Origin of the sequence: Marinovum sp. (genome assembly GCF_034669705.1) — a bacterium.
Lineage (GTDB): Bacteria > Pseudomonadota > Alphaproteobacteria > Rhodobacterales > Rhodobacteraceae > Marinovum.
Genome location: NZ_JAXMOR010000032.1, coordinates 1 through 53628, shown reverse-complemented (window position 1 = coordinate 53628; position 53628 = coordinate 1). Strand labels below are relative to the sequence as shown.

The following is a 53628-nucleotide window of genomic DNA, read 5'->3' as shown; positions in this document are numbered from 1 at the left end:
ACCGCGAAACAGGCCATCATCGCGGTCGCCCGCAAGCTGCTGACGATCCTCAACGCGATGCTGCGAACGGGCAAACCCTTCGACCCGAAAACCGTCTGACACGCGGTGACCGATTACGGTTGCCGGGTCAAGCCCGGGACGGCGGTAATCTGACCTTGAGACCAGCCTTCGCCACACCCGCGCCCCGGCCCCCGAGCCAGGGCTTCCCGCGAAGGTCTACTTCCGCGGCGGTTTTGTCGGGTCGTCGCCGTTGGGATAGACCAACCCGGCCGAGATCACCAGTTTCGCGGCCTGCTCGACCGTCATCTCGAGCTCGATCACGTCTTCCTCGGGAAAGAACAGCAGGAACCCCGAGGTCGGGTTCGGCGTCGTCGGCACAAAGATCGACATCAGCCGCCCACCGGTCTCGGCGCGGCGCGAGATCTCGCCCTTGGCGGTGGTCGAGATGAAGCCGATCGCCCAGATCCCCTTGCGCGGATATTGGATCAGGCAGGCCTTCTCGAACGAGCGGTCCTCCTGGTTGAACACCGTCTCGGCGATCTGCTTCACGCCGGAATAGATCGAGCGCACCACCGGCACCCGCTCCACCAGGCTCTCGGCAAAGCGCACCAGCGAGCGGCCGATCAGCCCCTTGGCGATCCAGCCGACCAGCAGGGTGAACAGCAGGAAAACGATGACGCCGACGCCGCGCACGTTGACGTAGATCCAGTCCGGATCCGACGGGTCGCGGGTGCCGAGAAACCGGTTGAGCAGCGCCTCGGGCTGATAGGCGTCCGGCACGAAGGGCCAGACAAAGCCGTCGACCCAGCCGATCACCGTCCAGATCAGCCAGACGGTCAGGCCGACGGGCGCAATCACCACGATCCCGGTCAGGAACGACGCGCGCAGGCTCGCCATCCGGCTTGCCATCCACCCCGATTTCGGCCGGACAGGCGGATCTTCATCAAATGGCGTGGTCATTCAGATCCGTGATCCCGTGGTCATCCCCATTGGGCAAACTAGGCAGTTTGCGGGCCAACCTCAATGGCTTGGGGCGGTATTAACCCGGTCACGTAACGATTTTGCCCAAGGCACAGGCGATCTTGGCACCGAGCCGGGCATTGTTGCGGACCAGCGCGATATTGGCGGTGAGCGAGCGGCCCTCGGTCAACTCGAAGATCCGTTGCAGCAGATAGGGGGTCACGTCCTTGCCGCCGATCTTGTGGGTCCGGGCATCGGCCAGCGCGCGGGCGATCACCGGGTCGATCTCGGCGCGCGGGATCTCGGCCGCGGCCGGGATCGGGTTGGCCACCAGCTGGCCGCCGGAAATCCCCAAGGCGCCGCGCGCCACATGAGCGCGGGCGATGGTCTCGGGATCGTCCATCCTGAGCGGCGCGGCATAGGCCGAGGTGGCCGACCAGAAGGCCGGAAAGGCCTGCTGGCCGTAGGCGATCACCGGCACGCCGAGGGTCTCGAGCACCTCGAGCGTCTTCGACAGGTCGAGGATCGCCTTGGCGCCTGCAGCAACCACCGTAACGGCGGTGCGCGACAGCTCTTGCAGGTCGGCCGAGATGTCAAAGCTCTGCTCGGCGCCACGGTGCACGCCGCCGATGCCGCCGGTGGCAAAGACGCCGATGCCGGCCTGCGCCGCGCCGATCATGGTGGCCGCCACGGTGGTGGCCCCGGTGCCGCCGGTGGCGAGGCAGGCCGCCATGTCGGCGCGCGACAGTTTGGCGGCGCCGCGGGTTTGGGCCAGCCCTTCGAGTTGCGCGTCATCGAGGCCGATGCAGAGCTGGCCTTCGATCACCGCGATGGTGGCCGGCGTGGCGCCGCCCTCACGGATCACCTGTTCGACGTCGCGCGCCATTTCGAGGTTCTGCGGGTAGGGCATGCCGTGGGTGATGATCGTGCTTTCCAGCGCGACCAGGGGGCGGTTCTCGGCGCGGGCCTTGTTCACTTCGGCGGAATAGCGGATCTCAATCATGGGGTGTTTCTCCGGAGACATATCTGGCGGCGGCAGTCAGGGCGCGGTGCAGTGCCGCGGCGCGATCCTGCCCCGCAGCTTCGGCGGCCATATGGGCCGCCATGAAGGTATCGCCGGCGCCGGTCACACGGGTGACCAGAACCGCCGGCGGACGTTCCGAGATCACGCCCTCGGCTGCGGCATCGGCACAGGCACCGCCGCCATCGGTCACCACCGCGCGTTTCGCGCCGCGGTCGATCAGCGCCTGCGCTGCAGACGGCGCATCGGCGAACTCGGTCTGGCAGAGGATGCCGGCCTCTTCGCGGTTGACATAGAGCACCGCGCCGGGGCGGGTGACGAAGGGTTGCAGCCGCTCGGCCTTGCCGGGCGAGGCCGGGGCGACGCGCAGGTCGGCCGAGGCAAAGGCCGGATCGCGGGAAATCCGCGACAGCAGCGTTTCGGTCAGATTGCCGTCAAGCGCGATGAGGCCGCTGTAGGGCTCTGCCGCGCTGCCCAACCGGCCATCCTTCAGCGGGCGAAGGATCTTGTCATCGGCGGCTTCCAGCGAATGCGCATCGGCAATCGCCGCGATCAGCCCGTTGGCACCCTCGACGGCCATGTAACGGTCGGTCGGCAGATCGTCGGAGCGGTAGAGCCAGCTGCAGTCGAGCCCCATGTCCTCGCATTCGGCGATCAGAACATCGCCCAGCACATCGCGGCCCACCGCGCTCAGCAATGCCGGCCGCATGCCGAAGCGCACCAGCGTCATCGCGATATTGAGCGCCACGCCGCCGGGTATCTGGGTGATCCGGCCGGGCACGTCGGAGCCCTGTCGCATCACCGAGGCCGAGCGGCCGATCACGTCCCAGAGCACGGATCCTATGCAGAGTACGTTGGTCATCGAAGCCCTTCATGGCGCGAAACTTTTTTCGCCGCAAGCCGTAGCTTTGGGTTGCAGCCTGCGAGGATCGCGGCATTGTGACGACCATTAACAAGGGCGAGGGTAAGCATGACACGGATTTTCGCGGGTGTATTGGCACTTTGGGCCGGGATGGCCGGGGCGCATGAGGTGATGCCGACGATCGGTGATCTCACGGTGACCGAGGGCGCGGTTCAGATCGAACTGCAGCTCAACGCCGAGGCCTTCATCGCCGGCATCGATCTCGACGGGCTCGAGGACACCGACACCACCGACCGCTCTGACGCCTATGACACCCTGCGCGCGCTGCCGCCAGAGGCGCTGGCCGAGCGCATGGCGCCGGTGGCCGCGGAGATGGCTGCGGCAATCCGGCTCGACAGCGGTGGCACGCAGGTGCCGCTGACGGTGGAGGGCTTTCTACCGGGCGAGATCGGCAACACCACCTTTGCCCGCGAAAGCGGCCTGACGCTGCGCGGTGCGCTGGCGACAACCACCGCACCGCTGACCCTGCACTGGCCCGACGGCTACGGCACGCTGGTCCTGCGGCAGATGGGGGTCGAGGAGGGCTATACCGGCATCATCGAGGGCGGCGGCGCCAGCGACGTGATCCAGCCCGGCGGCATGACGCCGAAATCCGGCCTTTCGGTCTTTGCCGAGTATATCCCGGTGGGCTTTGACCACATCCTGCCCAAGGGGCTCGACCATATCCTCTTTGTGCTCGGGCTGTTCTTTCTCAGCACGCGGCTGGGGCCGCTGCTGTGGCAGGTGACCGCCTTTACCGCGGCGCATACCGTGACGCTGGCGCTTGGCGCTCTGGGGGTGGTCACCATCCCCGGCAGCATCGTCGAGCCGATCATTGCCGCCTCGATCGTCTATGTGGCGGTGGAGAACATCTTCTCGCCCAAGATGCACGCCTGGCGACCGGTGGTGGTGTTCTGCTTCGGGCTGCTGCATGGCCTGGGCTTTGCCAGCGTGCTGGGCGAGTTCGGCTTGCCGGCGGGGCAGTTCGTCCCGGCGCTTCTGGGCTTCAACGTCGGGGTCGAGCTGGGCCAGCTGACGGTGATCGCCATCGCCTTCCTCGCGGTGGGGCTGTGGTTTGGCCGCAAAGCGTGGTACCGGCCGTACATCGCCGTGCCGGCCTCGGCGGTGATTGCGCTGGTCGGGGCCTATTGGTTCGTCGAACGGGTGATCTGAGACGGGGGGGTGGGTTGCAAACCCAACCTACGCAGAGCCCTTGGCCGGCGGCTTCGTGGCTTTGCCTGCCCCGGCTTCGATGTTGTCGGAGTTTGACCAGGGCGGTGGGTTGCAAACCCACCCTACGTGGCCGGGGCGTCTGGCGTCGGGTGGGGTTACAACCCACCGCGCCGCGCCCGTGCGATCACGCCGCCAGGTCGACCCAGACCGGCACGTGGTCCGACGGTTTCTCGCCACCGCGCACGGCGGCGTCGATCTGGCAATCGCGCATCAGGTCGGCACATTCCGGGGTCAGCAGGAAATGGTCGATCCGGATGCCGTCGTTGCGCTCCCAGGCGCGGCGCTGATAGTCCCAGAAACTGTAGTGGCCGCCGCCTTGGGTGCGGGCCCGGAAGGCCTCGGTATAGCCCAGCGTCTCGATCCGGCGAAAGGCCGCGCGGCTGGCCGAAAGGAAAAGCGCGTCGTCTTTCCATTGCTCCGGCTTTGCTGCATCCTCTGATTGAGGAATTATATTGAAATCACCCGTTATAAGGGCAGGAACCTCCTCGGCGATCAAATCCGCGGCGCGGGTTTTCAGACGCGCCATCCAGGCCAGCTTGTAATCGTATTTCGGCCCGGGCACCGGATTGCCATTCGGCAGGTAGAGCCCGCAGATCCGGATTGCCTGGGTTTCGCCAATGACTGTCGCCTCGATCCAGCGCGCCTGTTCGTCACTGTCATCGCCCGGCAATCCACGGCTCACATCCTCGAGCGGCAGGCGCGACAGGATGGCGACGCCGTTGAATCCCTTTTGACCATGGGTTTCAACGTTATAGCCCATATCCTCGAAATGCTCTCGCGGAAAGCCCTCGTCGACCGACTTGATCTCCTGCAGCACCGCCATATCCGGTCGGGCCTCTGCCAGCCAATCGCTGAGCGCGCTGATCCGCGCCTTGATCCCATTGATGTTGAATGTGGCGATCTTCATGGCGGCCTCCCTGATCGCTGGCAATATCCTGTCGAATGGCAGGGGGAACAAGCGGAAAATTGGCACCCGAAATGCAGCGCAATGGCGTTAACCTGACCACGATTCGACCGCAAGCCCCTTGGCAACCCGCAGTTTCAGGGGAATTTCGGACCCTGCAAAAAATTTGTGCGACTCGGGTTTTATGTAATTTCAGCAAATGTCTGCATACCATATCTAGTGTGGATAACTGACTTATCCACAAGGTATAGTTGAAATATGTTTTGAAATGCTCGGAAAGAGGGAGAATTCTGACGGTGTTAGAAACTTCCAAATTCGGAGAGCACCATGCTGGCACTTGTTCAAGAAACCCTTAACGAAACCCAAGCCGAAGAGCTGATCCTCGACGCCACCGATGTGTCGACCGGTGACCATGTCGACACCATGATGTGCGTCTCCATCGATGCCGGCACCGACATGTTCGACGGCGACCAGGTCCAGGCGATGATGTGCGTCTCCTGAGCGGGGCAGCCGACTGACCACGCTCGGACCGGGCGCATTTGATATTCATCGGAGGACCAAGACATGTCGAACGTTGTCTATTTGAATGTGCCCGGCCCCGAGGACCGGCGAGCCGCGCGATCCGGCGCGCTCATCCGGTCTTTTGCCGCCCATCGCCGCGGCCCCGAGGATGTGTTCTGGCTGAAGGAAAACGCCGAACTCATCAACATCCTCGAATGCACCGGGCAGGCGGTTCCGGCCAGATTGCTGGAACCCTATGCCGCCTTCTACGATGGCGCCCGCGAAAAGCTGGCGTTCTTTCCGCAATACTACCGCTTCATCCTCTCGCTGACCCTCGATCTCGAGGCGCTTGGCATGCCCGGCAATCACGCCGAATCGATGTGCGTCTGGGCGCTGCGCCAGGATCTCGCCGGCGGCGAGACCTCCGACATCCAGCGGCTCGAGGCGTTTCGGCTGATGCAACGGCGCGGATGCGAGCCACTTGCCGACCAGGGTGGCGCTGAAGCGCGTCTGCGTGACTTCATTGCGCGTCCGGATCGCTTCGCATTGCCCAACAAAAAGGCTGCCTTCGAACTCACCCACATCGTATTCTACCTCTCGGAATATGGGCGCAAAGACCCGCAACTGGGGCCGAATGAACTGCGGTCGCTGGAGAATGCAGGTCTTTTGGCCTTTCTTGACGGAAATCTGGATCTTCTTGCTGAGATCTGCGTGGCGATGCGCTATGCAGGTTTCAACCCATCGGAGATCTGGGAAGAGTGGATCAATCGCAGGATGAATGATTTCGAGGTCACAGAGGTGGATGCAGGCCAGCAGGGGCGTCAGCCCGTGGCCGATGCCTACCATGAATTCCTGACCGGGTCCTGGCTGTCGGGGGTCAAGCGTCAGAGCCTGTTCGGCGCGGTGCCGCTGCGCCGCAGGGGCGAGACAGGGACGCTCGCCTTTCACCGGCCGCGCACCGGATCGGCGGCCTTGCGCGAGATCTCGATGCAACTGTTCCGGATGCAGGATCGCAGCCACGCCTGGACCGCGATGCGCGACCAGATCGATGCCAACCTGACCGAGACCGCCCGCGCCCGTCTGGAACAGGCCGAGGCCTCCACCCAGCGGTTCGAGGCCTTCTTCGAGGAATTCGCCCGCGCCCAGAAGGTCAGCGCCTGATGCGCGCCGCACCGGCAGGGATCAGCCTGACCACGCTCGGCACCGGGCTGGTGCTGGTCTATACCTTGCTGATCACCTTTTCCGACGCCATCACCAAGCATCTGGCGCAGACCTACGGCGCGCCGCAGCTGCTGAGCATCGTGGCGCTGCTGATCGCACTGATGTCGCTCGGCAGCAGCCGGATGCGGGGTGAAAAGGTCAGCCTGCGCACCTCTTTGCCGGGGATCATGGCGATCCGTGCGGGGCTGACGGTGCTGGCGACGCTGATGTTCTTCTATGCGCTGGCGACGCTGGCCTTGGCGCAGGTCTTTCTGTTCGTCGCACTGGTGCCGCTGTTCTCGGCGCTGATGTCCGGACCGATCCTTGGCGAGCGGGTGCGGCTGGCGGCCTGGGTGGCGATCGGCTGCGGCTTTCTCGGCGTGCTCTGCATGGTCGAGGTGCGGCTCTCGTCGATCACGCTGGGCCATCTCTGCGCTTTCGTCGGCGCGGTCTCTGGCACCGCCTCGATCGTGCTGGCGCGCTATATCGGCCGGCAGGAGAGCAATTCGCTGGCGCAGGTGTTCTATCCGCAGCTTGCGGTTTTCCTGTCGATGTTGGCTCTGGCGCCGCTGGGCTGGCAGCCGATGCCGCTGTTTGATCTGGGGCTGGCGGTGGTCTGCGCCCTTGTGCTGTTCTCGGCGCGGCTTTTGCTGGTGATTGCGCTGCGCCATCTGACCGCCTATGCGGTGACACCGCTGATGAACCTGCAGTTCGTCTGGATGGTGCTGATCGGCCTCTTGGTGTTCAACGAGGTGCCGACCATGAGCACGCTGCTCGGCGCCTTTATCGTCATGATCTCCGGCGCTTACCTGGTGCTCGATCAGGTTCAGTCGCAACGCACGCCGGGCCGCCCGCGGCCGGTCGATTTCGGCAAGACGGCGCTGGCGCGAGGCTGAGCCCTCAGATCGAGAACGACGTGCCGCAGCCACAGGCGCTGGTGGCATTAGGGTTCTCGATGACGAAGCGCGCGCCGATCAGCTCTTCGCTGAAGTCGATCACCGCCTCGGCAAGAAACGGCAGCGAGACCGAATCCACCACCACCCGTTCGCCCTTGCCCTCGAGCACAAGGTCGTCCTCGGCCGGGGCGTCGAGCCGGATATCGTACTGAAACCCCGAGCATCCGCCGCCCTCGACGGCGACCCGCAGGGCCTTGCCCTCGGCGCCGGCGCCGATCTCGGACAGCCGTTCAAAGGCGCGCTCGGTCACTTTCGGCGGCAACTGCATGACAAATCTCCGGTTTTCCTGCACAAACGCCCAAAGGCGCGGTTTTCTCGTCTGACATGGTGCAATATAGAAGCGGCGCAGGCCGTCAACAAGGAGGCTGCGATGATCGCGCCTTATGCGTCCCGACCCGAGCTGTCGCGCGGACGTCTCAAACCGGAAGAAGAGAGCCATTTCCGCTCGTGTTTTCAGCGCGACCGGGATCGGATCATCCATTCCAGCGCCTTTCGCAGGCTGAAGCACAAGACCCAGGTCTTTGTCGAGCATGAGGGCGATTATTACCGCACGCGGCTGACCCATTCGATCGAGGTGGCCCAGGTGGCGCGGACGATCTCTGGCGCGCTCGGCCTGAACCCCGAACTGACCGAGGCGGTGGCGCTGGCGCATGACCTCGGCCACACGCCCTTTGGCCACACCGGCGAGGATGTGCTCGACGCGCTGATGAAACCCTACGGCGGGTTCGACCACAACGCCCAGGCGGTGCGCATCGTCACCCGGCTGGAGCAGCATTACGCCGAGTTCGACGGGTTGAACCTCACATGGGAAACCCTTGAAGGCATTGCCAAACACAATGGCCCGGTGACACCGGGGCAGGGCGCCGACGCAGATGACCTACCGTGGGCGCTGGCCGAGTATGATGCCGTCCATGACCTCGAGCTGCACACTCACGCCAGCGCCGAGGCGCAGGTGGCGGCGATTGCCGATGACGTGGCCTACAACAACCACGACCTGCACGATGGCCTGCGCGCCGGGCTGTTCACCGAGGACGATATCTGCGCCCTGCCGATCATCGGCGCCTGTTTCGCCGAGGTCGACGCCAAGTACCCCGGGCTTGAGCAAAAACGCAGGCGCCACGAGGGGTTGCGGCGCGTCTTTGGTGTGATGGTTGCAGATGTGATCGACACCTCGGCGGCGCTTCTCAAGACCGCAGGCGCCAGCTCGGCGCAGGAGGTCCGCGAACTGCCCGGCCCGGTGGTCCGCTTCTCGCCGCAGCTCTGGCGCGATCTGCAGGCTATCCGCGCCTTCCTGTTCGAACGCATGTACCGCGCCCCCGGCGTGATGGAAGTGCGGCGCGAGGTTGGTCAGGCGGTGGAGGCGCTGTTTGGCATCTATATGAAGGCGCCTGATCTGCTTCCCGACGCCTGGCACGACGCGCTGCGGCAGGCGCCGGAAGACAGCATCAGACGGGCGCGCAGCGTCTCTGATTACATCGCGGGGATGACCGATCGCTTTGCCCTGCAATCGCACCGCGAACTGACCGGAGAAAACGAACCCAGCCGTTAACTATTCACCTTCTGTTCCACACGTCAGTGTTGTCTCGCAAAGCGGCGGCGGCGTAAAGGTTAACGCATCGTTATTTTGCGGGGGCCGGTGGAAAAATCGAGACTCTTTGCCGACAGGAACTGTCTGGTGCTCGGCGCGGCCCATCCGGTGGGGCAGGCGCTCTGCCTGCGGCTGGCGGCACAGGGCGGCTTCGTGGTCGCGCTCGATGCCGATGAAACCCCGCTTCAGACGCTGGCCGCCCGGCATCCCCGGCGGATTGCGCCTCTGGCGATGGCGCTGAGCGATACCTCCGGTCTGCAACGTCTGACGGCCAGCTGGGCCCGCGACCCGCTGCATGGCGTGTTCCTGGCCCATCCGCTGCACGATGATCTGCGGCTCGAGGACGGGCTGAGCTCGGTCGCGCATGTGGCGCAGCGGCTGGCCTCGGTGCTGGCCACCGCTGGCGGAGCGGCGGTCATGCTCTTTGCCGACGGATCAGAGACGCCGCAGCCGCGCGCCGCCGCGCGGGCCTATGCGACGCTGACCGAAACGCTTGCCGAGGCGGGCGTGCCGATCAACGCCCTGGCCCTGCATCCGCCGGCCTTGCAGCCCGCGGCGCAACCGCGGGTCTGTCAGGTGGCGTTGATGATGGCGCTGCCGATGGCGCATCCGGTCAGGGGCGCGGTGATGCCGGTCGGGCGGCGCGGCAGCCGAGGCTTCGATTGACGCCCGCGTGCGGCGTGATAAACCCCGGGCAAGCTTGAAGGACCAGACGATGAACCTCTTTTCCGACCTGCGCGGGACGGTGATTGCCGCGCTCGACCAGATGACCGCCGAGGGCACCTTGCCCGATGGCCTCGATTACGCCAACGTCGCGGTAGAACCGCCGCGCGATCCGCTGCATGGCGACATGGCCACCAATGCCGCCATGGTGCTGGCCAAACCGGCGCAGAAAAAGCCGCGCGACATTGCCGAGGCGCTGGCAGGCAAGCTGCGCGACGACGCCCGCATCACCGCGGCCGATGTCGCCGGCCCCGGCTTTCTCAACATGCGCCTCGCGCCCGCCGTCTGGCAAGGCGTCGTCGGCCGGGTGCTGACCGAGGGCACAGGGTTCGGCCGCTCCGACATGGGGCAGGGGCAGAAGATCAACGTCGAGTATGTCTCGGCCAACCCCACCGGGCCGCTGCATGTCGGCCACACCCGCGGGGCCGTCTTTGGCGATGCGCTGGCCAGCCTTCTGGCCTATTCCGGCCACGACGTGACCCGCGAATATTACATCAACGACGGTGGCGCCCAGGTCGACGTGCTGGCCCGCTCGGTCTACCTGCGCTATCTCGAGGCGCATGGTCAGGAGGTGGCGTTCGAGGATGGCACCTATCCCGGCGACTACCTGATCCCGGTCGGCGAGGCGCTCAAGGACAAGGTCGGCGACGCCTATGTCGGCAAGGGCGAGGAGCACTGGCTGGCCGAGGTGCGCGAGTACGCCACCGAGGCGATGATGGAGTTGATCCGCGCCGACCTCGGCCTGCTCGGCGTGCAGATGGATCATTTCTTCTCGGAGAAGTCGCTCTACGGCACCGGTCTGATCGAGTCCGCGATCGAAGCGCTCGATGCCAAGGGGCTGATCTACGAAGGCGTGCTCGAACCGCCCAAAGGCAAGAAGCCCGAAGATTGGGAGCCGCGCGAACAGACCCTGTTCAAATCCACCGATCACGGCGATGACGTCGACCGCCCGGTCAAGAAATCCGACGGCAGCTGGACCTATTTCGCCCCGGACATCGCCTATCATTATGACAAGGTTTCCCGCGGGTTCGACGGCCTTATTGATGTGTTCGGTGCAGATCACGGCGGCTATGTCAAGCGCATGAAGGCCGCCGTTTCGGCACTGTCGGACGGCCAGACGCCGCTCGACATCAAGCTGACCCAGCTGGTCAAGCTCTTCAAGAACGGCGAGCCGTTCAAGATGTCGAAACGCGCCGGCACCTTCGTGACCCTGCGCGACGTGGTCGATCAGGTCGGCCCCGACGTGACCCGTTTCGTCATGCTGACGCGCAAGAACGATGCGCCGCTGGACTTCGATTTCGACAAGGTGCTCGAGCAGAGCCGCGAGAACCCGGTGTTCTACGTGCAATACGCCAACGCCCGGGTGCATTCGGTGCTGCGCAAGGCGCGCGAGGCCGGCATGGCGCCCGACGATGCCGCCTTGGGCCAAGCCGATCTGGCAAAGCTGGACCATGAGGCAGAGCTGGCGGTGGCCAAGAAACTGGCCGAATGGCCGCGGCTCGTCGAGATCGCGGCGCGCAGCCATGAGCCCCATCGCGTGGCCTTCTATCTCTATGAACTCGCTGGCGAATTCCACACCCTGTGGAACCGCGGCAACGAGCTGCCGGAGCTGCGCTTCCTGCAGGAGGGCGAGCAGGCCACATCGCTGGCGAAAATCGCCCTGGCGCGGGCGGTGTCGGTTGTTATTTCCGCCGGCCTTGGTATCTTGGGCGTGACCCCGGTGGAGGAGATGCGCTAAGACATCCGGTCGCCGGGCCGAGAGAGCAGTCAGTAGCATAACCCCGCGGCATGTATCGCGGGGAGCGGAGAGGCGATTATGGCAGATTTTCACGTGTCCGGCACCCCCGTGGGGTACGGTGGGCAACAGGCGTTCCACACCAACTCTTCCCACGCACAAGAGCCACAGGCTGCGCCGAAAGGCGCCGGCATGGTCACCTATGCCAATGTGGCCGGGGCGGCTGTGTCGCTGGCGCTGCTGCTGGGCGTGGGCATCTGGGGCTACCAGCTGCTGGTCCGCGATGTCTCTGGCGTGCCGGTGGTGCGCGCGTCTTCGGGGCCCTGGCGCGTGGCGCCGGAAAACCCCGGCGGCGAGGCGGCCGATCATCAGGGGCTGGCGGTGAATGAAGTTGCCGGTCGCGGCACGGCCGCCGGACCGGTCGACCAGGTGGCGCTGGCGCCGCAACCGGTCGGCCTCATGGAAGAAGACGTGCCGCGCAAGGCCCCTGAGATCACCAGGACCAAGCCCCGCAGCAATGACGCCTCGGCCAAACTGGCCACACTGTCCGAAGTGGCTGGCACCGTGCCGGCCACGGCAGAGCTCCTGACAGACGAAGGCGAGGATGCCGCGGCCGCGCCGATCGGCGATGCGAAGATCGCCGCGCTGGTGGCTCAGGTCTCCGCCGATGCCACGCCGCTGGGCGCCCTGCCGGAAGAGACCGAGCTTGCCGCCGCTGACGAGATAGCCGAGCCCGCGCCGCGCGTCGCCGGCCCCGGTGTCCGCCGCAGTCCGCGGCCACGCCACCGCCCGGCCGAGTTGATCCGCGCCAGCCAGATCGCTGCCGTCACCCCGGTGGCCGCATCGGCTCCGGTGGCGCCGGAGGTCAAGACCCTCGCGGTGGACGATCTCGCCGCCGGCACCCGACTGGTGCAGCTTGGCGCCTATGAAAGCGCCGCTGTGGCAGAACAGGAATGGAGCCGCATCTCCGGCCGGTTCGACAGCTTCTTCGACGGCAAGGCCCGGGTGATCCAGAAGGCCAAGAGTGGCGGCCGCACCTTCTACCGGCTGCGCGCACATGGCTTTGGCGATCTCGCCGAGGCCCGCCGGTTCTGCGCCGCGCTGGTGGCCGAACGCGCCGACTGCATCCCGGTCGTGGTGAAATGACCGCCACTGCCGCCATATTCGCCCCGCGGGGCGAGGTGCTGACCGGCGCCGAGCGGCAGTTCTTTCACGACGTCGATCCTTGGGGCTTCATCCTCTTTGCCCGCAATATCCGCGACGCCACCCAGATCCGCGCGCTCTGCGGCGATCTGCGCGAAACCGTCGGCCGCAACGCCCCGATCCTGATCGACCAGGAGGGCGGACGGGTGCAGCGCATCCTGCCGCCGCTGGCCCGGCGCTGGCGCCCGCCGCTCACCGATGTGGCGCGGCTGGGGCCGAGGGCCGTCGACGGCATGTACCTGCGCGCCCGGATCATGGCAGAAGAGCTGCGCGGCTTCGGCATCGACGTCAACTGCATCCCGACGCTCGACGTGGCCGGCGAAGAGACCCATGAGTTCCTGCGCAACCGCTGTTATGGCGAAACCCCCGACCAGGTGACCGAAGTCGGCCGCGCCGTGGTGCGCGGGCTGCTCGATGGCGGCGTGTTGCCGGTGATGAAACATATGCCCGGCCATGGCCGCGGCCGCGTCGACAGCCATCTCGAGCTGCCGCATACGCAGGTTTCGGTGCATGATCTGCGCGCGGTCGACTGGGTGCCCTTTGCGGCGCTGAGCGATGTGCCGCTGGGGATGACCGCGCATATGATCTTCGAAGCGGTCGACCCCTATTTCCCCGCCACCCAATCCGGCCGCATGATCAACCTGATCCGCGAGGAGCTGGGCTTTGCCGGGCTGCTGATGACCGACGACATCTCGATGGAGGCGCTGAGCGGCACGCCGGGCGACCGGGCCCGCGCCTCGATTGCCGCCGGCTGCGACGTGGTGCTGCATTGCAACGGCTATCTCGACGAGATGCGCGACGTGGCCGAGAACGCCGGCCGGATGACCGAGGGGGCCGATCTGCGCGCCAGCGCCGCGTTGGCGCTGCGCCAACCCGCCGGAGAGGTTGACACCGAGGCCCTGGATGCGCAGTTTGAGGCGCTTCTGGCAGGGCGCTAGGATGGACGAGACTGGTTTCGACGACCCGACACAAGAGCCGCAGAGCGTTGCCGACCGTCTGGCGGCCGAGGCGCTGATCGTCGATGTCGACGGCTTCGAGGGGCCGCTCGACCTGCTGTTGATGCTGTCACGCACCCAGAAGGTCGACCTCCGCAAGATCTCGGTGCTGGAACTGTCACGGCAATATCTCGCCTTCGTCGAGAAGGCCAAGGCGCTCAGGATCGAGCTGGCGGCGGATTATCTGGTGATGGCGGCCTGGCTGGCGTTTCTGAAATCGCGACTGCTCTTGCCCCCCGATCCCACCGAGGACGGCCCGACAGGCGAAGACCTCGCTGCACATCTCGCCTTTCAGCTCGAGCGGCTGCAGGCGATGCGCACCGCGGCAGCGCAGCTGATGGCGCGCAACCGGCTCGGGCGCGACATCTTTGCACGCGGGGTGCCGGAGACGGTTGAGCGCGTGAAATCAGTCACCTACACGGCGACATTGCTGGACTTGATGCAGGGCTATGCGCGTATCCGCACCCGCGATGAATTCCGCCCCTTCGTGATGGACCGCGACTCTGTCTTCACCATGGAAGAGGCGCTGGAACGGATGCGCGGCATGATCGGTTTCGCTGGCACTTGGACCGATATTTCGCTTTATCTTCCAGATGGTTGGGTGACGGACCCGGTCAAGCTGCGGTCCGCCACCGCAGCAACCTTCGCGGCCTCGCTGCAACTGGTCAAGGAAGGCAAGGCAGAGCTGCGCCAGCAAGGCACATTCGAGGCGATCGAGCTTCGCCGGATCACGGACAAATAGATGAACGACGACACGCAATCGACTGACGCGCAAGAGAAAAGCCTCTTCGCGGCCCCGCCCATGGCGGAACAGGAACGGATGGTCGAAGCGGTGCTCTTTGCCAGTGCCGAGCCGGTGACGGTGCACGATCTCGAGGCCCGGATGCCGCATGGCTGCGATGCCGCCGAGGCGTTGGTGCATCTGCGCAAACGCTACGCGGGCCGCGGCGTGCAGGTGATCAAGGTCGGCGATGCCTGGGCGATGCGCACCGCCGCCGACCTGGCCTTCCTGATGCAGAAAGAGACGGTGGAGACCCGCAAGCTGTCACGCGCCGCCATCGAGACCCTGGCGATCATCGCCTATCACCAACCGGTGACCCGCGCCGAGATCGAGGAAATCCGCGGCGTCAGCGTCTCGCGCGGGACGGTGGACCAGCTTCTCGAGATGGAGTGGATCCGCTTTGGTCGCCGCAAGATGACGCCGGGCCGGCCTGTGACGTTCGTGGTAACCCCCGAGTTTCTCGACCATTTCGGCCTGGAGAGCGCGCGCGATCTGCCGGGGCTGAAGGAGCTGCGGCAGGCCGGTCTGCTGGAGAGCCGCCCGCTGCCAGGCACACCGCATTTCGGCTCGACCGAGGAGGAGCCAGAGGCGGAAGAGGGCCAGAGCGAATTGTTCGAGGATTGAGCGACACCTGCCCAATTCTCTGCACCTTTGGCTGATAGGCTGCAGCTCAGCAGCGAGGAGAGCGGCAAGATGAACATCAACCAGTTGGTCAACATGATCGTGCGGATGGTTCTCCGCAAGGCAATGAGCCGCGGCATCGACGCCGGCATTGACCGGTTCGCCAAGCGCGGCGGCGGCAAGGGCAAGAGCCCTGAGCAGACCAAGGCACAGGCGCAGCAAGCCAAGCGGGCCATTCGGATGGCGCGGCGGGCAGGGCGGTTGTAGGCTGACGTTGATGTTTTTCTTTAAAGGGTGATCTTAATGTGATGCATGAAGTTCATGTGACGCGTTAAGTTAATGCACCGCTTTAAGTTCATGCAACGAATGAACTTGAAGAACTGTTGGCAAACGTCTGTGTTTAAAGGATAAAACGCCTTACTTAAAGTGCTTTGACAGCTTCAGGCCCTGGCCTTGGTAGTTCGATTTCAGCCCGGCACCATAGAGCACTTCTGGCTGCGCCTGCATGCGTTCATAGACCAGACGACCCACCACCTGGCCATGTTCCAGGACAAAGGGCGCCTCATGACAGCGCACCTCGAGCACGCCGCGTGCGCCCTTGCCGCCGGCGGCGTCATGGCCGAATCCGGGGTCGAAGAAACCGGCGTAATGCACCCGGAATTCTCCGACCATGGCGATATAGGGCGCCATCTCGGCGGCATAGGCGGGCGGGATGTGCACCGCCTCGCGGCTGACCAGGATGTAGAAGGCGCCGGGGTCGAGGATCAGGTGGCCAGAGGTACTGCGCAGTTCTTCCCAGAAGTCGCGCGGGTCGTAATGGCCGATCAGGTCGAGGTCGATCACGCCGGTGTGCGGCTTGGCCCGGTAGCCTACCAGATCGCCTTCGGCGGGCCGCAAATCGACCGAGAAGCCGAGGCCGCTGTCGATCACCGCCTCGCTGTCGACCAGCGGCGTCTCGGCGTGGACGGCACGCAGGGTAGCATCGTCGAGCACCGCCTGACCCTGGCGAAAGCGGATCTGGTTGAGCCGCATGCCGGGGCGCACCAGCACCGAGAAGGAGCGCGGGCAGATCTCGGCGTAGAGCGGGCCGGTGTAGCCGTCGGGAATGCGGTCGAACTCAGTGCCCTGGTCGGTGATCAGCCGGGTCAGCAGGTCAAGCCGACCGGTGGAGCTCTTGGCATTGGCCACCGCCTGAATGCCCTCTGGCAGCGCCAGCGACTCCATCAGCGGCACCACATAGACCGCACCCTTTTCCAGCACCGCGCCGGCAGAGAGGTCGATCTCGTGCATGCCGAATTCTGACAGCCGGTCAGCGACCTTGCGATTCTGTCCGGCGAGAAAGGAGGCGCGGACGCGGTAGGCCTTGTGGCCCAAGCGCAGGTCGAGGCTGGCGGGCTGCACCTGAGCCTCGATGATCGCGGGGCTGCCGGTGAGGGCGCCGCGCGTGATCAGATCGTTGATATGCTGGCTTGCGAGGACACCGGTCAAGGGCGGGCTCCTTTGTGACAAGGACCGACCGCCCCGAAGGGTGTCGATTGGGGGAGGAGTAGTTTGGTCGGGCTAGCAGGACTCGAACCTGCGACCTTCCGTCCCCCAGACGGACGCGCTACCAGGCTGCGCCATAGCCCGACTGGAGTGCCTAAATACCTGTTTTCAGGCTGGGGGCAAGAGGGAATCCGCAACATTTTCCGACTATTCCGAAGTCAGTTCCTGGCGGCATGGCTCATCGCGCGCGCATGGCTGCGGACGCGGACAATCAGCGTCTCGATCTGCTCGGCCGAGAGCCCGAGATCGCGGGTCCGAGGCGCGGTGAGCAGTGTCAGCAACCCCGGTGCGGCGATGACGTCGTGATCACCGGGATCGGGCGGCGTCTCGACCGGGAGCACGCGGGGGGCGTCCTCCTCGTCGTCGTCATCGTCGGACGCGCGCAGGACGGCGGCGAGGATCGCTGGATCCATTGGCGTCCGGGCGTCCTCGTCCTCATCGCTGTCCGGCGTGGCCTTCCGGGCCTCTGGTGCGCTGCCGGACTGATCCGCGGAGGCCTCGGGTGCCGGGTCGGGCAGGGCGCCCGCCAGCGGCTCTGGCGCTCTTGGCTCGCGGGTCTCCGGGGCCGGTTCTGGCGCGGCGTTGACGTCGACCGGCGGCGGGTTGTCGCGCGGTTCGGCAGGGCGCGGTGCTTCGCCGTCGTCCTCGGCCATCCGGTCCGACAGCGGCTTCTGCACGAAATCCGGCAGCGCTTCGCCATCGGCGCTGTCGGGGCTCTCGGTGGCATCCCCGGTCATTGCCGCGGGATCGTCCGAGCCGAAGATATTGTCGTGGTCGCCATCATCGCCGGCAAAGAGATCGACGGTCTCGGCCCCTCCCTCTGGCGCAGGGCTTTCTGGTGCCGCGGTGCTTTCGACGGTGTTTGCCCGGCCGGCGAAATCCAGCACCTGGCCGGTTTCCTGTACCGGCGCCACCGGGGCCACCGGCGGCGGCGGGGCGGCGGCCACCACCGGCGGCTCGATCATCGCCTCGAGATCCTCTTCCAGCGGCGGCGACAGGGCCGAGACATGCTTGATGCCCTGTTCTCGGAGGATCTTCTGCACGCCCTTGATGGTCATGCCGTCGTCATGCAGCAGCTTCTTGATGCCGCCGATCAGCACCATGTCGGCGGGGCGGTAATAGCGCCGGCCGCCGGCGCGCTTGACCGGTTTGACCTGGCTGAACTTGCTCTCCCAGAAACGCAGCACATGCGCCGGGGTGTTCAGCCAGTCGGCGACCTCGGAAATGGTGCGGAAGGCGTCTGGGGATTTGCTCGGCATGTCGCCCGGGACCTCCTAGCGCCGGTTGCCGGCGGCGACACGGTCTTTCATCAGGTGCGATGGACGAAAGGTCAGCACCCGGCGCGGCTCGATCGGCACTTCCTGGCCGGTCTTGGGATTGCGGCCGACGCGGGCGGCCTTGTCGCGCACCGAGAAGGTGCCGAAGGAGGAGATCTTGACCTGCTCGCCGTCGACCAGCGCATCGGACATCAGGCTCAGCACCCGCTCGACAAGCTCGGCGCTTTCGTTGCGGGACAGGCCGACCTCGCGGAACACGGCTTCGCTCAGGTCCATACGTGTCAGGGTCTTGTCGCTCATCGGAAATCTCCCCAGATTTTCCATAGCTTAGGCGGGGGAACAAATCCGAGTCAATATGGACGACCGGGGCAGAGGCGAAAAACCCGTGCAAAAACCGGCAATTACCAGCGCAGAACCACCGCGCCCCAGGCCAGGCCGCCGCCGATCGCCTCGGTGACGATCAGATCGCCCGGTTTGATCTGCCCGCGTTCGACGCCGACAGAGAGCGCCAGGGGTATCGAGGCGGCGGAGGTGTTGCCGTGGTCCTGCACGGTGACCACCACCTTGTCCATCGGCAGGCCCATCTTGCGCGCGGTGCCCTGGATGATGCGGATGTTGGCCTGATGCGGCACCACCCAGTCGACCTCGTCCGAGGTGACACCGGCGCGGTCCATCGCCTTGGCGGCGGTGGCGGCGAGCTTCTCGATGGCGTGGCGGAAGACCTCCTTGCCCTGCATCTTGAGAAAGCCGGTGGTCTGGGTCGAGACGCCGCCGTCGACGAAGAGGATGTCCTTGTGGCGCCCGTCGGAGTTGAGATCGGTGGCAAGGATGCCGCGGTCGGCGGGCGTGCCCTGGCCCTCCTGCGCCTCGAGCACCAGCGCGCCGGCGCCATCGCCGAACAGCACGCAGGTCGAGCGGTCGGTCCAGTCCATGATCCGGCTGAAGGTCTCGGCACCGATCACCAGGACGCGCTTGGCCTGACCCGAGAGGATCAGCGCGTTGGCATTGGTCAGCGCATAGGCAAAGCCGGCGCAGACCGCCTGCAGGTCGAAGGCAAAGCCGCGGGTCATGCCGAGCTTGGCCTGCACCATCGAGGCGGCCGAGGGGAAGGTGAGATCGGCGGTGGAGGTGGCCAGCACGATGGCGTCGATGTCATCGGCCGAGAGCCCGGCCTGCTGCAGGGCGTTCTGCGCCGCCTTGGTTGCGAGGTCGGAGGTGGTTTCGCCCTCGGCGGCGAAATGCCGGCGTTCGATGCCGGAGCGCGAGCGAATCCATTCGTCGGAGGTCTCGAGCGATTTCTCGAATTCGGCGTTCTCGACCACCCGCTCGGGCAGGTAATGCCCCGCTCCGATCACAACCGCGCGTCGCGTCATTTATGTTCTCCCGTGGTCGCGCCCTGGCCCTGGGCCTCGTCTTCCCGGGCCTGTTCCGCGACCTGTGCGGCGGCCGCGATATGGGCAGCCACCTTTTGGTTAAAGCCGGCATTGGCCAGCTTGAACGCCAGCTTGACCGCGGCGCTCACCGCCATCTCATCGGCCGATCCATGGGACTTTACCACAGTTCCGTTCAAACCGAGAAACACACCTCCGTTGACCCGGCGCGGGTCGATGCGTTTCTGCAGGCGCCTGAGCGAGGGCAGGGCGAGCAGCGCCGCGAGCTTGGACAGCGGGGTGTATTGGAACGCCTGCTTGAGGAAATCGCCGATCAGGCTGGCGGTGCCTTCGCCGGTCTTGAGCGCGACATTGCCGGTGAACCCGTCGGTCACGATCACGTCGGCGCGGTTGCCGGGGATGTCGCCGCCCTCGACGAAGCCGACGAACTCGTAGCGGCCGGTCTGGGCGTGGTCGCGGATCAGGTCATGCGCCTCGCGCAGCTCCTGGCGACCTTTGTGTTCCTCGGTGCCGACATTGAGCAGGCCGATGCGCGGCGGATCGACCTGCAGGCCGTTGCGCGCATAGGAGGCGCCCATCAGCGCATATTGAAACAGGTCATGGGCATCGGCGCGGATATCGGCGCCGACATCGAGCATGACGTTGAAGCCTTGGGTATTGCGCGATGGCCAGAGCACGCCGATTGCCGGGCGGTTCACCCCCGGCAGCTTGCGCAGGCGGATCATCGACAGCGCCATCAGCGCACCGGTGTTGCCGCAGGAGACCGCCACCGCCGCCTCGCCGGCACGCACCGCTTCGAGCGCCGACCACATCGAGGTGCCCTTGCCGTTGCGCATCACCTGGCTGGGCTTGTCGTGCATCGACACGACGCCCTCGGCGTTGCGAATTTCGCAACGGCCGCGCAGGGTCTTGCGCTTGGCAACAAGCGCGCGCAGCTCGTCCTCGGGACCATGCAGGATGAAGCCGAGGTCGGGGTTCTTGCGTGCGGACCGGTCGCATCCCGCGACGACAGGGCCGGGACCGCGGTCCCCGCCCATCGCGTCAATCGACAAGACAACACGCCTGCCCCCCGGCCCGGCCTCTGCCGCAGTCTGTCTCGTGGGTGCGGTCATGAGGGAGAGGCCTTGCCAGAGGAAACCTTAGGCTGCGTCTTCGTCCAGCTCGATTTCGTCTGCCACGGCAACGACCTGGCGTTCCGCGTAGTGCCCGCAGGAGGGGCAGACATGGTGCGGGCGCTTCAGCTCACCGCAGTTGTCGCATTCGTTGGGGTTGGCAGCGACCAGGGAATCATGCGCACGGCGGTTGTTCCGGCGCGATTTGGACACTTTATTCTGCTGAACAGCCATGGCTCAATCTCAAGTCTTTTCTCAGGGGGTGCGACAGCCGCACCCGCGGTTTCGGATGTTTCCGGGCAGATACGCGCACAAGTGCGGTATATACAACCCCAAATCTCTCAGAGGGCGCGAAAATACGACTTTTGCCCGGCCTTGCAAGCGATTCCTTTCGGCCATCGCGCCGCGCCTCCCGGACCTGATCCGGGACCTCCCGCCCAAGGCGGTTCGCGCCCCGACCACAGGGCCGGGACAGGGGGACTGTCGTACAGCCGGGACCCGGGGAATACCTCCCCGCGGCAGGTGCGGGCTGACCCCCTTCGGGGGGCCGGTCCGGGATCAGCCGTTGGCTTCGCGGATCTTCTCGGCGGCGTCCTTGTCGAAGGCCACGCCGTTGGTCTCGAGCATGGTGTCGAGCTCGCCCGAGAGCGTCATTTCGGTGATGATGTCGCAGCCGCCGACGAACTCGCCCTTGACGTAGAGCTGCGGGATGGTCGGCCAGTCGGAGAACTCCTTGATCCCCTGGCGCAGACCGTCATCGGCCAGCACGTTGACGTCCTTGAAGCTGACGCCCATGTAGTTCAGAACGCCGGCCACGCGGCTGGAGAACCCGCATTGCGGCATCTCCTTGGTGCCTTTCATGAACAGCACCACGTCGTTTTCGCTGACGGTCTGCTGGATCGTGTCTTTGACTTCGGTCATTTGTCTTTTCCCTTCGGAATGAAGCGTTTGGCGTATTCCTGCGGATCGCGCGGCACCTTGTAAGAGCTGCTTTGCCCGCCCAGTCCGGACGAGTAGTGCGAATGCAGGGTGTGATATCCCTCGCCGGGCTCGGAGCCGCGGCCGGTCTGTTTGTTGTCCTCGCGGATCGCCCGGCGGGCCAGCAGCAGGGTCACCCCCACGATCGCCAGCACCAGAACGATGATCCCGAGGACATCCATCGGTCTAGTCCGGGGCGCGGGTGGTCAGCGCCAGGGCATGCAGCTCGCCACTGTCGAGCTTGGAGCGGATGGCGGCGTTGACCGCGCGCTGCTGCTGCACCCGGTTCTGGCCGCGAAAGCTTTCGTCCACCACTTCGGCCGCAAAATGCTGACCGTCATCGCCCTGGACGATGATCTTGGCATCGGGAAAGCTCTGGCGGATCAGCTGTTCGATTTCGGTGGCATTGATCGGCATGGAATGTCCTTTGGTCCTTTGGCTCGAAAGGTAAGTGTGGCGCGCAGGGATGACAAGTGGCCGACGCGCCTCACGGCCGCAGCAGTCGGGCCTGCCCGCGGTCAGTGATCCGCGCGAGGTCTTGATCGTAACGCTCTGACATGGCTTTCTTTTCATCCTCTGTCCATGGATGGAAGGCGGGGTTCTCCAGGCCTTTCGGAAAGCGCCGCAGCGCCTCGGCCGTGGTCTCTGGCGTCACCTTGCCAACCTCGGCCAGATAGTCGAGCGCATTGGCCGAGAAACCGGGGTTGGCGGCGCTGTCCAGAAGCGCGACATCGCCGCCGGCCGCTCCCATGCACTGGCGCAGCACCGCGGGCACCACCGCCGGATAATCCTCGTAGCGCCAGAGGAAAAGTGGCGTCTCGCCAAGGGCTTGGCGAAGTTTCTTCACCAATCGCAGCCAGGAAATCGCGGCCACATCCGCCGGGCCGAGGTAGTCGCGGAAGGGGCGGAAGGCGTGACCCTTCATATGCTCTTGCCAGGCCGAGACCAGAAAGCCGGCGGGGTTGCGCACCGCCATGCCGACCTGAATGTCGTGACCGGGAAAGAGGTCGATCACCCGTTTCACCCGCTGCGGTGCGAATTTGTAGAGCTGGTCGTCCTTGAAGGCCATGTCGGGCGCCAGCGAGGCGCTGAGGATGTTCTCGTTCATCAGCACGACGGTCTCGGCCGCGCCGGCGTGTTTGCGCAGGAAACCCTCGGCTGTCAGCGCCAAAAGGTCTGGCTCGGCCCGGCCGCGCAGCAGCTCCGACAGCGGCAGCAGGGTGCCGCCGATCGGCATCGGGCCAATCACGCCGATGCCCTTGGCGGCCAGTGGCGCCTTTTGCGCCACCAGCGAGCGTTGCAGATGGGTCGAGGCGGTCTTGTGCGCGCCGATCAGGAAGGTCAGCCGCCGCCGCATGGGATCAGCCGAAAAGCGCGGGCAAGGTGGCGCGCGAGGTTTCTCTCAGCTCGGCCAGCGGGGCGCTGGAGCTGCCGATCGAGACATCGCTGCCGGTAAAGCGCCCGACCGAGACCAACGGCAGATCGGCCTTGCCGGCGGCGCCCATCAGCGCCTCGGCCTGGTCGAAGTTGCAGGCGATCAGGTAGCGGCCCTGGTCCTCGCCAAAGAGCCCCGGCGTGTCGCTGACCGAGAGGCTGACGCCGACGTCACCGGCCTCGGCCAGCTCGTAAGCCGCCAGCGCCAGGCCGCCGTCAGAGATATCGGTGCAGGCGGTGATCCAGTCGCGGTTGTCGCGGATGAAATCGCCGGCGGCTTTCTCGGCCGCGAGGTCCACATGCGGCGCATCGCCGTCGGTGCGGTTGAACACCTCGGCCAAGAGCGCCGAGCGGCCCAGATGGCCCTCGGCGGCGCCCAGCATCAACAGCACATGGCCTTCGCGCGGCACGCCGAGGATGGCGTGATCGGCGTCGTCGATCAGCCCCACCGCGCCAATCGTGGGCGTGGGCAGAATGCCGGTGCCGTCGGTCTCGTTGTAGAGCGAGACGTTGCCAGACACGATCGGCATGTCGAGCGCCGCGACCGCCGCGCCGATGCCCTTGATCGCACCGACGAACTGGCCCATGATCTCCGGCTTCTCGGGGTTGCCGAAGTTGAGATTGTCTGTCGTTGCCAGGGGCTTGGCGCCCACAGCTGAGAGATTGCGATAAGCTTCGGCGACCGCCTGCTTGCCGCCTTCGACCGGGTTGGCCTGCACGTAGCGCGGGGTCACGTCAGAGGTGAAGGCCAGCGCCTTTTTCGTGCCATGCACCCGGATCAGCCCGGCGCCAAAGCCCGGCGTGCGGATGGTGTCGGCCATGACCTGGCTGTCGTATTGTTCATAGACCCAGTTGCGGGCGCTGTAGTTCGGCGAGGCCAGCAGCGCCCTGAGACCGTCGACGCCGTCGATCTCCGGCACATCGGCCAGCGGTTCTGCGGCAGGGGTCTCGACCCAGGGGCGGTCGTATTCCGGCGCGGTCGAGGCCAGCTGCGACAAAGGCAGGTCGGCCTTGCTCTCGTTGTTGTGCATGATCAGGAAGCGGTCCTCGGCGATGGTCTCGCCGACGATGGCGAAATCGAGGTCCCATTTGTCAAAGACCGCCTTGGCCTCGGCTTCCTTTTCCGGGCGCAGCACCATCAACATGCGCTCCTGAGACTCGGAGAGCATCATCTCGTAGGCGCTCATGTTCTCTTCGCGCACCGGCACCTTCTCGAGGTCGAGGCGGATGCCCAGCTTGCCCTTGTCGCCCATCTCGACGGCGGAACAGGTGAGGCCCGCCGCGCCCATGTCCTGGATCGAGATGACGGCGCCGGTTTGCATCAGCTCCAGCGTCGCCTCCATCAGGCGTTTCTCGGTAAACGGATCGCCGACCTGCACGGTGGGGCGCTTTTCCTCGATGGTGTCGTCAAACTCGGCCGAAGCCATGGTGGCCCCGCCGACGCCGTCGCGACCGGTTTTGGCGCCGAGGTAGACCACCGGCATGCCGACACCGGAGGCGGCGGAGTAGAAGATCGCGTCCGTGTCGGCCAGACCGGCGGCAAAGGCGTTGACCAGGCAGTTGCCATTGTAGGCGGGGTCAAACCGCAGCTCGCCGCCCACGGTGGGCACGCCGAAGCAGTTGCCGTAGCCGCCGACGCCTTCGACGACGCCATTCACCAGCTGCTTGGTCTTGGGATGGGCAACCTCGCCAAAGCTGAGCGAGTTCATCGCCGCGATCGGCCGCGCGCCCATGGTAAAGACGTCACGCAGGATGCCGCCGACGCCGGTGGCCGCGCCCTGATAGGGCTCGATATACGACGGGTGGTTGTGGCTCTCCATCTTGAAGACCACGCATTGGCCGTCGCCGATATCGACGATGCCGGCATTCTCGCCCGGGCCGCAGATCACCTGCGGGCCCTCGGTGGGCAGGGTGCGCAGCCACTTCTTGGAGGATTTGTAGGAACAATGCTCGTTCCACATCGCCGAGAAGATGCCGAGCTCGGTAAAGCTGGGCTCACGGCCAATGATTTCGAGGATCCGCTGGTATTCGTCAGGGCTCAGCCCATGTGCGGCGATCAGATCGGGCGTGATGGCAGGCTCTTGCATATCCGTAAAGTCCCCCGGGCGCTGGTTTGCGCACCGTTTACGACATGGGGGTGACGGGTACAATCCGGGTTTCGCGCCTGCTGAAACCTGATGCGGCGGATGTATAAACCCTGTGCAGCCAAAAAAAAAGGCCGAGCACTAAGCTCGGCCGAAGTCCAACAGGGAGGTATGAAGTCTGGCGCGATGCGCAATCAAACTTCATGACGCTGAAATAAGTCGCAGCCGTGAGTCGATCAAGAAGATTCATGCCGCAGCTGCAGCATAGTGGGTATGCGTTGCAAGCATACCTCACCTTGGGGAAGCTGAATTGATGGGCGACGGGTCGGACCGGGCGGCGGGTCTCAGATGTTCTCGCGCAGTTGACGGCGGTGCGCGATGATTTCCTCCTGAACGAAATCCCTGAAGGCGGCGATACGCCGAGATTGCCGCAACTCTTCGGGATAGGCAAGGAAAACAGGGATTTCGCCGCTTTCCTCATCCGGCAGCACGCGTACGGCGCGGGGGAAATCCTCGATCACGTAATGCGGCAGCACGCCGATGCCGAGATTGTTGATCACGGCCTGCAGCACGCCGAAATAGTTGTTCACGTTCAGCGTGGATTTCAGGTCATAGGTCAGAAGACCCTGAACAAAGACTTGACCGGCGCCAACTTGGGTAGAATCGGTGCGCTGGCAGATCAACCTGTGGTTCTCGAGATCATCGAGCGACTGCGGCGTGCCGTGCTTTTCGAGGTATTCCGGCGAGGCGTAGAGCCGCATCCAGACCGACATCAGCCGCTTGCGCACAAGGTCGGCCTGGCTCGGCTCCTTCATCCGGATCGCCACGTCGGCCTCTCGCATCGGCAGGTCGAGCACGCGTTCCTCGAGCATCAGGTCGATATTCAGATCGGGATACTTCTCGTAGAGCTTGGCCAGCCGCGGCGCCAGCCAGAGCGAGCCGAAGCCGGTGGTGGTGGTCACCCGCAACGAGCCGAAGACCTCTTCCTCGCTGTCGCGGATGCGCGCCGCGGCGGCCTCGAGCCGTTTGTTCATCGACGAGGTGGCATCGAACAGCAGCTCGCCCTGCTCGGTGAGAATCAGCCCCCGGGCGTGACGGTGGAACAGGGTGGTGTTGAGGCTTTCCTCAAGCGCGCGGATCTGCCGGCTGACCGCCGATTGCGACAGGTGAAGCACATCGCCCGCATGGGTAAGGCTGCCGGCGTCCGCCACCGCGTGAAATATTCTGAGTTTGTCCCAATCCATAGTCGTTCTCTTGTGATGCCTCGCCGGTCTCTACTGCAATATTACCCTACAGGGGGCGTAGATAACGCTAACATGAGAAAGTCACGAAAAATTTCCCTCGTAAGGTCAGTAATTATGACCTAATATAGCGCTATACTCTAGCACGCACAGCACCTTGGGAGGGGTTCATGAGCCAGCAGAAAATTTCCCTGAATGACAGGTTCGACCTGTCGAAATCGCCGATCCTGTTGAACGGCACCCAGGCGCTTGTCAGGTTGATGTTGTCGCAGAAGGCCCGCGACACGGCCGCCGGACATAACACCGCAGGCTATGTCACCGGCTATCGCGGCTCGCCGCTGGGCGCAGTCGACCTGCAGATGAGCAAGGCGGAAAAGCTGCTGCGCGCCTCTGACGTGACCTTCAATCCCGGCCTCAACGAAGACCTCGCCGCCACCGCGCTCTGGGGCGCGCAGCAGGCCGAGCTGCGCGGCGAAGGCAAGTATGACGGTGTCTTTGGCCTGTGGTACGGCAAGGGGCCGGGGGTGGACCGCTCCGGCGACGTGATGCGCCATGCCAACATGGCGGGCACCTCGGCGCTTGGCGGCGTGCTGATGGCAATGGGCGACGACCACACCGGCGAAAGCTCTACCGTGCTGCATCAGTCGGAATGGGCGCTGGTCGATGCCTATATGCCGGTGGTTTCCCCGGCGGGCGTTCAGGAAATCCTCGATTACGGGCTCTACGGCTTTGCGCTGTCGCGCTTCTCCGGCCTCTGGGTCGGGCTCAAGACGATGAAGGACACCATCGAGACCACCGCCGTGGTCGATGGCGACCCGCACCGGCTGAGTTTCGTCGAACCGAAATTCGACATGCCCGAGGGCGGTCTGAACATCCGACTGGGCGACACGCCGCATGCGCAGGAAGCGCGGATGATCGATTACAAGCGGTTCGCCGCCGAGGCCTTTTCGCGCGCCAACCGGATGGACAAGCGCGTCTGGGGCAAGCCCGGTGCCAAGATCGGCTTTGTCGCGGCGGGCAAGAACTGGCTTGACCTGCAGCACGCCATGAGCCTGCTGAACATCCACGAGGCCGAGGCCAAGCGGCTGGGGATCACCACCTACAAGGTGGGCCAGACCTTCCCGCTCGACATGCACAGCTTCCACGACTGGGCCGAGGGGCTCGACCTGATCGTCATCGTCGAGGAAAAGCGCAAGCTGATCGAGGTGCAGGTCAAGGAGGCGATCTTTGACGATCGCCGCGGCCGCCGGGTCTATGGCTGGTACAAGGGCGGCGCGGGCGGCATGCACCGCGACGAGCTGTTCCCGACCCGTGGCGCGCTCGACCCGATCTGGATTGCCGAGAAGCTGGGCGGCATCCTGATCGAAGAGGGCCGCGGCACCGATGGCATCCGCGCCGGGCTCGACGCGCTGCGCCAGGCCCGCGCCGGCGACAACGCCCAGGAGATCGCAGCACGGCTGCCCTATTACTGCGCCGGCTGTCCGCACAACACCTCGACCAAGGTGCCCGACGGCAGCCGCGCCTATGCCGGCATCGGCTGTCACTACATGGTGCAATGGATGGACCGCGAGACCACCGGCTTTACCCACATGGGGGCCGAGGGCGCGAACTGGATCGGCGAGGCGCCGTTCTCCAAAACCGGCCATGTGTTCCAGAACCTCGGCGACGGCACCTACAACCACTCCGGCTCGCTGGCGATCCGCGCGGCGCTCGCCGCCGGCACCAACATCACCTACAAGATCCTCTACAATGACGCCGTGGCGATGACCGGCGGCCAGCCCAACGAGGGCGGCCTTACGCCTTACCGGATCGTCAACGAGCTGCAGGCGATGGGGGTGGGCAAGGTCTTTGTGGTCTATGACCAGAAGGAAGACGTCGACCTCGAGAAATTCCCCAATGGAGTCGAGATCCACGAACGCGACGAGATGGAAAACATCCAGAAGCAATGCCGCGAGATCGCGGGCGTCTCGGCCATCGTCTATATCCAGACCTGCGCCGCCGAGAAGCGCCGCCGGCGCAAGCGCGGCAAGTTCCCCGATCCCGACAAACGGGTGTTCATCAACACCGACGTCTGCGAGGGCTGTGGCGATTGTGGCGTGCAGTCAAACTGCGTGGCCATCGTGCCGGAAGAGACCGAACTGGGCCGCAAGCGGGCCATCGATCAATCGGCCTGCAACAAGGATTTCACTTGCCTGAAAGGGTTTTGCCCGTCGTTCCTCACCCTCGAGGGCGCCAAGGTGAAAAAGGGCGCGACCCGCGAGCTCGACCTGCCGCATCTGCCGCAGCCGGAGCTGCCGGCGATCAACGGCAGCCATAACGTGGTGATCACCGGCGTCGGCGGCACCGGCGTGGTGACCATCGGCGCGGTGATGGCACAGGCGGCCCAGTTGGATGGCAAGGGCGCCGGCATGATGGAGATGGCGGGCCTCGCGCAAAAGGGCGGCGCCGTGACGATCCACTGCCGTCTGGCGGAAAAACCCGGCGATATCAGTGCGATCCGCGTCGCAACCGGCGAGATGGATGCGCTGATCGGCGGCGATCTTGTGGTCTCGGCCGGGGCCAAGACCATCGGTCTGATGAAAGCCGGCCGCACCGGCGGTGTGGTCAACAGCCATGAGATCATCACCGGAGACTTCACCCGCAACACCGAATTTTCCTTGCCGGCAGACAGGTTGCAGCTTGCACTTGAAGCGCGACTTAAAGAGCGGCTGACGATGTTCGACGCCTCGGAACTGGCGCGCGCGGTGATGGGCGACTCGATCTATTCCAACATGATCCTGTTCGGCGCGGCCTGGCAAAAGGGCCTCGTGCCGCTCAGCCATGACGCCATCCTGCAGGCGGTCGAGATGAACGGCCAGGCGGTCGAGCGCAACCAGCGCGCCTTCGAGATCGGCCGCTGGGCGGCGCTGCATCCCGAAGAGGCCGACGAGATGGCCCGGCCCAAGGTGGTCGCCCTGCCAAAAACCCTCGAAGAGCGCATTGCCTTCCGCGCCGATCACCTGGTGAAATACCAGGGCAAGGCGCTGGCCAAGCGCTACCGCGCCCGGGTCGATGCGATCGAGGACGAGACGCTTCGCGAGGCGGTGGCGCTCGGCTATCACAAGCTGCTGGCCTACAAGGATGAATACGAGGTCGCGCGGCTGCTGATCGACAGCCGGGAAAAGGCCAAGGGCACCTTTGAGGGTGACTTCAAGATGCGCCTGCACATGGCGCCGCCGATCCTCAGCAAGGAAGGCCCCGACGGGCGGCCGAAGAAGCGCGAGTTCGGCGAATGGCTGCTTGGCCCGATGAAGGTCTTGGCGCGGCTCAAGGCTCTGCGGGGTACGCCGCTCGACGTCTTCGGCTATTCCGAGGATCGCCGGATGGAACGCGCCCTGATCGCGCAGTACGAGGCCGACATGGACGAGGTGCTGCCCAAGGTGACGCCGGAGACCCACGAGGCCACCGTCGCCCTGATGCGCCTGCCGCTCGACATTCGCGGCTTTGGCCCGGTCAAGGCGGCAAACGAGGCCAAGGCGGCCAAGCGGCGCGAGGAGCTTCTGGCGGTGATCCGCGCAGGCGGGCCAGAGCTGCGCCGCGCGGCGGAGTAACCCACGCGGTTTTGTTTTGAAGCGGGCGGCAAAGGGATGTAAACAGGGTGAAAACCTCTGAACAAGGTCCCCCCGATGCCGAACAAGCGGCAGGTCGCCCGCGACATCTCTTACGCCTATTCCGCGCAGACCCGCGGCGGCAGGGCCATGATCCGGCTGATGGAGAATGCCACCGGCCGGCTTGGGTTGATCAAGCGCGCCGACGGCTATGAACTGGCCGTCGCCGAGGGCGAGGATTTCTGGCAAGTCATGGTCGAGCGCTACGGGCTCGGGCTTGAGGTCACGCGCGGGTCGCTTGACACTATCCCAAAGGATGGCCCGCTGATCGTCATCGCCAACCACCCGTATGGCATCCTCGACGGGTTGATGCTGGGCCATATCCTGTCTGTCGTGCGCGGCGATTTCCGCATCATGGCGCACAAGATTTTCCGCAAGGCACAAGAGCTTGACCGGATCATTCTGCCGGTCGATTTCTCCGAGACCAAGGAGGCGATGCGCACCAATATCGAGACCCGCAAGGAGTCTTTGGCCTATCTCGCCCAAGGCGGCGCCATCGGCATTTTTCCCGGCGGCACCGTCTCGACCGCGGCGACACCGTTCAAGCGGCCGATGGACCCGGGCTGGCGCACGTTCACCGCGCGGATGATTGCCAAGTCCGATGCGGCGGTGGTGCCGATCTACTTCGACGGCCATACCTCTCGGCTGTTCCAGCTGGCCAGCCATCTGCACAACACCCTGCGCATGGGGCTGCTGATCCAGGAGTTCCGCCGGCGGGTGAACACCCCGGTGCGAGTGGCGATCGGCGCGCCGATCCCGCGCGAGGAATTGCAAAAGCGGGCCAAGGATGGGCGGGCAGTGATGGATTTCCTGCGCAAAGCCACGTATGAGCTGTCTCCGACACCATTGGAATCCTATGACTACGGGTTCGAGTTCGAGGAGCGGCACAGGTCGTAAACGCTTATGGCAGTTGGAATTTTCGATAGCGGCCTTGGCGGGCTGACGGTCTGGGACGCGGTGGCCAAACGGCTGCCCGAGGTGCCTTTCGTCTATTATGCCGACAGCGCCCATGCGCCCTATGGGGTGCGCACGGTCGATGACATCCACAATCTGACCCGCGCCGGCGTGGCTCGGCTCTGGGACGAGGGCTGTGATCTGGTGATCCTCGCCTGCAACACCGCCAGCGCCGCTGCGTTGCGCCGGATGCAGGAGGCCGGGGTGCCCAAGGGCAAGAGGGTGCTCGGCGTCTTCGTGCCGCTGATCGAGGCGCTGACCGAACGCAACTGGGGCGACCAGTCGCCACCGCGCGAAGTGGCGGTCAAGCACGTGGCGCTCTTTGCCACGCCAGCCACCGTGTCGAGCCGCGCGTTCCAACGGGAATTGGCGTTTCGTGCCATAGGGGTGGACGTCGAAGCTCAGGCGTGCGGCGGGGTGGTGGACGCCATCGAGGAGGGCGATCTGATCCTCGCCGAGGCGCTGGTGCGCAGCCATGTCGAGGCGCTCAAGCGCAAGATGCCCGGGCCACAGGCGGCGGTGCTGGGCTGCACCCATTATCCGCTGCTGGAAGACGTTTTCCAGGCGGCGCTCGGTCCCGAGGTCAAGGTCTTCAGCCAGGCCAATATCGTGGCCGAGAGCCTCGCGGACTACCTGAGCCGGCGACCGGAAATGGTTGGCGATGCAGCGGAAACCCGGTTTCTCACTACAGGAGATCCGGGCCGCGTCAGCACCGGCGCCACGCGATTTCTGCGACGGAAAATCGATTTCGTCAAAGCCTGAGACATGCCGCAGCGAGCCTGAACCAATGGTTTCGCGCGTTACCTTCATACCCTTTCGGGAGTTCCTGTCATGACAAAGAAAATCGCAATCCTCGGCGCCTCTGGCTATACCGGGGCCGAGCTGGTCCGGTTGATCGCCACCCATCCCGAGATGGAGATTGCCGCGCTGGCCGCCGAGCGCAAGGCGGGCATGGCCATGGCCGAGGTCTTTCCGCATCTGCGCCACCTGGCGCTGCCGGATCTGGTCAAGATCGACGAGATCGACTTCTCCGGCATCGACCTGTGCTTCTGCGCCCTGCCGCACAAGACCAGCCAGGAGGTGATCCGCGCGCTGCCCGAGGACCTCAAGATCGTCGACCTCTCGGCCGATTTCCGGCTGCGCGACCCCGCGGCCTATGAAAAATGGTACGGCAACCCCCATGCCGCCGTCGAGATGCAGGGCGAGGCGGTCTACGGGCTCACCGAATTCTACCGCGACGCAATCCGCGGCGCCCGGCTGGTGGCCGGCACCGGTTGCAACGCCGCAACCGGGCAATTTGCCCTGCGGCCGCTGATTTCCGCCGGGGTGATCGGGCTCGATGACATCATCCTCGACATGAAATGCGCCGTCTCCGGTGCCGGCCGCAGCCTCAAGGAAAACCTGCTGCATGCCGAGCTGTCAGAGGGCTACAATGCCTATGCGGTCGGTGGCACGCACCGGCACCTGGGCGAGTTCGACCAGGAGTTCTCGGAGCTTGCCGGTCGCGAGGTCAAGGTGCAGTTTACCCCGCACCTCATGCCTGCCAACCGCGGCATCCTTGCCACCTGCTATGTCAGCGGCGATGCGGCGCAGGTGCATGAGACCTTTGCGTTGGCCTATGCCGATGAGCCCTTTATCGAAGTTCTGCCCTTCGGCCAGACGCCCAGCACCCATCACGTGCGCGGGTCCAACTTCGTGCATGTCGGCGTCACCGGCGACCGGATCGAAGGGCGGGCGATCGTCATTGTCGCACTCGACAATTTGACCAAGGGCTCCTCTGGACAAGCGCTGCAGAATGCCAATCTAATGCTCGGGCTCGAGGAAACCGCCGGTCTGATGCTGGCGCCGCTGTTTCCCTGAGCCGCGCGAGGGGGAGAAAGCCGATGAAAAACCTGAAGAAACAACGCCGCATCCAGGTGATCGCGGTGGCGGTTGTGGCTCTGGTGCTGGCCACCGGGCTGATCGGCTATGCCATGCGCGAAGGCATCAACTTCTTTCGCTCGCCGACTCAGGTCGCCGAGAACCCGCCGGGCGAGAGCGAGGTCTTTCGCATCGGCGGGCTGGTCGAGGCGGGATCTCTGAGCCAGGGCCAGGACAATCGCGTGGCCTTTCGGGTGACCGATGGCAACGCGGTGATCCCGGTCAGCTATCAGGGCATCCTGCCCGATCTCTTTGCCGAGAACCAAGGCATGGTCGGGACCGGGAAATACATCAACGGCACCTTTGAAGCTTCTGAAATCCTTGCCAAACATGATGAGACCTACATGCCGCGCGAAGTGGTGGATGCGCTCAAGGAACAAGGCGTCTACCAGGAGCCCGAAAGCTGAGGCCGCAGAGGGCACCGCACGCCCGCAACAGCCGGCGTTAACCCAGACCTGCCCAGACTTGCCGAGACCCCAAGGCAAGCGAGGCAGCGATGCGACAACATTCCGTGCGGCAGATCGCCGATGAAATCATCGCCCGCGAGGGCGGCTATGTGAACGACCCCGACGATCCCGGCGGCGCCACCAATCACGGCGTCACGATCCATACCCTGCGCCGATTGGGGCTCGACCTTGACGGCGACGGCACGGTGACCGCCCAGGACGTGCGCCAGCTGGGCCGCGAGCAGGCGGTCGATATTTTCATCCGCCACTACTTCATCCAGCCCGGCATCGCCAAGTTGCCCGACAGCATCCAGGCCAGCGTCTTTGACATGTATGTCAACGCTGGCGCCAATGCGGTGAAGATCCTGCAGCGGCTGCTGCGCGACATGGGCCATCAGATCGCCGTCGACGGGCTGATCGGCCCGCAGACCGCCGAGGCCGCCGCCCGGGCCGAGCTGGCCGGGCCGCGCCATTTCGCCGACGCCTACGGCATTGCCCGGCGCAACTACTACTTCCGTCTTGCCGACCGGCGCCCCGCCAGCCGCAAATATGCCCGCAGCCGCAAGGGCGGCAAGGGCGGTTGGATCCGCCGGGCCGAGGATTTCATTTCGCCGCGCTATCACCTGACCGATGCGGAGTTCGACCGGAGGGTGGCGGCATGGGGCTGATCGAGCGCGCGCTCTCGCTGATCTTCGGCCATCGCAATGCGCTGGCCGAAACGGTTGAGGTGTTTCGCGAGAATGCCGAGAAGGGCGCGGCGCGCGAGGTCACCCTGCAGGCCGCGACGCTGGCGCAATTCGGTCAGGAGTTCCGGGTCACCCGCCGCGGCTGGTTTGACCGGCTTATGGATGCGGTCAACCGGCTGCCGCGCCCGGCGATGGCGCTCGGCACGCTGGGGCTTTTCGTGGCGGCGATGACCGATCCGGTCTGGTTCGCCGGCAGGATGCAGGGCATCGCGCTGGTGCCGGAGCCGCTATGGTGGCTGCTCGGTGCCATCGTCAGCTTCTATTTCGGCGCGCGGCATCAGGCCAAGGGGCAGGATTTCCAGCGCGAGCTGGCGCAGACCGTTTCGCGCGTGCCACAGGTGGTCGACACCCTGCGCCGGCTCGAGGAGATGGAGACGACCGATGCGCCCGAGACCCTGCGCGGCACCGCAGACAACCCGGCGCTCGAGGCCTGGCGCAAGGAGGCGGCGTGACGCCGCGTTTGCTCTGGCCTCGGTCCGCGCCATGCGCCAGTCTCGCGCCCGACAGCATCAGCTCAGGGCGCGAGACATGAACTACGACACCATCACCCTCGACATTACCGACGATATCGCGGTGCTCACCCTGAACCGGCCCGAGGTGATGAATGCGCTCAACAGCCAGATGCGGGCGGAGATCACCGATGCGCTGCGCGCTGCCGGCGGACAGGCGCGGGTGCTGGTGATGACCGGTTCCGGCGCCTCCTTCTGCTCGGGCCAGGACCTGGGCGATGCCAGCTCGGCCGCCGATCTCGATCTCGAGCGGGTGTTGCGCGATGAATACGTGCCGATGCTGCGCGCGATCTTTGACTGCCAGGTGCCGACGATCTGCGCCGTCAACGGCCCCGCCGCCGGTGCCGGCGCCAACCTCGCGCTCGCCGCCGATGTGGTGATCGCCACCGAGAGCGCCTTCTTCCTGCAGGCCTTCACCCGCATCGGGCTGATCCCCGACGCCGGCGGCACCTATTGGCTGCCGCGCCAGATGGGGGCGGCCAAGGCGATGGGGGCGGCGCTTTTCGCCGACAAGATCACCGCCCGGCAGGCCAGCGACTGGGGAATGATCTGGGAGGCGGTGGAGGATGATGCGTTCGAGGCGCATTGGAAGGCCCGCGCCGCGCATCTCGCCAAGGGCCCGACCGAGGCCTACCGCTACGTCAAGACCGCGATCCGCGGTTCCTTCGAGAACAGCCTCGACGACCAGCTGCTGCTCGAGGCGAAACTGCAGGGCAAATGCGGCCAGACCCGCGATTTCAAGGAGGGCGTTCTGGCCTTCATGGAAAAGCGTCCCGCGCAATACGAAGGGCGCTGACCCGCGCCAACGCCCCCCTGCTTCTTCTGTTCAAAAATACCCTCGGGGTCCGGGGCAGAGCCCCGGGTCTTACGCCCGGCGCCGACGCCCGCCGGTCCGTCCGGCACGCCCGCGCCCTTCGTGACCGGCCTTCGGCGCCACCTTGTTGAACTCGATCCACTTGCCGCCATGGGCGTCGTTGTCGGTCAGCAGGTTGGCGGCGCGAATGGCCTCCATCTCCTTGCCCGGCCGCACCTTGGTGGAGCCGAGGCCAAACAGCGTCACAAAGGTCTCGTCGTCGATCTCGTCGGGCAGGATGATCCCCGCCGCCGCCACTTCCGCCTTCTTCTCGGCGATCTTCGCTTGCGTTACCGGCATCGAGACCGGGTTCATGATCGCGCTGGTCATGCCGGCGCCCATGGCCATTGGCAGGAAAGCGTTGTTGATGCCGTGCCGGTTGGGCAGGCCGAAGGAGATGTTGGAGGCGCCGCAGGTGGTGTTGACGCCCAGTTCGTCGCGCAGGCGACGGACGAGGGTAAAGACCTGCTTGCCGGCCGTCGCCATGGCGCCGATCGGCATGACGAGGGGGTCGACCACGATATCATGCGCCGGAATGCCGAAATCGGCGGCGCGTTCGACGATTTTCTTGGCCACCGCAAAGCGCACGTCCGGGTCTTCGGAAATCCCGGTGTCGTCGTTCGAAATCGCCACCACCGGCACGTTGTATTTCTTGACCAGCGGCAGCACCAGCTCGAGGCGTTCTTCCTCGCCGGTGACCGAGTTCAGGAGCGGCCGACCCTCTGCCGCGGCCAGACCGGCCTCGAGCGCGCCGGGCACCGAGCTGTCGATGCAGAGCGGCACATCGACGAGGCCCTGCACCAGCTCGATGATCTTGGTCATCAGCGGCGGCTCGGTTTCGTTCGGATTGGGGTTGGAATTGTAGACCACCCCGGCATTGATATCGAGGATATTGGCCCCGGCGGCGACCTGCGCCAGCGCATCGGTCTCGACGGTCGAGAAATCGCCGGCCTCCAGCTCGGCGGCGAGCTTCTTGCGGCCGGTGGGGTTGATCCGCTCGCCGATGACGCAGAACGGTTCGTCAAAGCCAAGGACGGCGGTTTTGGTTTTCGACTCGACGATGGTGCGCGTCATGCGGCTACTCCTTTGAAGCGCTCCAGAATATCCGGGAGCGCGGGATCGTTGAAATCTTGCAAGGTGACATGCGCCCCGGCCTGGCGCAGGGTGCGGTCGTCCAGGCTCGAGCGGATGCCCACGGTATAGGCGCCGGACGAGCGCGCGGCGCGGGCACCAGAGGGGCTGTCCTCGAAGGCCACGGCCTGATTGGGGGTGACGCCCAGCTGGCGCATCGCCTCCTGATAGGGATAGGGGTCGGGCTTGCCGCGCGGGCATTCCTCGCCGATCACGATCACCTCGAAGGCGTCGCGTAGCCCTATCGCGCCCAGCATCGCCTCGGCGTTGAGCCGCATGGCATTGGTGACGATGGCGCGCGGCCAGTCCTCGGCCACGGCGCGGGCCACCAGCGTCTCGACCCCGGGCATCGGCGGGTAGGGGCGTGGCAGGCGCTCGCGGAACTGTGCCTCCTTCCACTCCGACAGGCCCTGGTGGTCGGGCTCGTCAGGCAGGAACTCGGCATAGATGTCGACGTTCAGCCGGCCGTGCATATGGGTCATGTAGCCGTCGTCGGTGAGGTCCATGCCACGCGCCGCCCACATTTCCTTGTAGACCTGAAGATGGATCGGGTCGGAATTGAGCATCGTCCCGTCGAGATCGAAAAGCAGCGCTGGCATGTATATCCTCAGGTGCGGTTGGCGGGGCGGGCGGCCGCACCGCCGTGGTCGATGACCCAGTCGGCGCTGGCCGTGATCCCGCCGAGGGGGAAGAGATGCGCCTGGGTGATGTTGAACTCCGGGTTCCGGGCCTTGTGCAGCGCAAGCTCGGTGATCACGTCAGTTGGCTCATAGGGCAGAAGCAGCTTGGAGACATCCATGGCGCGTTTCTGCAGGACTTTCAACGACGGACCGACACCGCAGGCGATGGCGAACTTGATCAGCGTCTGCAGCTTGGCCGGGCCCGCGATGCCGATATGGATCGGCAGGGTGATGCCGGCCTCGCGCAGGGCGTCGGCCCAGGCGATGATCGGTTTCGCCTCGAAGGCGAACTGCGTGGCCAGCGCCATCTCGGCGTCGGTGGTCTCTGAGAACTTCTGTTTCCAGCGCAGCGCCGCATCGACATTGGCCGAGCCGCCGTCGGGGTCGATGTCGCGGTTGCCCTCGGGGTGGCCGGCGACATGCAGACGCTTGAAACCCGCCTTGTCGAAGAGGCCGGTGTCCAGCAGTGCAATGGCGCTGTCGAACTCGCCCTGCGGCGCGCCGAGACCGCCGGCCAGGATCAGCCCCTGGTCGACGCCGGCCTCGCCCTGGTACATGGCGATCCAGTTCTCGAGCGTGGCGCGGTCGCGGATGATCCGTGCCGGGAAATGCGGCATCACCGGAAAGCCGTCGCGGGCCAGCCGGCGGGCGGTGGCGACCATGTCGTCGATCGGGGTGCCGTCGATATGGGCGATATAGACCCGGGTGCCCGGCGCCAGCAGATCGCGGAAGTCGGCGACCTTCTCGGCGGTGCGCGGCATCACCTCGATCGAATAGCCCTGCAGGAAGGCCGCGACCTCGGCTGAGGCCGGACGGTCGGGGGCAGTGTCGCGTTTCTTGAAACTGAGCAGGGCCATCGCGGCCTCCCATAGCTTGTGTGGCGTCATCCGGTCAGGTCTGCCTCATCCGGCAGGGGCCCATCCGTCATTGGCGATGAGGGCCTTGATCGCCTCGCGATCATAGGCGGCCTCGAGCCGCGCCGCTTCGCGCGCCGCGACCTCCGAAGCCTCGCCCTCGACCGGATAGGGGGCCGCCTTGCGCCATTCGGCCAGATAGTCATCCGTGCCGTCGGCGCCCACCTTCATGGCGGCGCGATCGATCGCCTGTTCGAAGCGCTCCGGCAGCTGGACCTTGGCGGCCCGGCGTCCCTTGCCGACGATGACCTGCGCCGGAATGTCCCGCCAGTAGACCACTGTCACATCAACCATGCGATTCCCCTTTGTCCGATGGGTCCTGAATAGATCAGCCGATATCGGTGCCACGTCTCAATTTCGACAATTGACCGCGTCCGAGCGACCCCGGACACGTCACGGCCTTGGATACGGCCCCGCCGGGCCGAGGGGAACCCTGAAGCTCGCTCATATTTTTCATGCAGATGATGAGGTGGGTTCATTGGCGGGCGGGGCCGCGCCGTGACGTCTTATTCACGATAGCATGACGCGGTGGCTTGCGCGGAGGCAGGCGCGCGCCTATCCTCAGACCCAACACGATACTCGGAGGGCGTAGCGATGGCGCCCAGGCGTCCCAAGGGTGCGGGCGCATTCCCGAAACCGGTAGAGAGCCCCGCGCCGAAACCGCCCAATCCGGACGAGCTTTATGCCGCCCTGGATCTGGGCACGAATAGCTGCCGCATGCTGATTGCCCAACCCAAGGGCAGTCAGTTCCATGTGGTGGACAGCTTCTCCAAGTCGGTGCAGCTGGGATCGGGGCTGGAACGCTCCGGGCGGCTGAGCCGCGCCTCGATGGGGCGCACGGTTCAGGCGATGCGAATCTGCGGCCAGAAGCTGCGCCGTCACAAGGTGACGCGGATGCGGCTGGTGGCGACAGAGGCCTGCCGCCGCGCCAAGAACGCCCGCGATTTGGTGAAATTTGTCAAACGCGAGACCGGGTTGCAGCTCGATATCATCGAGCCCGAGGAAGAGGCGCGGCTGGCGGTGATCTCTTGCGCGCCGCTGGTCTCGACCAAGACCGAGCAATTGCTCGTGGTCGACATTGGCGGCGGCTCGACCGAGCTGGTCTGGATCGACCTGTCCACCGTGCCGAACCACGACCGGCCGCGGGCGATCATGCGGCTGCACGCCGGGTTCCACAATGCCGACAGCCCGTTCCCGGTGGCCCGCGTGGTCGACTGGATCTCGGTGCCGCTTGGCGTGGCGACGCTGCGGGACCAGTTCAACGACGTGCAGGACGATGCGGCGCGCTATGCGCTGATGTCGTGGTTCTTCGAAGAAAACCTCGCCGATTTCGCACCTTACAAGGACGAGCAGGCGCGCGAAGGCTTTCAGATCGTCGGCACCTCCGGCACGGTGACCACGGTGGCGGCCTCGCATCTCGGGCTGAAGCGCTATGACCGCACCAAGGTGGACGGGCTGCGGATGACCTCTGACCAGATCGACACGGTGATCAACCGCTACCTCGAGCTTGGCCCCGAGGGCCGGCGGCGTGATCCGCGCATTGGCCAGGACCGTCAGGCGCTGATCATGTCGGGCGCGGCGATCCTGCAGGCGCTGTTGCGGAGCTGGCCCACCGACCGGCTGTCGGTGGCGGACCGGGGGCTGCGCGAGGGGCTGCTTTATGCGCAGATGTCGGCGGATGGGGTGCTGGAGGACGGGCCGTTCTGAGGCAGGCGCGGGGGCAAGGATGTGACCCGGTCGCTTTGACAATGGCTGCTGCGCAGGCTTAATGAGCCCTTCGGGCCGGAGAATGGGGGGCCAGCCCCCCAGACCCCCCGGAGTTTAGCTGGCAAGATGAAGTACCGGAGCGGTTTGAGATGGCAAAGACACCCACTGGCAAGAACACCTCCGGGCGCGGACAGCGGGATCTGAAGGTCAAGGTCAAGACCGCGCGCGGGCGCAAGCTGTCCTCGACGCGCTGGCTGCAGCGGCAGTTGAACGATCCTTACGTCAAGCGGGCGCAGACCGAAGGCTATCGCGGGCGGGCGGCTTTCAAGATCCTCGAACTGGACGAGAAGTTCCGTTTTCTTGTGCCCGGCGCGCGGGTCGTCGACCTGGGCTGTGCGCCCGGTGGCTGGTGTCAGGTGGCGGTGAAACGGGTCAATGCGCTTGGCGAGAAGTCGGGCAAAGCGGTGGGCTTTGTGCTGGGGATCGACCTGCAGGACGTGGAGCCGATCGCCGGCGCCGAGCTGCACCAGCTCGATTTCCTCGACGAGGGCGCCGATGCGGCGGTGAAGACCTGGCTGGGCGGGAAGGCCGACGTGGTGATGTCCGACATGGCGGCCTCGTCCTCGGGCCACAAGCAGACCGACCACCTGCGGATCATGATGCTTTGCGAGACGGCGGCGCATTTCGCCTTTGACGTGCTGGAAGAGGGCGGCACCTTTGTCGCCAAGGTGCTGGCCGGCGGCGCCGAGGGCGATCTGCAGAAGCTGTTGAAGCAGAACTTCACCAAGGTGGCGCATGTGAAGCCGCCGAGCTCGCGGTCGGATTCCTCGGAGAAATTCGTGGTGGCGATGGGCTTTCGCGGCAACCGGGCCGGGGATGAGGCCGAGGGCGAAGCGTGACAGCGCGCCTGTCGGATTGAGCGGCCTGACCGGGGGTCTGGATCTCTGGATCACAGCGGGATTTTACAGGACAGGAATTTCGCAGGACAGAGGATTTTTTTTGACACAGGGGATTTTGAATGACAAAGGCCGGCCCGATTGTGAGAGCGGGGCCGGCCTTTTGGCGAAACGCGGTGATCGCTGGGATCATCGACTTCGGATAACCTGTTGCGATCCTGAGTAGGCGGTTGCCGCGGTTCTGACAACATCTTTGTCGGAAATTGCCGTGATTTCAGGGTAATACCGCAGGATTGACGCTGCTTGGGCAGCAGTGGTCGCGGCTCGGGTGAATTGTTTCCAGACATGCAACGATGCCGTGCCCCATTGCGGCGGAAATGGGGCACGGCGATTCGGCCGGGTCAGCCTTTGAGGGCGCGACCGAGGTTCTCGTCGATCTTCTCGAGAAAGCCCATGGTGGTGAGCCATTTCTGCTCTGGCCCGACCAGGAGCGCCAGGTCCTTGGTCATCTGGCCGCTTTCCACCGTGTCGATGATCACCCGCTCCAGCGTTTCGGCAAAGGCACGCAGGGCGACGTTCTCGTCGAGCTTGGCGCGGTGCTTGAGCGCGCCGGTCCAGGCGTAGATCGAGGCGATGGAATTGGTCGAGGTGGCCTCGCCGGCCTGATGCTGGCGGTAGTGGCGGGTGACGGTGCCATGCGCGGCCTCGGCCTCGACGGTCTTGCCATCCGGCGTCATCAGGATCGAGGTCATCAGGCCGAGCGAGCCGAAGCCTTGGGCCACGGTGTCGGACTGCACGTCGCCGTCGTAGTTCTTGCAGGCCCAGACGAAACCGCCCGACCATTTCAGAGCGCTGGCCACCATGTCGTCGATCAGGCGGTGTTCGTACCAGATCTCTTTCTCTTTGAACTTCGCGGCGAACTCGGCCTCGTAGACCTCTTCGAAGATGTCCTTGAAGCGGCCGTCATAGACCTTGAGGATGGTGTTCTTGGTCGAAAGATACACCGGCCAGCCGAGGTTGAGCCCGTAGTTCAGCGAGGCGCGGGCAAAGTCGCGGATCGAGTCATCGAGGTTGTACATCCCCATCGCCACGCCGGCCGCGGGGGCGTCATAGACCTCTTTCTCGATCACCTGACCGTCAACGCCCTCGAATTTCATCGTCAGCTTGCCAGCACCGGGAAAGTGGAAATCGGTGGCCTTGTACTGGTCGCCAAAGGCGTGGCGTCCGACGACGATGGGCTGGGTCCAGCCCGGCACCAGCCGCGGCACATTGCGGCAGATGATCGGCGCGCGGAACACCACGCCGCCGAGGATGTTGCGGATGGTGCCGTTGGGCGAGGGGTACATGCGCTTGAGGCCGAACTCCTCCATCCGGCCCTCGTCGGGGGTGATGGTGGCGCATTTGACGCCGACGCCGACCTCCTTGATCTTTTCCGCCGCGTCGAAGGTGACTTGATCGTCGGTGCGGTCGCGTTCCTCGATGCCGAGGTCGTAATAGAGCAGGTCGATGTCGAGATAGGGCTCGATCAGCTTCTTCTTGATGAAATCCCACATGATGCGGGTCATCTCGTCGCCGTCGAGTTCGACGATGGGGTTGTCTACCTTGATCCGGGTCATCGCGGCCTCTTGCTTGGGTGGATTCGCACTGTTGATATAGTGCTAGCGCAATCCACGTCTCGAAAGAAGCTTTGTATGCCGATGTATACCGTGCAGGCGGCCTCAGGCAGTCTGTTCGCGGATCTCTGCGATCACCTGTGCCCAAAGTTCGGGCGGTTGCGCACCGGGCACCGCAGATTTGCCATCGACGATGAAGGTCGGCACGCTGCTCACCCCCATCTCGCGGGCGGCGGCGTCGCGGTCGCGGATGTCCTGGGCGTCGCTGTCGCTGCCCAGCAGGCGCAGGATCACCGAGGCGTCGATTTCGAGCCCGTCGGCGATGTCGGCCAGGGTGTCGTGGTCGCCGATGTCGCGGCCCTCGACGAAATAGGCCCTGAACAGCGCCGAGACCGCCGCCGTCTGCTTGCCCTCGATGCCGGCCCAGTGGATCAGCCGGTGGGCGTCGAGCGTGTTGGGGGTGCGCTGGATCTTGTCGAGGTGGATCTCGAGACCGGCCTTCTCGGCGTGCTCATGCACCGGCAGGTAGGCCTGGACCGCGCCCTCCTGGCCGCCGAACTTGCCCTCGAGATAGGCGCGGCGGTCCATGCCTTCGGCCGGCATCTCGGGGTTGAGCTGGAACGGGTGCCATTCGATGGTGAAGGGGTGATCGGGGGCCGCAGCAAGGGCGCGGTCAAGATAGGCCTTGCCGATGTAGCACCAGGGACAGATCGGATCGGAGAGAATGTCGAGCTTGACCATGAAACGGGCACCTTTGTTGCAGAATTGCGAGGCGTGTATCAGGCGGGTGGCCGATTGGCGAGGGGGGAGGTCCCGGCGCGGGGGCCGGGACAGGCAGGGCTCGGGATGGCGGGTCACGGGATGAAGCTGTCGCGCAGGGCGCGGCGCGACAGCTTGCCGTTGGGGCCGGTGGGCAGGGTGTCGAGCCTGCGGTAGAGGCGGGGCTGCTTGTAGCGGGCGAGGCGGGTTTCGGCCTGCTGGCTCAGTGCCTCGTCGAGGTCGCTCGTGGCGGTGTAGAAGGCGGCGATGATGCGGGTGTCGGCTTTGATCTCCACGTCGGTGACGGCGAGACCGGTGAGGCCGGGGACGTCCTGCAACGCCTGTTCCACTTCCTGCGGCGAGACCCGGAACCCGCCGGCGTTCATCATGTCATCGGCGCGGCCGAGATAGGCGATCTGGCCGTCGGGGTCCATCTGGCCGAGGTCGCCGGTGTAAAACCAGCCGTCGCGGCGCCGGGCGGCAGTGGCCTCTGGCGCGCCGAGGTATTCCAGCATCAGCCCGGGGTCGCTGTCGGCGATGCAGATTTCTCCGGGGGTGCCCAGCGGCACCGGGCCGGTGGCGTCGCGCAGGGCGATGCGGCGGCCGGGTTGCGGTGTGCCCAGCCGGCCGGGACGGGCCGGGTTGGCGGGGGTCGAAGAAATGAAGGTGGAGCATTCCGACATGCCGTAGGCCTCGTAGATCTCGGTTCCGGTGGCGGCCTGCCACGCCTGCCGCAGGGTCTCGGGCAGTTTCTCGCCGGCAGAGAGTGCGTGGCGCAGCCTGGGCAGCGGCGGGACCGGGCCGGCAAGCAGCTTGCGAAAGACACCTGGGGCGGCGGCAAAGAGCGTCGCGTCGTGGCGTTTGAGCAGCAGCGGCAGCAGCGCCGGATCGGTCCCGGGGGCCGGGATCAGCGCGGTGGCACCGGCGGCCCAAGGGTCCATCAACCCGGTGCCGAGGGTGAAGGTCCAGTTGAAGGCGCCGGCGTGGCAGAGCCGGTCCGAGGCGCGCAGATCATACCAGCCGGCGACCATCATCTGCCGGGCCCAGATCGCCCGATGGGCATGCACCACCGCGCGCGGCATGCCGGAGGTGCCCGAGGTAAAGACGATATAGGCCGGGCGCTCGGGGTCGCCCAGGGCATAGTCTGCCGGCGACAGGTCTGCCATCTGGTGCAGGGCACTGGCGGCGAGCACCGGCACCGGGGTGTCGGCGCAGGGCACGGCGGGGTCGCGCAGGATCAGGGCCGGGGCGAGGATGTCGATGATCTTGGCGGTCTCGGCCTCTGACAGCTGCGCCGAGGTCGGCACCGGGATCAGCCCGACGGCGATGCAGCCGAGATAGGCCAGCGGGAAGTCAGGCGTGTTGCCGAGCCGCAGCAGCACCCGGTCGCCGGGGGCCAGACCGCGCTGCAAGAGCCCGGTGCCGATGCCACGCACCGCCGCCTCGAGCCGGGCATAGCTCCAGCGTTCGGCGCGGGCGGGGCCAAGCAGGGCGAGGGCGATCTTGTCGGGCTGGCTTGCGGCATGGCGCAGTACGAAGCGGGCCAGGTTGAACGGCGCGGGGCAGGGCGGCGGGGGGCCCTGATCGAACAGGCTGAGGGCAGGCTTTGTCATGGCGAAAGGGGTAGGCAGGCGCCGGCGGAGTTGCAAGCACCGCCGCTGCTGCCTATAGCATTTGCATGACGAGAGAAGACAATGCGCAGCTGATCCGCGTCGCCCGTGACCGCCACGGCGACCCGATCCACACCGAACCGCTCGATTTGGGCGAGCGCGTGCGCGAGCTGCGCAAGGGCCATGGCTGGACGCTGGAACAGGCGGCCAAGAAGGCCGGGCTGGCGCGGTCGACCCTGTCGAAGATCGAGAACGGCCAGATGTCGCCGACCTATGATGCGCTCAAGAAGCTGGCGCAGGGGCTCGGGATCTCGGTGCCGCAGCTCTTTACCCCGCCTCAGAACGACAAGATCACCGGCCGGCTTTCTGTCACCCGCTCTGGCGAGGGCGCGGCCCAGGCCACCACCACCTATGAACATGACCTGCTGGCCGAGGGGCTGACCAAGAAGCAGATGCTGCCCTATCGCGCCCGCATCCGGGCCCGCGATCTGGCGGAGTTCGACGGTTGGGTGCGCCATGACGGCGAAGAGTTTCTCTACGTGCTGACCGGGGTGATCCAGCTCTATACCGAGTTCTACGAGCCGATCGAACTGCGCCGTGGTGACAGCGCCTATTACGACGCCACCATGGGCCACAACGTGATCTCGATCAGCGAGGATGACGCCACCATTCTGTGGGTGACATCGCTGGCGTGAGCGCGTGCCGGGCAATACCGGTGTGGACCGCCTGAGACTGTGGGCATCGGATGATGCGCCTCTGACATATGCGAGCTTGACCAACGGGGCCTTGACCCGAGCGCGCCTGACTGTCGGGCACGGCTGAGGTGCGCCCTGGATGCAGGCTCGTCGGGGGCGTGGTGGCTCAGTTGGCCTCGAGCTCGCTGGCTTGTCGGGCGAGGCTCTGGATAAAGGCCCAGTCGCGCAGCTCTTCGACAGCCTCGAGTTCGGTCAGGTCATGCTGATGCGCCAGATGCGCCGCAAGGACTTCGGGCCGCACCGGACGACGCCCGAGCTTGCCTTCGTCGATACGCGGAAACCGGGCCTTCAGCCGTTTGAGACTGTCGGTCCAGTTGGTGCTGATGTCGTTCCAGTCCATGTCGGCGTCCTATTTCCAGATCGCCCCTCGCTGACAAGACAGTAGCACGGTGCCGGAATGCCTCAAGCCGGATAATCACTAAATTCGCCGAAAATGCGCAAGAAGACGCGGGGCGGGCCGCGCCCGGGCAGCGGCACCTTGGCGCCGCTACCCCCCGAGGCCCAGTCCGAGTCCCTCAGAGCAGGGTATTGACCACCGCGGCGGTGGCGTTGACCGGCGCCTTGATGACGGTCTTGACCGGGCTGCAGGCGGCCAGCGTTGCGCAGGCAAGGATCAGGATGATGGAGCGCAAGCCGCTATTCCTCTTCATACCACCAGACGTCCGGCTGCCAGCCGATCCAGTCGCCGTACATCGGGATGTGCTCGGGGTACTTGAGTTCCTTCACATGTGCAATCCGGCTGATGTTGAACTGGTAAATCGGGATCACGTAGCGCCCGGTGGTCAGCACCCGGTCGAGCGCCCGCACCGAGGCGAGGAATTCCTCGCGGCTGTCGGAGTTCACCAGCCTGTCGATCATCGCCTCGGCGGCCGGGCTGTTCATGCCCATCCAGTTCTTGGTGCCCGGGGCCTCGATCCCGTCGCTGCCCCAGTAGAGCCGCTGCTCGTTGCCGGGCGAGAGCGAGACCCCGACCCGGTAGTAGGTCATGTCGAAATCGTAGTCGTTGGTGCGGTCCTTGTACTGGGCGCTGTCGACCACCGTCACCGTCGGGCTGATGCCGAGCCGTTCCAGCGCCTGGGTGTAGAGATCGATCATCGACTGCTCTTCGGTCGAGCCCTGGCTGAGCAGGATCTCGAAGGTGAAGGGCTGGCCCTGGGCGTTCTTCATGACCCCGTCCTGAACCGTCCAGCCGGCCTGTTCGAAGAGGTCCATCGCGCGCGCGATGTTCTTGCGGTTGCGCGCTGAGCCGTCGGCCTGGGGCAGTTGGTAGCCCTCGAGCGCGCCGGGCAGCAGTTCGTCCTCGAAGGGCTCGAGATACTCGCGCACCAGCCCCTCGGCCGGGCCGTCCTGCATCGCCAGCACCGAGTTCGAGAAATACGAGGTGATGCGCGGCTGTTCGCCCCCGGTCAAAGTCTCGTTGATATACTCGAAGTTGAAGGCGTGGATCAGCGCGTCTCGCACCCGCCAGTCCTGAAAGATGTCGCGCCGGGTGTTCATCACGAAACCGGTGATCCCCGAGGGGCGCTGGTGCGGGATCACCGACTTGATCACGTCACCCCGGTCGATGGCGGGGAAGTCGTACTGCGTGTCCCATTTGCCGCCGTTGAACTCGCGGTTGGTGGTGACCTCGCCGGCCTTGAAGGCCTCGAAGGCGACCGAGCCGTCGCCGTAGAACTCCATCCGGATCTCGTCGATTACATTGGTGCCGCGGCGGAACGGCAGGTCCTGGCCCCAGTAGTCGGGGTCGCGCTTGAGCGAGACGAAGCGGCCGGGCTCGAAATCCTCGATCACGTAGGGCGCGCTGGAAATCGGGATGTTGTCGAGCCCGGAGCGGGTGAAGTCCTTGCCCTCCCATTGCGCCTTTTTCAGGATCGGCCGCATGCCGACCAGCAGCGCCAGCTCGCGGTCGTTCTCGCCGAAGGTGAAGCGGATCTTGCGGGGGCCGGTCTGCTCCATGGTCTCGATCTGGTTCCACAGACCGTGGTAGCGCGGGTGGCCCTCGGTGCCGAGCGTCTCGTAGGACCACATCACGTCCTCGACGGTGACCGGGCTGCCGTCGGAAAACCGCGCTTCTTCGCGCAGGGTGAACTCGGCCCATCGCCGGTCCGGGCCGACCTCGACCGATTCGGCCAGCAGACCATAGAGCGAGAAGGGCTCATCGTAGCTCCGGCCCATCAGGCTCTCATAGGCAAGAAACCGCAGCTGCCAGGGCACCGAACCCTTGGCGATATGCGGATTGAGGCTGTCGAATCCGCCGGTCTCGCCGGTCACGATGCGCCCGCCGGTGGGGGCATCGGGGTTGGCATAGGGCAGATGCGCAAAATCTGGGGGGAGCTCGGGGTCGCCATACATAGCTATGCCATGCTTGGGCTGGGCTTGGGCGAATCCTGCCGCCGCGATCAGGGCCGCTGTGGCCCCGGCCAGGGCGATGTGACGGAAATTAACTGGACGCATTTTGGCAACAATCTCCCCGATGCCTTATATTATTGGACTTGGACCGTAGCGGGGGATTTCCGCCTTTTCAAACTTTTAGCTTGGATTGTGGCGCAAGATTGCCTATAACTAGGGTACTGCTCGATAGGTTTCTTGCCTGTATGAAACCTGCCTCAATAACTTAACCCCGGCTTCGTGCCGGGGTTTTTTTCTGCCCAAACCCCAGGCATGGCTGCCTATGAGCGTTGCGAGCAGCCCGCGCAACCCTTGGCCTTTTGCAGATGCAGCGACTAGGCTGCGGCGCAGAATCACCGACATCACGAGGACGCGGATCATGACGCTCAAGGGCAAGACGGCTGTTATCACGGGATCGAATTCCGGCATCGGGCTGGGGGTGGCGCGCGAACTGGCCCGCGCCGGCGCCGATGTGGTGCTCAACTCCTTCACCGACCGCGATGAGGATCACGCGCTGGCGAAGAAAATCGCCGAAGAGTTCGGCGTGACCGCGCGGTACATCAAGGCCGACATGTCCAAGGGCGCTGAGTGCCGGGCGCTGATCGAGCAGGCCGGGGCCTGCGACATCCTGGTCAACAATGCCGGCATCCAGCACGTGGCGGCGATCGACGAGTTCCCGGTCGAGAAATGGGACGCGATCATCGCCATCAACATGTCCTCGGCGTTTCACACCACCGCCGCGGCGCTGCCGCTGATGCGCAAGGCGGGCTGGGGCCGGGTGGTCAATATCGCCTCGGCCCACGGGTTGACCGCTTCGCCCTACAAATCGGCCTATGTGGCGGCCAAGCACGGCGTCGTCGGCATGACCAAGACGGTGGCGCTGGAAACCGCGCAGGAGCCGATCACCGCCAATGCGATCTGCCCGGGCTACGTGCTGACGCCGCTGGTCGAGGCGCAGATCCCCGATACCATGAAGGAATACGACATGAGCCGCGAGGACGTGATCAAGAACGTCATGCTCACCCGGCAGCCGTCCAAGGAGTTTGCCACGGTGGAACAGCTGGGCGGCACCGCGGTGTTCCTCTGCTCGGACGCGGCGGCACAGATCACCGGCACCACGATCAGCGTCGACGGTGGCTGGACCGCGCTGTGACCGGCGCAGGGTAAGGGCGGATCGGGGGGCTTTGCCCACAGTTCTTCAAGAAAAGGGGGGCTTTGCCCGCAGGCTTCTCAAGAAGAGGGGGGCCTTGCCCCCCGGGCCTACGGCCTCCCCCCAAGACTATTTTTGGCCAGAAGAAGAAGGAAGTCGCGCGTGCCGCAGACCGTTCGCATCAACCTCGCCCTGCAGGGTGGCGGGGCGCATGGCGCCTTTACCTGGGGCGTGCTCGACCGGCTGCTCGAGGAGGACTGGATCGAGATCGCCGGGATTTCCGGCACCTCGGCCGGGGCGCTGAATGGCGCGGCGCTCAAGAGCGGCTGGGTGGCCGATGGCCGCGCAGGCGCGCGCGCCGGATTGCGGGCGCTCTGGGGCGGGGTCAGCGGCCTGGGCGACATGCGGATCCCGGCCTGGATGGAGCAGTTCATGCCCGATCCCTATTTCGTCGCCCGCGCCATCGAGTTTTCGCCCGCCTTTGCCTTTGCCGACACCATGAGCCGCGCGGTCTCGCCCTATGCCTATGGTCCGTTCTACCGCAACCCGCTGGAAAAGGTGGTGAGCGCGTTCGACTTCGGCCGGGTCTGCGACGCGGCGCACGGGCCGGAGCTGCATATCTGTGCCACCCGGGTGCGCGACGGCAAGGTGCAGGTCTTTACCGGCGATCAGATCTCGACCGAGGTGATCCTTGCCTCGGCCTGCCTGCCGACGCTGTTTCAGGCGGTGGAGATCACCCAGCCAGACGGCAGCACCGAGGCCTATTGGGACGGCGGCTATACCGGCAACCCGGCGCTGTTTCCGCTCTATGATCCGCGGCTGCCCGATGACATCCTGATCATCAACATCAACCCGCTCGAGCGCCGCGATGTGCCCAAGAGCGCCCAGGACATCCAGAACCGGATCAACGAGATCAGCTTCAACTCCTCGCTCCTGCGCGAGCTGCGCGCCATCGACTTCGTGCAGCGGCTGATCGCCAAGGGCAAGCTGGAAGAGGGCAGCATGAAGAACGCCCGCATCCACATGATCGCCGACGACGCTCTGATGAACGATCTCAGCGTCGCCACCAAGCTGGTGCCGCTGGCCTCGGTGATCGGCCAGCTGCATGACGCGGGCGTTGCCGCGGCCGAGGGGTTCCTCTCGGATCACGGCGCCGACCTCGGCCATCGGCAGAGCCTGTCGCTGCGGCAGATGTTCGCCTGATCGCCCGGCGGATGCCACAGAATCGCCGCAATGCGCTGCCCTGATCGGCCGCATCCGAGGCAAGGACATGAGGGGCAGCCGTGGCGAGCCTGAACCGCATCTACATGCAGAAGAAGAGCCGGACGCTGATCCGCGCGCTGGAGCCCGCGCGGCTCGATGCAGTGGAGATCTCGGGCACCTGGGGCAAGCCGCTGGGCTTCAGGAGCTATCGCGCGCTCTACTACCCGGCGCATGACATCTGCCAAGGCCCCCTGCAGGAGGACGGCGTGCCGATCACCTGCGATATCGTGCTGGCCAATCAGGTCTGGGAGCATCTTGACCGGCCCTATGCCGCCATCGGCCATGTCCGCGAGATGCTGCGGCCGGGGGGCTACTTCTGGCTCGCGGTGCCGTTTTTCGTGCCCTATCACGGCGCGCCGGTGGATTGTTCGCGCTGGTCGGCGCGGGGGCTGACGAACCTGTTGATCGAGGCCGGATTTTCCGAGGAGAACGTGGTCTCGGACCAATGGGGCAACCGCGCGGCCGGGCTGCGCAACATGGTGGGCAAATGGCCGCCGGTATTCGACCGCGCGCATGACGACCTGAGCAATGACGACCGCTTTCCGGTCTGCGCCTGGGCCTTGGCGCAGAAGGAAGGGTTCACCGAGCGCCCCGACGACGGGCCGGACCCGGCCTAGGCCGCTTCGGCGGTCTCGCGGTCGGGGCGTTGCGGCCGTGTCAGGCGGCGTCGCGGTAGTGGCGGAGCACGAAGAGCCGGATGGCCGAGGCCAGGCCGCAGTCGGTGCCGCGTGCCTCGTCGATCTCGGCGGCGAGGGCGTTGATCGGCGTGCCCTTTTCCTCGGCGATGTCGCGGAAGGCGCGCCAGAAATCATCCTCCAGCGAGACCGAGGTGCGATGGCCCCGCAGCGTCAAGGATCGTTTCTTAGGCCGTCCGTTCATCAAGGCATCCCCCCCAAGGGACGCGGGCCGGACCGGGACAGGGGCATTGGGGCCAGACCAGCACTGTCGCCACCGGGCAGCGGTCGCAGGACAGTGAGTACGACAGGTTCTGGCAGAAACCTATTCTCGGCGCGGTCCGCAGACTTCGCAATTCCTTCGAAGTCTACAAAACTTTAAGGCGAATCCGTGTCAACATTGGACCCTGAACAGGGCGTTTCCGCCTCGGGCCGGTCGATCTCGGCCTGGTCGAGCAACCGGCGTTGCCGCATCGCGGCCTCTGCCTCGGCGCGTTTCTGCGCTGCGGAACGTCCGAATTTCACCGCGTTTTCAGAGCCATGCGCGGCTTTCTTCTGACGGGCCTGCTGCTTGCGCTGTTGGTTGAGATTGATGATCCTGGCCATTTTCCGCCTGCCGTACAGAGACTGTGGTGACGCGCCGGTTACATAGGTCATGCGTGACGCCCGGCAAGCCTGTGCCGGGCGTCGATCTGTCAGGTCAGGCGCCTATTTCGGGCCGACCATCTCCTCGGGGCGCACCACGCGCTCGAAGGTTTCCTCGTCGACGAAGCCCAGTGCGATGGCCTCTTCCTTCAGCGTGGTCTTGTTCTTGTGCGCGGTCTTGGCGACGGTGGTGGCATTGTCGTAGCCGATCTCGGGCGCCAGCGCGGTCACCAGCATCAGGCTCTCGCGCATCAGCTTCTCGATCCGGTCGCGGTCGGCCTCGAGGCCCACCACCAGATTGTCGGTGAAGGCCGAGGCCGCATCGCCCAGAAGCTGCATGGATTGCAGCACGTTATAGGCCATCATCGGCTTGTAGACATTGAGTTCGAAATGGCCCTGGCTGCCGGCGAAACCCACCGCCGCGTCATTGCCGAAGACATGCGCGCAGACCTGAGTGAGCGCCTCGCATTGCGTCGGGTTGACCTTGCCGGGCATGATCGAGCTGCCGGGCTCGTTCTCGGGCAGGATCAGCTCGCCCAGCCCGCAGCGCGGGCCGGAGCCCAGCAGGCGGATGTCATTGGCGATCTTGAACAGCGAGGCGGCGACGACCTTGAGCTGGCCCGAGATCTCGACCATGGCGTCATGCGCCGCCAGCGCCTCGAACTTGTTGGGGGCGGTGACGAAGGGCAGGCCGGTGATCTCGGCCATGTTGGCGGCGACCTTTTCACCCCAGCCTTCGGGCGTGTTGAGGCCGGTGCCCACGGCGGTGCCGCCCTGTGCCAGCTCGTAAATCCGGCCGAGCCCGTCCTTGACCCGCTGGATGCCCATGGCGATCTGATGGGTGTAGCCGCCGAATTCCTGGGAGAGCGTCAGCGGCGTCGCATCCTGGGTGTGGGTGCGGCCGATCTTGATAATGCCGTCGAATTCCTCGACCTTCTTCTGCATCGCGGCGTGCAGCTTTTCCAGACCGGGCAGCAGCACGTCATGGGCGGTCATCGCGGTGGCGATGTGCATGGCGGTGGGAAAGGTGTCGTTCGAGCTCTGCCCCTTGTTGCAGTGATCGTTGGGGTGCACCGGGTCCTTGGAGCCGAGTTCCCCGCCGAGGATCTCGATTGCGCGGTTGCCGATCACCTCGTTGGAGTTCATGTTCGACTGGGTGCCGGAGCCGGTCTGCCAGACCACCAGCGGGAAGTTGTCGTCGAACTTGCCCTCATAGACCTCGCCCGCGGCCTGGATGATTGCGTCGGCGATGCACGGCTCGAGCTTTCCGAGGTCCTTGTTGGCCATGGCGCAGGCCTTCTTGATCACGCCGAGCGCGCGGACGATGGCAATGGGCTGCTTTTCCCAGCCGATCGGGAAGTTCTGGATCGACCGCTGGGTCTGGGCGCCCCAGTACTTGTCCGCGGGGACGTCCAGCGGGCCGAAGCTGTCGGTTTCAGTGCGGGTTTCACTCATCGGGACACTCCTTGACGGTTTGCCCCTTCAATACAAGAACCGGGGGCAAGTTCAATGATGTATACGACGGAATACCGCGACCTCCGGCGCTAACAGAGGGTGTGGTCATCGCGGGAGGTCTGCGGATTGGCGCGCAGGGCGGATGGCGGGATCGGTGGTTGCGGTATGGAGATCCCGGAGCGGGGTCACTTGCAGGGGCTGCCGCGGTGCGTCACCTCGGCCTCAGCAATGGCTGCGGGACGAAACCCGATGTCGCCGGAAACACGACACTGGCCAGCAATCCACCCGCGCCCCGGACCTGATCCGGGGCCTCCCGGTCCGCAGCGAAGGAGGTCCCGGATCGGGGTCCGGGACGGCGTTATTTACAGAGGTTGTCGAACTGCGTCACATCAGCGTCAGGTGTGCCCAAGCTTCGCTCCCGCTCATGACCCGCGCCACTGGCCAGCAATCCACCCGCGCCCCGGACCTGATCCGGGGCCTCCCGGTCCTCAGCGAAGGAGGTCCCGGATCGGGGTCCGGGACGGGGTAA

The 53628-nt window shown here is 65.3% G+C and carries 55 protein-coding genes and 1 tRNA gene; 26 read left to right on the top strand and 30 right to left on the bottom strand.

Features of this window, described 5'->3' with window-relative positions:
* Positions 1–216: 216 nt before the first annotated feature.
* The 3 genes from VOI27_RS18635 to VOI27_RS18625 form a co-directional block, all read right to left on the bottom strand.
* On the bottom strand, positions 217–960 hold the full coding sequence (locus VOI27_RS18635) for a DUF502 domain-containing protein (RefSeq protein WP_323767320.1): 744 nt from the start codon (positions 958–960) through the stop codon (positions 217–219).
* Between the two features lie 88 nt (positions 961–1048).
* Positions 1049–1963, bottom strand: a complete 915-nt coding sequence (locus tag VOI27_RS18630; RefSeq protein ID WP_323767318.1) for a pseudouridine-5'-phosphate glycosidase — start codon at positions 1961–1963, stop codon at positions 1049–1051.
* Positions 1956–2843 carry a PfkB family carbohydrate kinase gene (locus VOI27_RS18625; RefSeq protein WP_323767316.1) on the bottom strand — a complete coding sequence of 296 codons (888 nt, stop codon included), beginning with the start codon at positions 2841–2843 and terminating at the stop codon, positions 1956–1958. Before VOI27_RS18625 ends, VOI27_RS18630 begins: the two co-directional genes overlap by 8 nt.
* 108 nt (positions 2844–2951) lie before the next feature.
* Between VOI27_RS18625 and VOI27_RS18620 the strand changes: the two genes are divergently transcribed.
* Positions 2952–4055 carry a HupE/UreJ family protein gene (locus VOI27_RS18620; RefSeq protein ID WP_323767314.1) on the top strand — a complete coding sequence of 368 codons (1104 nt, stop codon included), beginning with the start codon at positions 2952–2954 and terminating at the stop codon, positions 4053–4055.
* A gap of 184 nt (positions 4056–4239) precedes the next feature.
* Here the strand turns inward: VOI27_RS18620 and xth are convergent, their stop codons facing one another.
* The gene (gene xth, locus VOI27_RS18615) at positions 4240–5022 is read right to left on the bottom strand and encodes an exodeoxyribonuclease III (RefSeq protein ID WP_323767312.1); all 783 of its coding nucleotides are present in this window, start codon (positions 5020–5022) and stop codon (positions 4240–4242) included.
* A gap of 324 nt (positions 5023–5346) precedes the next feature.
* Here xth and VOI27_RS18610 point away from each other — a divergent pair, with 324 nt between their 5' ends.
* From VOI27_RS18610 to VOI27_RS18600, 3 genes are all read left to right on the top strand, one after another.
* Positions 5347–5520: a hypothetical protein gene (locus VOI27_RS18610; protein ID WP_323767310.1), complete on the top strand. Its 174-nt coding sequence runs from the start codon at positions 5347–5349 to the stop codon at positions 5518–5520.
* A 63-nt stretch (positions 5521–5583) separates the two neighbouring features.
* Complete coding sequence (locus VOI27_RS18605) at positions 5584–6681, top strand: DUF6902 family protein (RefSeq protein WP_323767308.1); 1098 nt, start codon at positions 5584–5586, stop codon at positions 6679–6681.
* Positions 6681–7616, top strand: coding sequence for a DMT family transporter (locus VOI27_RS18600; RefSeq protein WP_323767306.1), 936 nt, complete (start codon positions 6681–6683; stop codon positions 7614–7616). The genes VOI27_RS18605 and VOI27_RS18600 overlap by 1 nt, the downstream gene beginning before the upstream one ends.
* Before the next feature lie 4 nt (positions 7617–7620).
* Here the strand turns inward: VOI27_RS18600 and VOI27_RS18595 are convergent, their stop codons facing one another.
* Positions 7621–7944, bottom strand: a complete 324-nt coding sequence (locus VOI27_RS18595; RefSeq protein WP_323767304.1) for an iron-sulfur cluster assembly accessory protein — start codon at positions 7942–7944, stop codon at positions 7621–7623.
* A gap of 102 nt (positions 7945–8046) precedes the next feature.
* Between VOI27_RS18595 and VOI27_RS18590 the strand changes: the two genes are divergently transcribed.
* From VOI27_RS18590 to VOI27_RS18555, 8 genes are all read left to right on the top strand, one after another.
* Complete coding sequence (locus VOI27_RS18590; protein WP_416374694.1) at positions 8047–9225, top strand: deoxyguanosinetriphosphate triphosphohydrolase; 1179 nt, start codon at positions 8047–8049, stop codon at positions 9223–9225.
* An 87-nt stretch (positions 9226–9312) separates the two neighbouring features.
* Positions 9313–9930, top strand: a complete 618-nt coding sequence (locus VOI27_RS18585; RefSeq protein WP_323767302.1) for a hypothetical protein — start codon at positions 9313–9315, stop codon at positions 9928–9930.
* 49 nt (positions 9931–9979) lie between these two features.
* A complete protein-coding gene (gene argS, locus VOI27_RS18580; RefSeq protein WP_323767300.1) occupies positions 9980–11725 on the top strand; it encodes an arginine--tRNA ligase in 1746 nt (581 codons plus the stop codon).
* 78 nt (positions 11726–11803) lie between these two features.
* The gene (locus VOI27_RS18575; protein ID WP_323767298.1) at positions 11804–12868 is read left to right on the top strand and encodes an SPOR domain-containing protein; all 1065 of its coding nucleotides are present in this window, start codon (positions 11804–11806) and stop codon (positions 12866–12868) included.
* Complete coding sequence (locus VOI27_RS18570; RefSeq protein WP_323767296.1) at positions 12865–13863, top strand: glycoside hydrolase family 3 N-terminal domain-containing protein; 999 nt, start codon at positions 12865–12867, stop codon at positions 13861–13863. The genes VOI27_RS18575 and VOI27_RS18570 overlap by 4 nt, the downstream gene beginning before the upstream one ends.
* A 1-nt stretch (position 13864) precedes the next feature.
* Positions 13865–14662, top strand: a complete 798-nt coding sequence (locus VOI27_RS18565; RefSeq protein ID WP_323767294.1) for a ScpA family protein — start codon at positions 13865–13867, stop codon at positions 14660–14662.
* The gene (gene scpB, locus VOI27_RS18560; RefSeq protein ID WP_323767292.1) at positions 14663–15325 is read left to right on the top strand and encodes an SMC-Scp complex subunit ScpB; all 663 of its coding nucleotides are present in this window, start codon (positions 14663–14665) and stop codon (positions 15323–15325) included.
* A 69-nt stretch (positions 15326–15394) separates the two neighbouring features.
* Positions 15395–15589, top strand: coding sequence for a hypothetical protein (locus VOI27_RS18555; RefSeq protein WP_323767290.1), 195 nt, complete (start codon positions 15395–15397; stop codon positions 15587–15589).
* A gap of 150 nt (positions 15590–15739) precedes the next feature.
* Here VOI27_RS18555 and VOI27_RS18550 read toward each other — a convergent pair whose 3' ends face one another.
* From VOI27_RS18550 to VOI27_RS18490, 13 genes are all read right to left on the bottom strand, one after another.
* Positions 15740–16810: a 2'-deoxycytidine 5'-triphosphate deaminase gene (locus tag VOI27_RS18550; protein ID WP_323767288.1), complete on the bottom strand. Its 1071-nt coding sequence runs from the start codon at positions 16808–16810 to the stop codon at positions 15740–15742.
* Between the two features lie 64 nt (positions 16811–16874).
* Positions 16875–16951 (bottom strand) — tRNA-Pro (locus VOI27_RS18545).
* Between the two features lie 74 nt (positions 16952–17025).
* Positions 17026–18126: a MerR family transcriptional regulator gene (locus VOI27_RS18540; RefSeq protein ID WP_323767286.1), complete on the bottom strand. Its 1101-nt coding sequence runs from the start codon at positions 18124–18126 to the stop codon at positions 17026–17028.
* Between the two features lie 15 nt (positions 18127–18141).
* Positions 18142–18444, bottom strand: coding sequence for an integration host factor subunit alpha (ihfA, locus tag VOI27_RS18535; protein WP_323767284.1), 303 nt, complete (start codon positions 18442–18444; stop codon positions 18142–18144).
* Positions 18445–18545: 101 nt separating this feature from the next.
* A complete protein-coding gene (locus tag VOI27_RS18530; protein WP_323767282.1) occupies positions 18546–19517 on the bottom strand; it encodes a beta-ketoacyl-ACP synthase III in 972 nt (323 codons plus the stop codon).
* Positions 19514–20647 carry a phosphate acyltransferase PlsX gene (gene plsX, locus VOI27_RS18525; RefSeq protein WP_323767280.1) on the bottom strand — a complete coding sequence of 378 codons (1134 nt, stop codon included), beginning with the start codon at positions 20645–20647 and terminating at the stop codon, positions 19514–19516. The genes VOI27_RS18530 and plsX overlap by 4 nt, the downstream gene beginning before the upstream one ends.
* Positions 20648–20674: 27 nt before the next feature.
* Complete coding sequence (gene rpmF / locus VOI27_RS18520; protein WP_323767278.1) at positions 20675–20881, bottom strand: 50S ribosomal protein L32; 207 nt, start codon at positions 20879–20881, stop codon at positions 20675–20677.
* 324 nt (positions 20882–21205) lie between these two features.
* Positions 21206–21568, bottom strand: a complete 363-nt coding sequence (gene grxD / locus VOI27_RS18515) for a Grx4 family monothiol glutaredoxin (protein ID WP_323767277.1) — start codon at positions 21566–21568, stop codon at positions 21206–21208.
* Positions 21565–21807, bottom strand: a complete 243-nt coding sequence (locus tag VOI27_RS18510) for a hypothetical protein (protein WP_323767275.1) — start codon at positions 21805–21807, stop codon at positions 21565–21567. Before VOI27_RS18510 ends, grxD begins: the two co-directional genes overlap by 4 nt.
* A 4-nt stretch (positions 21808–21811) precedes the next feature.
* Entirely contained in the window at positions 21812–22042 is a 231-nt protein-coding gene (locus VOI27_RS18505) for a BolA/IbaG family iron-sulfur metabolism protein (RefSeq protein WP_323767273.1), read from the bottom strand.
* Positions 22043–22112: 70 nt separating this feature from the next.
* Positions 22113–22982: a hypothetical protein gene (locus VOI27_RS18500; RefSeq protein WP_323767271.1), complete on the bottom strand. Its 870-nt coding sequence runs from the start codon at positions 22980–22982 to the stop codon at positions 22113–22115.
* 4 nt (positions 22983–22986) lie between these two features.
* Positions 22987–25146 carry a phosphoribosylformylglycinamidine synthase subunit PurL gene (gene purL / locus VOI27_RS18495; RefSeq protein WP_323767269.1) on the bottom strand — a complete coding sequence of 720 codons (2160 nt, stop codon included), beginning with the start codon at positions 25144–25146 and terminating at the stop codon, positions 22987–22989.
* A gap of 341 nt (positions 25147–25487) precedes the next feature.
* Complete coding sequence (locus VOI27_RS18490) at positions 25488–26387, bottom strand: LysR family transcriptional regulator (protein ID WP_323767267.1); 900 nt, start codon at positions 26385–26387, stop codon at positions 25488–25490.
* A gap of 167 nt (positions 26388–26554) precedes the next feature.
* On the opposite strand from VOI27_RS18490, the gene VOI27_RS18485 reads away from it, so the two are divergent.
* The 8 genes from VOI27_RS18485 to VOI27_RS18450 all read left to right on the top strand — a co-directional run bounded on the left by VOI27_RS18485 (position 26555) and on the right by VOI27_RS18450 (position 35402).
* Positions 26555–29974 carry an indolepyruvate ferredoxin oxidoreductase family protein gene (locus VOI27_RS18485; protein ID WP_323767266.1) on the top strand — a complete coding sequence of 1140 codons (3420 nt, stop codon included), beginning with the start codon at positions 26555–26557 and terminating at the stop codon, positions 29972–29974.
* 75 nt (positions 29975–30049) lie between these two features.
* Complete coding sequence (locus VOI27_RS18480) at positions 30050–30928, top strand: lysophospholipid acyltransferase family protein (protein ID WP_323767264.1); 879 nt, start codon at positions 30050–30052, stop codon at positions 30926–30928.
* Between the two features lie 6 nt (positions 30929–30934).
* Positions 30935–31747, top strand: coding sequence for a glutamate racemase (locus tag VOI27_RS18475; RefSeq protein ID WP_323767262.1), 813 nt, complete (start codon positions 30935–30937; stop codon positions 31745–31747).
* A gap of 69 nt (positions 31748–31816) precedes the next feature.
* Positions 31817–32845, top strand: coding sequence for an N-acetyl-gamma-glutamyl-phosphate reductase (argC, locus tag VOI27_RS18470; RefSeq protein WP_323767260.1), 1029 nt, complete (start codon positions 31817–31819; stop codon positions 32843–32845).
* A gap of 23 nt (positions 32846–32868) precedes the next feature.
* Positions 32869–33312 (top strand): cytochrome c maturation protein CcmE, encoded by a 444-nt coding sequence (gene ccmE, locus VOI27_RS18465; RefSeq protein WP_323767258.1) that lies wholly within the window; start codon positions 32869–32871, stop codon positions 33310–33312.
* Between the two features lie 89 nt (positions 33313–33401).
* Complete coding sequence (locus VOI27_RS18460; RefSeq protein WP_323767257.1) at positions 33402–34019, top strand: holin-associated N-acetylmuramidase; 618 nt, start codon at positions 33402–33404, stop codon at positions 34017–34019.
* Entirely contained in the window at positions 34010–34549 is a 540-nt protein-coding gene (locus VOI27_RS18455; protein WP_323767255.1) for a holin family protein, read from the top strand. The genes VOI27_RS18460 and VOI27_RS18455 overlap by 10 nt, the downstream gene beginning before the upstream one ends.
* Positions 34550–34625: 76 nt before the next feature.
* The gene (locus VOI27_RS18450; protein WP_323767253.1) at positions 34626–35402 is read left to right on the top strand and encodes an enoyl-CoA hydratase-related protein; all 777 of its coding nucleotides are present in this window, start codon (positions 34626–34628) and stop codon (positions 35400–35402) included.
* A gap of 69 nt (positions 35403–35471) precedes the next feature.
* Here the strand turns inward: VOI27_RS18450 and VOI27_RS18445 are convergent, their stop codons facing one another.
* From VOI27_RS18445 to VOI27_RS18430, 4 genes are read right to left on the bottom strand one after another with little or no spacing between them, the layout of a single operon-like run.
* Positions 35472–36533 (bottom strand): dihydropteroate synthase, encoded by a 1062-nt coding sequence (locus VOI27_RS18445; protein ID WP_323767251.1) that lies wholly within the window; start codon positions 36531–36533, stop codon positions 35472–35474.
* Entirely contained in the window at positions 36530–37189 is a 660-nt protein-coding gene (locus VOI27_RS18440) for an HAD family phosphatase (protein ID WP_323767249.1), read from the bottom strand. The genes VOI27_RS18445 and VOI27_RS18440 overlap by 4 nt, the downstream gene beginning before the upstream one ends.
* A gap of 8 nt (positions 37190–37197) precedes the next feature.
* Positions 37198–38127 carry a methylenetetrahydrofolate reductase gene (locus tag VOI27_RS18435; RefSeq protein ID WP_323767247.1) on the bottom strand — a complete coding sequence of 310 codons (930 nt, stop codon included), beginning with the start codon at positions 38125–38127 and terminating at the stop codon, positions 37198–37200.
* A gap of 45 nt (positions 38128–38172) precedes the next feature.
* A complete protein-coding gene (locus VOI27_RS18430; protein ID WP_323767245.1) occupies positions 38173–38478 on the bottom strand; it encodes a virulence factor in 306 nt (101 codons plus the stop codon).
* Positions 38479–38778: 300 nt separating this feature from the next.
* Between VOI27_RS18430 and VOI27_RS18425 the strand changes: the two genes are divergently transcribed.
* Positions 38779–39891, top strand: a complete 1113-nt coding sequence (locus VOI27_RS18425; protein WP_323767243.1) for a Ppx/GppA phosphatase family protein — start codon at positions 38779–38781, stop codon at positions 39889–39891.
* Between the two features lie 149 nt (positions 39892–40040).
* The gene (locus VOI27_RS18420) at positions 40041–40790 is read left to right on the top strand and encodes an RlmE family RNA methyltransferase (protein WP_323767241.1); all 750 of its coding nucleotides are present in this window, start codon (positions 40041–40043) and stop codon (positions 40788–40790) included.
* Positions 40791–41188: 398 nt separating this feature from the next.
* Here the strand turns inward: VOI27_RS18420 and VOI27_RS18415 are convergent, their stop codons facing one another.
* The 3 genes from VOI27_RS18415 to VOI27_RS18405 form a co-directional block, all read right to left on the bottom strand.
* A complete protein-coding gene (locus tag VOI27_RS18415; RefSeq protein ID WP_323767239.1) occupies positions 41189–42403 on the bottom strand; it encodes an NADP-dependent isocitrate dehydrogenase in 1215 nt (404 codons plus the stop codon).
* A gap of 102 nt (positions 42404–42505) precedes the next feature.
* Positions 42506–43141 carry a DsbA family oxidoreductase gene (locus VOI27_RS18410; RefSeq protein WP_323767237.1) on the bottom strand — a complete coding sequence of 212 codons (636 nt, stop codon included), beginning with the start codon at positions 43139–43141 and terminating at the stop codon, positions 42506–42508.
* A gap of 113 nt (positions 43142–43254) precedes the next feature.
* The gene (locus VOI27_RS18405) at positions 43255–44772 is read right to left on the bottom strand and encodes a class I adenylate-forming enzyme family protein (RefSeq protein ID WP_323767234.1); all 1518 of its coding nucleotides are present in this window, start codon (positions 44770–44772) and stop codon (positions 43255–43257) included.
* 65 nt (positions 44773–44837) lie between these two features.
* Here VOI27_RS18405 and VOI27_RS18400 point away from each other — a divergent pair, with 65 nt between their 5' ends.
* A complete protein-coding gene (locus VOI27_RS18400; RefSeq protein WP_323767232.1) occupies positions 44838–45464 on the top strand; it encodes an XRE family transcriptional regulator in 627 nt (208 codons plus the stop codon).
* Between the two features lie 166 nt (positions 45465–45630).
* Here the strand turns inward: VOI27_RS18400 and VOI27_RS18395 are convergent, their stop codons facing one another.
* A complete protein-coding gene (locus tag VOI27_RS18395) occupies positions 45631–45864 on the bottom strand; it encodes a hypothetical protein (protein WP_323767230.1) in 234 nt (77 codons plus the stop codon).
* A gap of 296 nt (positions 45865–46160) precedes the next feature.
* A complete protein-coding gene (locus tag VOI27_RS18390; protein WP_323767228.1) occupies positions 46161–47978 on the bottom strand; it encodes an extracellular solute-binding protein in 1818 nt (605 codons plus the stop codon).
* 313 nt (positions 47979–48291) lie between these two features.
* Here VOI27_RS18390 and VOI27_RS18385 point away from each other — a divergent pair, with 313 nt between their 5' ends.
* The 3 genes from VOI27_RS18385 (at position 48292) to VOI27_RS18375 (ending at position 50942) form a co-directional block, all read left to right on the top strand.
* Positions 48292–49065, top strand: coding sequence for a 3-hydroxybutyrate dehydrogenase (locus VOI27_RS18385; RefSeq protein WP_323767226.1), 774 nt, complete (start codon positions 48292–48294; stop codon positions 49063–49065).
* Positions 49066–49224: 159 nt separating this feature from the next.
* Positions 49225–50265 carry a patatin-like phospholipase family protein gene (locus tag VOI27_RS18380; RefSeq protein WP_323767224.1) on the top strand — a complete coding sequence of 347 codons (1041 nt, stop codon included), beginning with the start codon at positions 49225–49227 and terminating at the stop codon, positions 50263–50265.
* Positions 50266–50345: 80 nt separating this feature from the next.
* Positions 50346–50942 carry a methyltransferase domain-containing protein gene (locus tag VOI27_RS18375; protein WP_323767222.1) on the top strand — a complete coding sequence of 199 codons (597 nt, stop codon included), beginning with the start codon at positions 50346–50348 and terminating at the stop codon, positions 50940–50942.
* Positions 50943–50982: 40 nt separating this feature from the next.
* On the opposite strand, the gene VOI27_RS18370 is transcribed toward VOI27_RS18375, so the two are convergent.
* From VOI27_RS18370 to fumC, 3 genes are all read right to left on the bottom strand, one after another.
* The gene (locus VOI27_RS18370; RefSeq protein ID WP_323767221.1) at positions 50983–51204 is read right to left on the bottom strand and encodes a ribbon-helix-helix domain-containing protein; all 222 of its coding nucleotides are present in this window, start codon (positions 51202–51204) and stop codon (positions 50983–50985) included.
* 173 nt (positions 51205–51377) lie between these two features.
* Positions 51378–51605, bottom strand: coding sequence for a DUF4169 family protein (locus tag VOI27_RS18365; RefSeq protein ID WP_323767219.1), 228 nt, complete (start codon positions 51603–51605; stop codon positions 51378–51380).
* Between the two features lie 102 nt (positions 51606–51707).
* A complete protein-coding gene (fumC, locus tag VOI27_RS18360; RefSeq protein WP_323767218.1) occupies positions 51708–53099 on the bottom strand; it encodes a class II fumarate hydratase in 1392 nt (463 codons plus the stop codon).
* Between the last annotated feature and the right edge of the window lie 529 nt (positions 53100–53628).

Excerpts from the sequence above, each read along its gene's own strand:
- VOI27_RS18630 (WP_323767318.1), bottom strand. The coding sequence starts at position 1,963 with ATGATTGAGATCCGCTATTCCGCCGAAGTGAACAAGGCCCGCGCCGAG.
- VOI27_RS18475 (WP_323767262.1), top strand. The coding sequence starts at position 30,935 with ATGGCAGTTGGAATTTTCGATAGCGGCCTTGGCGGGCTGACGGTCTGG.
- VOI27_RS18450 (WP_323767253.1), top strand. The coding sequence starts at position 34,626 with ATGAACTACGACACCATCACCCTCGACATTACCGACGATATCGCGGTG.
- VOI27_RS18505 (WP_323767273.1), bottom strand. The coding sequence starts at position 22,042 with ATGCCGATCAATGCCACCGAAATCGAACAGCTGATCCGCCAGAGCTTT.
- VOI27_RS18530 (WP_323767282.1), bottom strand. The coding sequence starts at position 19,517 with ATGACGCGACGCGCGGTTGTGATCGGAGCGGGGCATTACCTGCCCGAG.
- VOI27_RS18610 (WP_323767310.1), top strand. The coding sequence starts at position 5,347 with ATGCTGGCACTTGTTCAAGAAACCCTTAACGAAACCCAAGCCGAAGAG.
- VOI27_RS18440 (WP_323767249.1), bottom strand. The coding sequence starts at position 37,189 with ATGCCAGCGCTGCTTTTCGATCTCGACGGGACGATGCTCAATTCCGAC.
- VOI27_RS18600 (WP_323767306.1), top strand. The coding sequence starts at position 6,681 with ATGCGCGCCGCACCGGCAGGGATCAGCCTGACCACGCTCGGCACCGGG.
- VOI27_RS18565 (WP_323767294.1), top strand. The coding sequence starts at position 13,865 with ATGGACGAGACTGGTTTCGACGACCCGACACAAGAGCCGCAGAGCGTT.
- VOI27_RS18460 (WP_323767257.1), top strand. The coding sequence starts at position 33,402 with ATGCGACAACATTCCGTGCGGCAGATCGCCGATGAAATCATCGCCCGC.
- VOI27_RS18390 (WP_323767228.1), bottom strand. The coding sequence starts at position 47,978 with ATGCGTCCAGTTAATTTCCGTCACATCGCCCTGGCCGGGGCCACAGCG.
- VOI27_RS18500 (WP_323767271.1), bottom strand. The coding sequence starts at position 22,982 with ATGCGGCGGCGGCTGACCTTCCTGATCGGCGCGCACAAGACCGCCTCG.
- VOI27_RS18490 (WP_323767267.1), bottom strand. The coding sequence starts at position 26,387 with ATGGATTGGGACAAACTCAGAATATTTCACGCGGTGGCGGACGCCGGC.
- VOI27_RS18480 (WP_323767264.1), top strand. The coding sequence starts at position 30,050 with ATGCCGAACAAGCGGCAGGTCGCCCGCGACATCTCTTACGCCTATTCC.
- VOI27_RS18370 (WP_323767221.1), bottom strand. The coding sequence starts at position 51,204 with ATGAACGGACGGCCTAAGAAACGATCCTTGACGCTGCGGGGCCATCGC.
- VOI27_RS18395 (WP_323767230.1), bottom strand. The coding sequence starts at position 45,864 with ATGGACTGGAACGACATCAGCACCAACTGGACCGACAGTCTCAAACGG.
- VOI27_RS18435 (WP_323767247.1), bottom strand. The coding sequence starts at position 38,127 with ATGGCCCTGCTCAGTTTCAAGAAACGCGACACTGCCCCCGACCGTCCG.
- VOI27_RS18620 (WP_323767314.1), top strand. The coding sequence starts at position 2,952 with ATGACACGGATTTTCGCGGGTGTATTGGCACTTTGGGCCGGGATGGCC.
- VOI27_RS18510 (WP_323767275.1), bottom strand. The coding sequence starts at position 21,807 with ATGGATGTCCTCGGGATCATCGTTCTGGTGCTGGCGATCGTGGGGGTG.
- VOI27_RS18405 (WP_323767234.1), bottom strand. The coding sequence starts at position 44,772 with ATGACAAAGCCTGCCCTCAGCCTGTTCGATCAGGGCCCCCCGCCGCCC.
- VOI27_RS18420 (WP_323767241.1), top strand. The coding sequence starts at position 40,041 with ATGGCAAAGACACCCACTGGCAAGAACACCTCCGGGCGCGGACAGCGG.
- VOI27_RS18485 (WP_323767266.1), top strand. The coding sequence starts at position 26,555 with ATGAGCCAGCAGAAAATTTCCCTGAATGACAGGTTCGACCTGTCGAAA.
- VOI27_RS18590 (WP_416374694.1), top strand. The coding sequence starts at position 8,047 with ATGATCGCGCCTTATGCGTCCCGACCCGAGCTGTCGCGCGGACGTCTC.
- VOI27_RS18410 (WP_323767237.1), bottom strand. The coding sequence starts at position 43,141 with ATGGTCAAGCTCGACATTCTCTCCGATCCGATCTGTCCCTGGTGCTAC.
- plsX (WP_323767280.1), bottom strand. The coding sequence starts at position 20,647 with ATGACCGCACCCACGAGACAGACTGCGGCAGAGGCCGGGCCGGGGGGC.
- scpB (WP_323767292.1), top strand. The coding sequence starts at position 14,663 with ATGAACGACGACACGCAATCGACTGACGCGCAAGAGAAAAGCCTCTTC.
- ihfA (WP_323767284.1), bottom strand. The coding sequence starts at position 18,444 with ATGAGCGACAAGACCCTGACACGTATGGACCTGAGCGAAGCCGTGTTC.
- VOI27_RS18400 (WP_323767232.1), top strand. The coding sequence starts at position 44,838 with ATGACGAGAGAAGACAATGCGCAGCTGATCCGCGTCGCCCGTGACCGC.
- argC (WP_323767260.1), top strand. The coding sequence starts at position 31,817 with ATGACAAAGAAAATCGCAATCCTCGGCGCCTCTGGCTATACCGGGGCC.
- argS (WP_323767300.1), top strand. The coding sequence starts at position 9,980 with ATGAACCTCTTTTCCGACCTGCGCGGGACGGTGATTGCCGCGCTCGAC.
- fumC (WP_323767218.1), bottom strand. The coding sequence starts at position 53,099 with ATGAGTGAAACCCGCACTGAAACCGACAGCTTCGGCCCGCTGGACGTC.
- VOI27_RS18415 (WP_323767239.1), bottom strand. The coding sequence starts at position 42,403 with ATGACCCGGATCAAGGTAGACAACCCCATCGTCGAACTCGACGGCGAC.
- VOI27_RS18625 (WP_323767316.1), bottom strand. The coding sequence starts at position 2,843 with ATGACCAACGTACTCTGCATAGGATCCGTGCTCTGGGACGTGATCGGC.
- VOI27_RS18575 (WP_323767298.1), top strand. The coding sequence starts at position 11,804 with ATGGCAGATTTTCACGTGTCCGGCACCCCCGTGGGGTACGGTGGGCAA.
- rpmF (WP_323767278.1), bottom strand. The coding sequence starts at position 20,881 with ATGGCTGTTCAGCAGAATAAAGTGTCCAAATCGCGCCGGAACAACCGC.
- VOI27_RS18430 (WP_323767245.1), bottom strand. The coding sequence starts at position 38,478 with ATGGTTGATGTGACAGTGGTCTACTGGCGGGACATTCCGGCGCAGGTC.
- ccmE (WP_323767258.1), top strand. The coding sequence starts at position 32,869 with ATGAAAAACCTGAAGAAACAACGCCGCATCCAGGTGATCGCGGTGGCG.
- purL (WP_323767269.1), bottom strand. The coding sequence starts at position 25,146 with ATGCAAGAGCCTGCCATCACGCCCGATCTGATCGCCGCACATGGGCTG.
- VOI27_RS18385 (WP_323767226.1), top strand. The coding sequence starts at position 48,292 with ATGACGCTCAAGGGCAAGACGGCTGTTATCACGGGATCGAATTCCGGC.
- VOI27_RS18635 (WP_323767320.1), bottom strand. The coding sequence starts at position 960 with ATGACCACGCCATTTGATGAAGATCCGCCTGTCCGGCCGAAATCGGGG.
- VOI27_RS18555 (WP_323767290.1), top strand. The coding sequence starts at position 15,395 with ATGAACATCAACCAGTTGGTCAACATGATCGTGCGGATGGTTCTCCGC.
- VOI27_RS18445 (WP_323767251.1), bottom strand. The coding sequence starts at position 36,533 with ATGACGCGCACCATCGTCGAGTCGAAAACCAAAACCGCCGTCCTTGGC.
- VOI27_RS18540 (WP_323767286.1), bottom strand. The coding sequence starts at position 18,126 with ATGCCGAGCAAATCCCCAGACGCCTTCCGCACCATTTCCGAGGTCGCC.
- VOI27_RS18365 (WP_323767219.1), bottom strand. The coding sequence starts at position 51,605 with ATGGCCAGGATCATCAATCTCAACCAACAGCGCAAGCAGCAGGCCCGT.
- VOI27_RS18605 (WP_323767308.1), top strand. The coding sequence starts at position 5,584 with ATGTCGAACGTTGTCTATTTGAATGTGCCCGGCCCCGAGGACCGGCGA.
- grxD (WP_323767277.1), bottom strand. The coding sequence starts at position 21,568 with ATGACCGAAGTCAAAGACACGATCCAGCAGACCGTCAGCGAAAACGAC.
- VOI27_RS18425 (WP_323767243.1), top strand. The coding sequence starts at position 38,779 with ATGGCGCCCAGGCGTCCCAAGGGTGCGGGCGCATTCCCGAAACCGGTA.
- VOI27_RS18570 (WP_323767296.1), top strand. The coding sequence starts at position 12,865 with ATGACCGCCACTGCCGCCATATTCGCCCCGCGGGGCGAGGTGCTGACC.
- xth (WP_323767312.1), bottom strand. The coding sequence starts at position 5,022 with ATGAAGATCGCCACATTCAACATCAATGGGATCAAGGCGCGGATCAGC.
- VOI27_RS18455 (WP_323767255.1), top strand. The coding sequence starts at position 34,010 with ATGGGGCTGATCGAGCGCGCGCTCTCGCTGATCTTCGGCCATCGCAAT.
- VOI27_RS18595 (WP_323767304.1), bottom strand. The coding sequence starts at position 7,944 with ATGCAGTTGCCGCCGAAAGTGACCGAGCGCGCCTTTGAACGGCTGTCC.